This is a genomic window from Candidatus Amarolinea dominans (assembly GCF_016704685.1).
Classification (GTDB): Bacteria; Chloroflexota; Anaerolineae; order SSC4; family Amarolineaceae; genus Amarolinea; species Amarolinea dominans.
Window position 1 is genome coordinate 113,450 of record NZ_JADIZS010000016.1, and the last position, 56,222, is coordinate 169,671.

37 protein-coding genes and 4 pseudogenes (1 of these 41 cut by a window edge) are annotated in these 56,222 nt (G+C 63.2%); 27 read left to right on the forward strand and 14 right to left on the reverse strand.

Features of this window, described 5'->3' with window-relative positions; all coding sequences use genetic code 11:
- Positions 1 to 545, reverse strand: the 5' portion of a protein-coding gene (locus IPF85_RS12265) for a helix-turn-helix transcriptional regulator (RefSeq protein ID WP_343408366.1). 307 nt of this gene lie to the left of the window's left edge; only the first 545 of its 852 coding nucleotides appear in the window; it begins with the start codon at positions 543 to 545; its stop codon lies beyond the left edge, outside the window.
- Between the two features lie 646 nt (positions 546 to 1,191).
- Between IPF85_RS12265 and IPF85_RS12270 the strand changes: the two genes are divergently transcribed.
- Positions 1,192 to 1,794: a hypothetical protein gene (locus IPF85_RS12270; RefSeq protein WP_343408367.1), complete on the forward strand. Its 603-nt coding sequence runs from the start codon at positions 1,192 to 1,194 to the stop codon at positions 1,792 to 1,794.
- A 1,661-nt stretch (positions 1,795 to 3,455) separates the two neighbouring features.
- Entirely contained in the window at positions 3,456 to 3,923 is a 468-nt protein-coding gene (locus IPF85_RS12275; protein ID WP_343408368.1) for a hypothetical protein, read from the forward strand.
- 959 nt (positions 3,924 to 4,882) lie between these two features.
- Here IPF85_RS12275 and IPF85_RS12280 read toward each other — a convergent pair.
- The 3 genes from IPF85_RS12280 to guaA form a co-directional block, all read right to left on the reverse strand.
- Positions 4,883 to 5,695 carry a TspO/MBR family protein gene (locus IPF85_RS12280; protein WP_343408369.1) on the reverse strand — a complete coding sequence of 271 codons (813 nt, stop codon included), beginning with the start codon at positions 5,693 to 5,695 and terminating at the stop codon, positions 4,883 to 4,885.
- A gap of 215 nt (positions 5,696 to 5,910) precedes the next feature.
- Positions 5,911 to 7,365: a serine hydrolase gene (locus IPF85_RS12285; protein WP_343408370.1), complete on the reverse strand. Its 1,455-nt coding sequence runs from the start codon at positions 7,363 to 7,365 to the stop codon at positions 5,911 to 5,913.
- 379 nt (positions 7,366 to 7,744) lie between these two features.
- The gene (gene guaA, locus IPF85_RS12290; RefSeq protein WP_343408371.1) at positions 7,745 to 9,319 is read right to left on the reverse strand and encodes a glutamine-hydrolyzing GMP synthase; all 1,575 of its coding nucleotides are present in this window, start codon (positions 9,317 to 9,319) and stop codon (positions 7,745 to 7,747) included.
- A gap of 181 nt (positions 9,320 to 9,500) precedes the next feature.
- Between guaA and IPF85_RS12295 the strand changes: the two genes are divergently transcribed.
- From IPF85_RS12295 to IPF85_RS12335, 9 genes are all read left to right on the forward strand, one after another.
- Positions 9,501 to 11,471, forward strand: coding sequence for an SdrD B-like domain-containing protein (locus IPF85_RS12295; RefSeq protein ID WP_343408372.1), 1,971 nt, complete (start codon positions 9,501 to 9,503; stop codon positions 11,469 to 11,471).
- 182 nt (positions 11,472 to 11,653) lie between these two features.
- Positions 11,654 to 12,673 carry a GNAT family N-acetyltransferase gene (locus IPF85_RS12300; RefSeq protein WP_343408373.1) on the forward strand — a complete coding sequence of 340 codons (1,020 nt, stop codon included), beginning with the start codon at positions 11,654 to 11,656 and terminating at the stop codon, positions 12,671 to 12,673.
- Positions 12,674 to 12,842: 169 nt separating this feature from the next.
- A complete protein-coding gene (locus IPF85_RS12305) occupies positions 12,843 to 14,057 on the forward strand; it encodes a glycosyltransferase family 4 protein (protein WP_343408374.1) in 1,215 nt (404 codons plus the stop codon).
- Between the two features lie 71 nt (positions 14,058 to 14,128).
- The gene (locus tag IPF85_RS12310) at positions 14,129 to 14,959 is read left to right on the forward strand and encodes a WecB/TagA/CpsF family glycosyltransferase (RefSeq protein WP_343408375.1); all 831 of its coding nucleotides are present in this window, start codon (positions 14,129 to 14,131) and stop codon (positions 14,957 to 14,959) included.
- 15 nt (positions 14,960 to 14,974) lie between these two features.
- On the forward strand, positions 14,975 to 16,369 hold the full coding sequence (locus tag IPF85_RS12315) for a hypothetical protein (RefSeq protein WP_343408376.1): 1,395 nt from the start codon (positions 14,975 to 14,977) through the stop codon (positions 16,367 to 16,369).
- The gene (locus tag IPF85_RS12320; protein WP_343408377.1) at positions 16,369 to 17,448 is read left to right on the forward strand and encodes an O-antigen ligase family protein; all 1,080 of its coding nucleotides are present in this window, start codon (positions 16,369 to 16,371) and stop codon (positions 17,446 to 17,448) included. The genes IPF85_RS12315 and IPF85_RS12320 overlap by 1 nt, the downstream gene beginning before the upstream one ends.
- Positions 17,449 to 18,114: 666 nt before the next feature.
- Positions 18,115 to 20,607, forward strand: a complete 2,493-nt coding sequence (locus IPF85_RS12325) for a CHAT domain-containing protein (RefSeq protein WP_343408378.1) — start codon at positions 18,115 to 18,117, stop codon at positions 20,605 to 20,607.
- A gap of 174 nt (positions 20,608 to 20,781) precedes the next feature.
- Complete coding sequence (locus IPF85_RS12330) at positions 20,782 to 22,314, forward strand: ATP-binding protein (RefSeq protein ID WP_343408379.1); 1,533 nt, start codon at positions 20,782 to 20,784, stop codon at positions 22,312 to 22,314.
- 31 nt (positions 22,315 to 22,345) lie between these two features.
- A complete protein-coding gene (locus IPF85_RS12335) occupies positions 22,346 to 26,578 on the forward strand; it encodes a hypothetical protein (RefSeq protein WP_343408380.1) in 4,233 nt (1,410 codons plus the stop codon).
- Positions 26,579 to 26,624: 46 nt separating this feature from the next.
- On the opposite strand, the gene IPF85_RS12340 is transcribed toward IPF85_RS12335, so the two are convergent.
- Both IPF85_RS12340 and IPF85_RS12345 read right to left on the reverse strand, forming a co-directional pair.
- Entirely contained in the window at positions 26,625 to 27,092 is a 468-nt protein-coding gene (locus IPF85_RS12340) for a type II toxin-antitoxin system VapC family toxin (protein ID WP_343408381.1), read from the reverse strand.
- Positions 27,093 to 27,252: 160 nt separating this feature from the next.
- Positions 27,253 to 27,375, reverse strand: coding sequence for an antitoxin family protein (locus tag IPF85_RS12345; protein ID WP_343408382.1), 123 nt, complete (start codon positions 27,373 to 27,375; stop codon positions 27,253 to 27,255).
- Between the two features lie 276 nt (positions 27,376 to 27,651).
- On the opposite strand from IPF85_RS12345, the gene IPF85_RS12350 reads away from it, so the two are divergent.
- From IPF85_RS12350 to IPF85_RS12360, 3 genes are all read left to right on the forward strand, one after another.
- Positions 27,652 to 28,029 (forward strand): hypothetical protein, encoded by a 378-nt coding sequence (locus IPF85_RS12350; protein WP_343408383.1) that lies wholly within the window; start codon positions 27,652 to 27,654, stop codon positions 28,027 to 28,029.
- Between the two features lie 103 nt (positions 28,030 to 28,132).
- Positions 28,133 to 28,744: a hypothetical protein gene (locus tag IPF85_RS12355; protein WP_343408384.1), complete on the forward strand. Its 612-nt coding sequence runs from the start codon at positions 28,133 to 28,135 to the stop codon at positions 28,742 to 28,744.
- On the forward strand, positions 28,705 to 28,932 hold the full coding sequence (locus IPF85_RS12360; RefSeq protein WP_343408385.1) for a hypothetical protein: 228 nt from the start codon (positions 28,705 to 28,707) through the stop codon (positions 28,930 to 28,932). Before IPF85_RS12355 ends, IPF85_RS12360 begins: the two co-directional genes overlap by 40 nt.
- Positions 28,933 to 29,096: 164 nt before the next feature.
- Here IPF85_RS12360 and IPF85_RS12365 read toward each other — a convergent pair whose 3' ends face one another.
- Positions 29,097 to 29,660 carry a DUF4126 domain-containing protein gene (locus tag IPF85_RS12365; protein WP_343408386.1) on the reverse strand — a complete coding sequence of 188 codons (564 nt, stop codon included), beginning with the start codon at positions 29,658 to 29,660 and terminating at the stop codon, positions 29,097 to 29,099.
- A 171-nt stretch (positions 29,661 to 29,831) separates the two neighbouring features.
- Here IPF85_RS12365 and IPF85_RS12370 point away from each other — a divergent pair, with 171 nt between their 5' ends.
- The 9 genes and pseudogenes from IPF85_RS12370 (at position 29,832) to IPF85_RS12410 (ending at position 44,332) form a co-directional block, all read left to right on the forward strand.
- The gene (locus IPF85_RS12370; protein ID WP_343408387.1) at positions 29,832 to 31,358 is read left to right on the forward strand and encodes a M1 family metallopeptidase; all 1,527 of its coding nucleotides are present in this window, start codon (positions 29,832 to 29,834) and stop codon (positions 31,356 to 31,358) included.
- Positions 31,355 to 33,001, forward strand: coding sequence for a M1 family metallopeptidase (locus tag IPF85_RS12375; protein WP_343408388.1), 1,647 nt, complete (start codon positions 31,355 to 31,357; stop codon positions 32,999 to 33,001). Before IPF85_RS12370 ends, IPF85_RS12375 begins: the two co-directional genes overlap by 4 nt.
- A gap of 234 nt (positions 33,002 to 33,235) precedes the next feature.
- Positions 33,236 to 36,046 carry a hypothetical protein gene (locus IPF85_RS12380; protein WP_343408389.1) on the forward strand — a complete coding sequence of 937 codons (2,811 nt, stop codon included), beginning with the start codon at positions 33,236 to 33,238 and terminating at the stop codon, positions 36,044 to 36,046.
- A 262-nt stretch (positions 36,047 to 36,308) separates the two neighbouring features.
- Positions 36,309 to 37,466: pseudogene (locus IPF85_RS12385) on the forward strand (sugar-binding protein); the annotation flags it as partial.
- Positions 37,464 to 38,501, forward strand: a pseudogene (locus IPF85_RS12390) (sugar-binding protein); the annotation flags it as partial. The pseudogenes IPF85_RS12385 and IPF85_RS12390, both read left to right, overlap by 3 nt.
- 1,349 nt (positions 38,502 to 39,850) lie before the next feature.
- Positions 39,851 to 40,747, forward strand: a complete 897-nt coding sequence (locus IPF85_RS12395; protein WP_343408390.1) for a sugar ABC transporter permease — start codon at positions 39,851 to 39,853, stop codon at positions 40,745 to 40,747.
- Positions 40,744 to 41,565: a carbohydrate ABC transporter permease gene (locus IPF85_RS12400; protein WP_343408391.1), complete on the forward strand. Its 822-nt coding sequence runs from the start codon at positions 40,744 to 40,746 to the stop codon at positions 41,563 to 41,565. The genes IPF85_RS12395 and IPF85_RS12400 overlap by 4 nt, the downstream gene beginning before the upstream one ends.
- Positions 41,566 to 41,618: 53 nt before the next feature.
- The gene (locus IPF85_RS12405; protein ID WP_343408392.1) at positions 41,619 to 43,139 is read left to right on the forward strand and encodes a sugar ABC transporter ATP-binding protein; all 1,521 of its coding nucleotides are present in this window, start codon (positions 41,619 to 41,621) and stop codon (positions 43,137 to 43,139) included.
- 11 nt (positions 43,140 to 43,150) lie between these two features.
- A complete protein-coding gene (locus IPF85_RS12410; protein ID WP_343408393.1) occupies positions 43,151 to 44,332 on the forward strand; it encodes a sugar ABC transporter permease in 1,182 nt (393 codons plus the stop codon).
- Positions 44,333 to 44,551: 219 nt separating this feature from the next.
- Here the strand turns inward: IPF85_RS12410 and IPF85_RS12415 are convergent, their stop codons facing one another.
- The 7 genes and pseudogenes from IPF85_RS12415 to IPF85_RS12445 form a co-directional block, all read right to left on the reverse strand.
- Positions 44,552 to 45,469 (reverse strand): hypothetical protein, encoded by a 918-nt coding sequence (locus IPF85_RS12415; RefSeq protein ID WP_343408394.1) that lies wholly within the window; start codon positions 45,467 to 45,469, stop codon positions 44,552 to 44,554.
- A gap of 229 nt (positions 45,470 to 45,698) precedes the next feature.
- Positions 45,699 to 46,526, reverse strand: a complete 828-nt coding sequence (locus IPF85_RS12420) for an FAD/NAD(P)-binding protein (RefSeq protein ID WP_343408395.1) — start codon at positions 46,524 to 46,526, stop codon at positions 45,699 to 45,701.
- Positions 46,523 to 47,545 (reverse strand): 4Fe-4S dicluster domain-containing protein, encoded by a 1,023-nt coding sequence (locus IPF85_RS12425; RefSeq protein WP_343408396.1) that lies wholly within the window; start codon positions 47,543 to 47,545, stop codon positions 46,523 to 46,525. The genes IPF85_RS12420 and IPF85_RS12425 overlap by 4 nt, the downstream gene beginning before the upstream one ends.
- Before the next feature lie 950 nt (positions 47,546 to 48,495).
- Positions 48,496 to 48,924 (reverse strand): annotated as a pseudogene (locus IPF85_RS12430) (hydrogenase iron-sulfur subunit); the annotation flags it as partial.
- Positions 48,924 to 51,125, reverse strand: a complete 2,202-nt coding sequence (locus IPF85_RS12435) for a CoB--CoM heterodisulfide reductase iron-sulfur subunit A family protein (protein WP_343408397.1) — start codon at positions 51,123 to 51,125, stop codon at positions 48,924 to 48,926. The gene IPF85_RS12435 and the pseudogene IPF85_RS12430, both read right to left, overlap by 1 nt.
- Positions 51,118 to 52,050 (reverse strand): CoB--CoM heterodisulfide reductase iron-sulfur subunit B family protein, encoded by a 933-nt coding sequence (locus IPF85_RS12440; RefSeq protein ID WP_343408398.1) that lies wholly within the window; start codon positions 52,048 to 52,050, stop codon positions 51,118 to 51,120. The genes IPF85_RS12435 and IPF85_RS12440 overlap by 8 nt, the downstream gene beginning before the upstream one ends.
- A complete protein-coding gene (locus IPF85_RS12445; protein ID WP_343408399.1) occupies positions 52,047 to 52,688 on the reverse strand; it encodes a 4Fe-4S dicluster domain-containing protein in 642 nt (213 codons plus the stop codon). Before IPF85_RS12445 ends, IPF85_RS12440 begins: the two co-directional genes overlap by 4 nt.
- A gap of 702 nt (positions 52,689 to 53,390) precedes the next feature.
- Between IPF85_RS12445 and IPF85_RS12450 the strand changes: the two genes are divergently transcribed.
- The 4 genes and pseudogenes from IPF85_RS12450 to IPF85_RS12465 all read left to right on the forward strand — a co-directional run.
- Positions 53,391 to 53,696 (forward strand): hypothetical protein, encoded by a 306-nt coding sequence (locus tag IPF85_RS12450; RefSeq protein WP_343408400.1) that lies wholly within the window; start codon positions 53,391 to 53,393, stop codon positions 53,694 to 53,696.
- A gap of 780 nt (positions 53,697 to 54,476) precedes the next feature.
- Positions 54,477 to 54,833, forward strand: coding sequence for a hypothetical protein (locus IPF85_RS12455; RefSeq protein ID WP_343408401.1), 357 nt, complete (start codon positions 54,477 to 54,479; stop codon positions 54,831 to 54,833).
- 388 nt (positions 54,834 to 55,221) lie between these two features.
- Positions 55,222 to 55,551, forward strand: coding sequence for a hypothetical protein (locus IPF85_RS12460; protein ID WP_343408402.1), 330 nt, complete (start codon positions 55,222 to 55,224; stop codon positions 55,549 to 55,551).
- 403 nt (positions 55,552 to 55,954) lie between these two features.
- Positions 55,955 to 56,222, forward strand: a pseudogene (locus IPF85_RS12465) (hypothetical protein); the annotation flags it as partial.

Sequence of the window (56,222 nt, forward strand, 5' to 3'; positions counted from 1 at the left end):
TTGTAACTTCGCAGTAGAGCCACGCTGAACAACAGAATCAACCCGCTGCTTATTACCAACGCCAGAACACGACGACTGCGCAATGCAGGCTGATATGTTTGCCAGGCAGGATACCATCGCGCCAGCGTGATGGCGACCGGCGCGGCAGGTAGCAGTGCGACCGTGGCGACCGGCAAGGGAGGGGGCGATTCGGCCGGCGCCGGTTCAGAGGCCGCTGCCGTGATCGAGGCTGGCAACGCATTGGGTGGCGCGGCGTCGGGTGCTTCCGGGCCTGGTCTTGGGATCAGATCCAACCCCTGCTGGCGGTGGAAGCGCTTGGCCTCGATCAGCGCCTTGCGATAGGTGCGCAGATGTGCGCGCATATCATCATCGAGACTGAGGGCGTCGGACGTCAGCAGTTTATCAATGAAGGTTGGGCTGATGTGCTGGCCGCGTTCTACTTTGGACACAACCGAAGGGTCATAATCGAGCTGGCATGCCAACTCCTGGGCCGACAGACCCTGGCGCAGACGTAGCCAACGGATGTACTGACCAATTTCCTGCACGAGAAGACTAGCATCTGGATCGGGCATAAGCGTTTTGGCAAGCGAACTGGCAACTTTTTCCACAATTTCAAGGGCCGATCTGGTATGTTGAACCAACAATCATCGGCTCCAGCCTCTCCCCTGAGACTGATTTCATTTTATCATACTGGGCTTTTGGGGTCAAATCGGCTGGCGCTACGACAGCAGCCGCAGGCGGTGGGAGCGCGTTCGACAGTAGGAGCCGGAATGATGGTTTTGAACCCAGAGGTCAAAAGCCTGATTAGAGGCGTATCAACGTCAAGGATATGGAGGACAAAATGCACATCGGTAAGACTATGAAGTGGATGATCACGTTAGGGGCGGGTGTATTGACCGCGGCGGCCACGCTGCTGACCTACAGCCGCGGACGCGACGCATGCCCGCAGTGCGGCTACTTACACGACCTGCACGCGTGTAAGCACTGCGGCTGGACAGCCTGTTTGGCTTGCTGGCAGCGATTGAGCCAATATGACACGTGCCCAGGTTGCGGGCGCCAATCCGTGATGCGAAGTTTACCGTACTGGCGACTTGCGCTGCCAGCACGGCAAACTGACTTCAAGACCTTCATCCCTCGACGGATCCTACAAGTTCAAGGGATGCCGCCTCGCCAAAATTTTAGGAGATAATCATGGCTGCGAACGATGCGACAAATACACCCGAGCAAACTGACACTCCTACACAAAAGACTGACGAACAAGTGGTCCAAGAGCTCACCGACGAACTGAAGACAGCTTTCTTTCACCTGTTCGGGGAAGCAGTGGGCGACGAATGGCGCTTGGAGGAGCGCGCAGCGCAAGGTCTGGTGTCCCACCTGGCGCCCGACGAGACCATCTTGATGGCAAACACAGTCAAGATGGCGAAGACGGGCTGTCTGTCTCAGTTGTTCAACATGCCCGACAGTTTATGCAGCATTGCAATCACGGGGCAACGGCTGATCATGGCGCCAATCATATGGACTAAGCCAAGTTCAAAGGCTACGATCTACAGCTACGATCAGCTCTCCAGGATGTATTACAAGAACAAGCACTGGGTCATTGCGACTAAGGACAAGAGATTCTATCCGTTCCATTCGGGCTTTGGCTGTGGACCGGGAGCAGATAAATTCCTGAAGGCCCTGTTCGCCCATTTCTACGATCGTGCTTCGAAGGTGATCGTGCCGCCTGATTACGCAGGGCGCGACATCAAAGAAGCGATGGCTGAGGGCAAAGTGACGGTGATGATCGGCGAGTAGCAGTGCGAAAACACATCATGGCATCCTGGACTCCTGGGGCTGGCATAGGCGTAGGCGCCTCAAGATCGGCGACGGCAATGCCAATGGATATCTGAATCGTTGTCTCTTCCGCTGCTTTATCTGGTCTTGCCGCCCTTCTTCACTGGTTGCCTTCTGGCTCGATGCCATGAGGGGCATGCAATTGCCTTTGCAGCGATAGCTCTGGTGCTCCTCACAGTATGGGGTAGTATCGTTAACCACTACGCGGATTGGCAAACTGATGCGATCAACAACAAGCGGCCGTGGCTTCACCGCTTCCGATCGCGCTCAAGCCTGGCGTCATACCAGGGGATATGTGCTAGCGGCATATGTAGCGCTCGTGGTGGTTGGCTTCCGTGACAAACCTTTGGCTCTGCTCATGTTCCTGGCCGGTATACTTGGAGCGTTACAGTACTCAACCTTGCTCAAGATCAAAAACAGGCTCTGGCTAAGTGGTCTCTACCTGGCTTTCGCTTATGGCGCGTATCCAACGCTAGTCGGGCTGCTGATAGGAGGAGGTGTTCAGCACTGTCTCACATAACATTCGTACTTTCGGCATCATGTTTTGTTTTTTGTCGACTTGGGCGTTGCGCCCTTCAAGGATTATGGAGACCAGGAAGGAGACAAGAAGACAAGCAAGCGCACTCTACCAAACGTCTACGGCCCCCAATGGACAGTCAAGTTTCAATTTGCAGTGATTGTTGTTGCGACGGTCATGGCCGTTGCTAGCATCAGAGAACCCCAATCCCAAACGGGATGGGCGCTGGTGTTGACTTGCTTGGCGCTCCTTCTGCCCTGTTGCTCCGCCATCGCATTCACACGCACCATGAACTATTCCTGCATTTTTGCAGCACTCCTATCGTGTATCGGGCGCCTGCGTTGCTCACTACACTCATGTGATGTCGTTTTGTCTTGTTTCGCACCTTCAGGAGGCATACCATGTCCGGAGCCCATCTCCCAACCGGAAAAAGAGGTCATTGTGGCGACAGAGAAGCGCCAAGTCTCTTTTCGTATGGTCGTCGCAGGCTTGTCAGTTGCCATCGTGGCAGGTCTGGCAATCTAGCGGCAAGAGAACATATTTCTAGCTATCCTTGCAGCTATCATTGGCTTCGTCTACGGCTATCTTACAGGCACGCTGATCTACTAACATAAGTTGAGCGAATCACCAGACATCCCGGATATTCTAGCTCGAGAATAGCTGCTCCAGGCCGGTCCTTTAGTCAGCTTCTCTGCGTATCACTCCGGAGCGGGCGGACGGAACCGATATCGCGCCGGCCGGTCCCGAGAAATTTAGTCATAACAGGGGCAAACCATGAAACAGACACTCTTGATTCGATTGGTGGTTTCGTCTGTCATCTTGATTCTAACAGCGACAGGCTGTGGCAGCAAAACGGCTGCACAGCCCACCGTTGACGTCGGCGCCACGGTCGCCGCGCAAGTCCAGGCCACCCTGGCTGCCAGCAAGCCCCGACGCTTGCACCAGCAACCGCGGCGCCGACCGTCGACGTTGGCGCCACTGTTCAGGCTGCGGTGCAGTTGACCGTGCAGGCACAACCCACACCGACGTCTGTGCCGACAAATACACCTACTAGAACGCCTTCTGCGACGCCCGTTCGCGCGGTGACGCCTACCCCGGCAAGTGGATGGTGCGTTCTTACAACACGGATGATGCAGCCGTGATCTGGATCAATGGGAGATTGGTTGGCGCCACGACAGGCGATAGAAAGGATTCCAATTGGATCAACATCAACGACTACCTGTTGCCTGGCCAGGACAACATCGCGGCCTTTGCCAGCTACAACGGTAACAGTGGCGGCCAATGGGGATTCGGCATCCGTCGCGACGATATCTCCGTCTGGGGTGTCGAGCAGGGGACCGGCGACGACTGGTCATTTGCCTATGCCCAGCAGGTCGCGATCCACCCAGACGGCACGGTGGAAGCCTGGCGCCAGACACCTGCGCAAGCCACCCCCCGGAAAGTGGTACGTACGCGCACAAGACATCCAGGACATCGGCAGCATCTTGGTCAACGGCCAACCCGTCGCTGCTTTCTGGAATCAGAAAGCCGACTGGATCGACATTACCGGCCTCCTGACCTCCAAGGGTGCTAACAGAATCACCTTTGCTGCCTGGAACTTCGAGGGCCCTACTCCTGGGACTTTGCCATCAAACACGACGACACGATCGCCTGGGAAAACAAAACTCCGCTCCGGGGCCACGAACCAGGTGTACAGGGAAGTCATAACCGTGAGCCAAGAAGGCAAGGTGGTTGAAGCACAGCCATCTGGCAATTCTTCGGATTATGCCTGGTCGCTTCGTTCTTACAACACGGATGATGCGGCCGTGATCTGGATCAATGGGAAGTTGGTTGGCGCCACGACAGGCGATAGAAAGGACTCAATTGGATCAACATCAACGACTACCTGTTGCCTGGCCAGGACAACATTGCGGCCTTTGCCAGCTACAACGGTAACAGTGGCGGCCAATGGGGATTCGGCATCCGTCGCGACGATATCTCCGTCTGGGGTGTCGAGCAGGGGACCGGCGACGACTGGTCATTTGCCTATGCCCAGCAGGTCGCGATCCACCCAGACGGCACAGTGGAAGCGCTGCGCCAGACACCTCCGTGCGCAAGCCGCCCCCCGGCAAGTGGTACGTCCGCGCACAAGACATCCAGGACATCGGCAGCATCTTGGTCACGGGCCAACCCGTCGCTGCTTTCTGGAATCAGAAAGCCGACTGGATCGACATCACCGGCCTCCTGGACTCCACCCGCGACAACACGATCACCTTTGCCGCCTGGAATTTCGGGGACCCTACTCCTGGGACTTTGCCATTAAACACGATGAGGACATTCCCTGGGCGGTCAGCAACTCCGGAAGTGGCCAGACTGGAGCGGTGCTAGCAACAGAACGTGGTCATCACCGGCGATGGCAGGGGTGGTTCAAGTACCACAGTGATTTGGGCCCAGTAGCTCATAGCCATCTGATGTGCAGCCACGATCACAAAAAGGACAAAAGGACACCCGGTTTCTCGAAGAAACCGGGTGTCTTCCAGCCTCCTTCGACGATCAGCCGGAAAAGCCACAGTGGGGCACGGGCCCGGCCGCCTGACGCCGCGCAAAGCCGCCGCCGGAGGGGCGCGCCAGCCGCGCCAGCGCCACGCAGCCGACGACCAGCGCGGTGGCGACCCAGGCGCTGATGCTGACCAGGGGCGTGCCGGCCTGTTTGACGGCGATGCCGATGAAGGCCCACACGAGCACGAGCAGATACGCGACATCGCGGCGCGTCTGCGCCATCAGGTAGGCCACGGCTGAGGCCACGGCCAGCATGATGACGGCCCAAACCGGTCCGCTGATGCCAAAGCCGTTCCACCCCCAGTATTCCAGCAGATCGGTCACGTTGGCAATGGTCGCCACGGTGATCCAGCCCAGGTAGACGCTGAACGGCACGTTGACAGCCCAGCGCTCCACCGCGCTGACCGGCGCCTGCCCGATGCGCAGCCGCTGGTAGATGACGATCAGCGAGACGAGCAGGATCAGCATAACGACCAGGGTCAGCGGGAACAACTCGTAGTGCCAGAGGAAGATCCAGATGCCGTTCGCCAGGCAGCTCAGCGCAAACCAGTAACCCAGGCTGCGCAGCCGCGGGTTCTCGCGCTGGCTGGGCAAGGCCTGGTAGATGCCGAAAGCGATCAATCCGATGTAAATGATACCCCAAATGGCGAAAACATAGCCGGCCGGTACAAAAAAGACAGCAAAGCTGTCCGAAATTTCACCGGTCTGCTTGCCGTTGAGGGGCAGGGCGTTCGCCAGGCCGTTGACGATCAGCGCGCCGACGAGGGCGATCACGTTGACGAGTTGACGCAGGGTGTCCTTGTTCATGTTGCTTCTCCTTGTACTCTTCCTCTTACTTCTTTCTGAAATCTAACCGGGACAAGCCGGAACCAAACAGAAATGTGGAACCGCCAAGGCGCAAAGGCCGCAAAGAATACCGCATAGGACTTGGCGATCTTCGCGTCTTGGCGGTTTCTTGCTTTTTGTGCGCCCCGCTTGTCACATTGGACGGCCAGAATGGTGTGATCGTAACACGCGGCCGGTCATGGTTGCGCGCTGGCTGCCCAGGTAAAGTAGTCCCAGGTCGCGCGGCTCACTTCGCCCATGAAGCCATCGCTGAATTCCCACAAAACCCAGCGCGGCATGAAGATGAAAATGCTCAGCGCGTAAGGCCCTGTCGGCCCCCACACGATCGCCACGTCCGCATGGCTGTCGTTGATGTAACCGTGCTTATGCACCACGCGTGTGCCTGAGGGCAGGCCGCCGGGAATCAGCGCCTCCAGTTTGTTCAACGCGATGATCTCGATCATCTTCTGGCACTCGGCCTGCGTGATGTCCGGGGAGTACGCGGCCAGCAGGGTGCCTCCGCCTTCGGAACACTGCACAATCATTTCGGCCAGCAGGCCCATGTCCCTGGCCGTGGTCTGCATGTGAATGTCGGGATTGGTCGTCAGATCGGTGCGGCTGTTGGCCGGCGTGGTGATGCGAAAACTCTGCGCTTCCACGTCATAGGGCGTTGCCATGAAGGTGTTGACCAGGCCCAGCTTGCGCATGGACGCAGTCAGCACTTCTACCCCGGCCTGCGCGCTGCCATCGCCGACCACGCGCAGGAGCAGATTGGCGCTGAAGTTGCCACTCAGGCCCAGCGTCTGCGTCAGCAGCTTGGTCTCCTCGATGTTGGGCGGCCGGTCCAGGTGACGAAAGACCTCGACCAGGATCGCCAGCTTCATCGTGCTCATGCCCGCGAAGGCCACATCGGAATTAACGTTGACCTCCTGCCCACGGCCGATATCGCGCACAAACACGGTGGCAATGCCCGGCCAGTGCTCGGCGCGCGCGCTGAGCAGTTCTTGTAACGCGCCGATGCCGGGCGGCGGCGCGGGCGTTTCCACCAGGACCAGGTGCGTCTCACGCTTGTCCGCTGAACTCAACGCGACCATGATGCCGGCCACCGACTCCTGCGCGGCCAGGCTGAGGCCAGGCTTGCCGGCCACAAAGGGCAAGGTGTCGGTCGGAATCTTGCCGCTGACCAGCGGCAGCGCGTGCGCCGGTTCCGGCGGACGGTCATACTGCGCGGCCACGTCATCCAGCCAGGTTGCCAGCGCGCCGCTGTCCACCGCGTATTGCAGGGTCACGGTAATCGGCGGTGTGACGCGTCCCATCAGGTGATAGACGAATCCCCGCCAGCGCCCCAGGCCCCGCGTTTGCGCGTCGGCCGCGGCCAGCATGTCTGCGGTCTTGACGCGTAACCCAATCTCACGCGGCTGCAGGATCAGGCGCTTCTGGTCATAGTAGACCGCGACCGGTTGGCTGAACGCGTATTGCAGCGACGCGTCAATCGTCGCCGCATCGCTGGCGCCCAGGTCCAACCCAGCCAGGCGCACGCCCGGCGGCACCGGCCCCTGCGCCTCCGCGTACCAATAAGCCTGCGGCGCCACAAAGGCCGCGGCCGCAGCCAGGAGGATAAGGATGAGAGCTTGTCTGATTCGTTTCTTCATCTTCCTCAACAGATTTTTTGCCACGAATTACACGAATTCACACGAAGGCGAAGAGATCAATTCGTGAAAATTCGTGACAATTCGTGGCAGAGAACTCCAGCATCCTTTTGCCACGAATTACACGAATTCACACGAAGGCGAAGAGATCAATTCGTGGCAATTCGTGAAATTCGTGGCATAGAACTCCAGCATCCTTTTGCCACGAATTACACGAATTCACACGAAGACGAAGAGACCAATTCGTGACAATTCGTGAAATTCGTGGCGGAGAACTCCAGCATCCTTTTGCCACGAATTACACGAATTCACACGAAGGCGAAGACCAATTCGTGAAAATTAGTGAAATTCGTGGCGGAGATCGAAACTATTCCTCGTCAGATCACTCCCACTCGATGGTTCCCGGCGGTTTCGATGTCACGTCGTACACCACGCGGTTGACGCCGCGCACTTCGTTGACGATGCGGCTGCTGATCTGGGCCAGCAGATCGTAGGGCAATCGTGACCAGTCCGCGGTCATGTAGTCTTCGCTGTTGACCGCGCGCAGCGCCACGACATTTTCGTAGGTGCGGCCGTCGCCCATGACGCCGACGGAACGCACCGGCAGCAGCACGGCAAAGGCCTGCGCGGTGGGGCGATAGAGGCCGGCCGCGCGCAGTTCTTCCAGGAAAACCGCGTCCGCGTGCCGCACAATCTCCAAGCGCTCCCAGGTGACGGGACCGAGGACGCGAATCGCCAGGCCTGGCCCGGGGAACGGATGCCGCCAGACGATCTCCTCCGGCAGCCCCAACGCAATGCCCACCGCCCGCACCTCGTCCTTGAACAGCCAGCGCAGCGGCTCGATCAGCTTGAACTGCATGTCGGCCGGCAAACCACCGACGTTGTGATGCGTCTTGATCGTGGCCGCGCTGCGCCCTGCGCCCGCGCTTTCGATGCGGTCAGGATAGAGGGTGCCCTGCGCCAGAAAACGCGCTTCGCCCCACGTCGAGGCCAGGCGCGTCGCTTCCTGTTCGAACACGCGCACGAAACGGTTGCCGATCAACCGGCGCTTGTGTTCCGGGTCGCTGATCCCGGCCAGATCGGCCAGGAACTCCTCGCTGGCATTGACCGCAATAAGCCGCACCTGCATCTCACGCTGGAAGGTCTCCAGCACTTGTTCCGCCTCCCCGCGGCGCAGCAGGCCGTGATCCACGAACACGCAGGTCAATTGATCGCCAATGGCTTTGTGCAGCAGCGCCGCGGCCACCGCGGAATCAACGCCGCCGCTCAGCCCACACAGCACATGGCCGCTGCCGACCTCGGCACGAATGGCCGCCAGGCTCTCTTCGATGAAATTGAGCGGTGTCCAGGTGCCATGGCAGCCGCAGACGTCCACCAGGAAATTGCGCAGGATGGCCGGGCCGTTGCGGGTGTGTGACACTTCCGGGTGAAATTGCAGACCATAGATGCCACGGGCCGCGTGGCCCATGGCGGCCAGCGGTGAGTTGTCGCTGCTGGCAATGGCCTCGAAGCCCGGCGGCAGCGCCTCGATACGGTCGCCGTGCGACATCCACACGGTGTGGCGCGTCGGCAGGTTGGCAAACAGAGGGCTGCTGACCTCGCCGGTGCGAACCTCGGCCGGGCCATACTCGCGTCGCCGCGCCGCCCCCACCTGTCCGCCCAACGCCTGGGTGAGCAGTTGCATCCCATAGCAGATGCCGAGCACGGGCCGACCGCTCGCCAGCACGTAATCAGGCAGCCGGGGCGCGCCCGCTTCGTAGACGCTGGCCGGGCCGCCTGACAAGATGAAGCCCTTTGGCTGCAGGCGTTCGAACGCGGCCGCTGGCGCATCCCAGGGCAGCAGTTCGCAGTACACATGCGCTTCGCGCACCCGGCGCGCAATCAACTGACTGTATTGCGAACCGAAATCGAGAATGACAATCGCCTCCGCGCTGGCGCCTAGATTCTTTTCAGGCATCCCCTGATCCTTTATAGCTGGTTTCGTCTGGCTGCGGCCCATTATGCCACAAAGCGGGCAAAAAGGGTAGCAGCGTCTTCCCGCCTGACAGCATTGTGTACAAACAAAACTTGTGGTATACTGCGCTTATGTTGCTCGGGGACATGAGGATGCGCAAGATAAGCGAGAAAGCACAATGGTCATGAAACGAATCAGGTGGTTTCATCTTCTTCTGCTGACCGGCTTGATCCTGACGCCGGCTCTGCTGACGACGCCGGAACGAGTGACGGCCGCCAGTTGCTTCGACCTGATTGCCAACGGCAACATGGAAAGCACCGGCGGTTGGCAGATCACCGGCGGCCCGCCGGCGGCCGACTATGACAGCGCACAGGCGCTCAGCCCCACCCGCAGTATGCGCCTGGGCATCATCAGCGGCGCCAACGCCTTCGGTTTCTCCGGCATCCAGCAAATGCTGACCATCCCGGCCGCCGCGACCAGCGCCACGCTCACTTGGTCCGCCTGGCCTTTCCTGGCGACCAGCGGTGAGGACGATTACCAGGAGGTCATCCTGCAGGATGCCGCCACCAGCAGCACGGTGGTTGTCCTCTGGCGTGACCAGCGCAACGACCGCGCCTGGGTGCCGCTGACGCGTGACGTGCTGGCGTACAAAGGGCAGAACCTGCGCCTGTTCGTCAATGTGCGCAACGACGGCGTCGGCAGTTACGCCGGCATGTATCTGGACGATGTTTCCCTGGTGGTCTGCCTGGCCGATACGCCCACGCCTGGCCCCGGCGCGGTCGTTGACGGCCGCGTCTACATTGATAACAACCTGAACGGGCTGTACGACTTGGGTGAGACCGGTTACCCCAGCCTGCCGGTCAGCCTGGCTCCCGGCGGTTCGGTGCTGACAGACGGGGCCGGCGCCTACACCTTTGGCGCGCAGGCCGCGGGCAATTACACCGTGAGCATCACACCGCCGCCGGGCTACGCGGTCACCTCGCCACCGAGCGTTGCCATTACCGTCACTGCGACGAATCAGGTCGTCAACTTCGGCCTGACCCCCATCGTGGTGGCCACCAACACCCCTACCCCCAATATCATCACGGCTACGCCCACCTGGACGCCGATCGTGGTGACGAACACCCCCACGCCGACCGGACCACCGACGGCCACGCCCACCTGGACGCCGATCGTCGTCACCAACACCCCCACGCCAGGCCCGGTCATCATCACGGCGACGCCCACCTGGACGCCGCCCGGCCCGCCCACGTTCACGCCGACGGCCACGCCCATTCCGCCCACCGGCACGTTTACACCGGTGCCCCCCACGCTAACGCCGCCACCCACCTACACACCCTTGCCGGGCGGCTGCACGAACTGGCTTGAGAATTCCAGTTTCGAGGATGAGCTGCAGCGCGCAGACCCAGCCTGGTACTACTACGGCGAGCCTCTGCCGCCGCAGCGCGTCACCGATCCCAAGCGCGAAGGCAACTGGTCGGTGCGCCTGGGCACGAATGAAAAAGACGCGGTCTCCTTTTCTTCCGTGCGCCAGGATGTCATCATTCCAATCAACGCCACCAGCGTAGAACTGACCTGGTTCTACTGGGCCAAAGCGGACGACCCGAACGACCAGGGAGACTATCAGCAGCTGCTGCTGCTGACGCCGTCGGAGCATCCCTTGCGCCATCAAATCATCCGCGAGCTGTGGCCGCGCAATCGTGAGGTCACCGATACCTGGAAGGAACGCAAGGCCGATCTCAAGCTCCATGCCGGCTCGCATGTGGTGATCTACTTCAACGTTTACAACAACGGCAATGGGAAGCGGCGTTCGATGTACCTGGACGACGTCAAGCTCATGGTCTGCGTGCCAACGCCAATCCCGCCTACACCCACGCCCGCGCCCACCAACACGCCGGTACCGCCAGCGCCGCCCACCGCCACCATCACCGCGACCGCGCTGCTGATTCCCGTGGCGCCAGAGGTGATTCTGCCCGACCTGCAGGATCCGACTGAACGCGCCGCGGAGGCGCTCACCACCGACCTCCCTGCACGCATCCTGCGTTTTCTGCTCAAGAATCCGCTGCTGCTGCTGGCGCCCATCCTGCTCGTGGCTGCCCTGGTCTTCTGGCTCAGGTCACGCCAACCACCTCCCACGAACCAGCCCGCGGACTGAGAGCGGAGTACGGAGCACGAAGACGCGAAGGTTACGGAGCACGAAGACGCGAAGGTTGCGAAGACACGAAGCGCGAAGGGCGCGAAGACACGAAGCGCGAAGGGCGCGAAGGGATCGGAGAACTGAGAGCGGAGAGCGGGAGACCGAAAATCGAAAAACGAACATCGAAAATCGAGGATCGCTTGAAGTTAATCATCGAGCGAGATGCCAGTGGGTTCGACACTCTGCGCGACGCGTGGAACGAGCTGCTGCTGCAGAGCCAGACCAACACCATCTTTCTCAGTTGGGAATGGCAAACCACCTGGTGGCGCCACTGGGGGACAGACGAACTCTATCTTCTGCACTGGCACGACGAGGAGACCGGGCGCCTGCTGGGCCTGGCGCCCTTGTTTTTGGATAGAACAGATGACGGCCAACGCCGCCTCCTGTTGGTGGGCGGCATCGAGGTGAGCGATTACCTTGACATCATCGTGACGCCAGTGCATGCCGCGGCCGTCTACGCCAGCCTGGCCGCCTGGCTGGTCAGCGCGGCGGCGCCGGCCTGGGACCTCTTCGAACTGGTCAATCTGCCGGCCGCCTCGCCCACACTGGCTGCCTTTCCCGCGCATCTACCGCCGCAGTGGTCGGCGGTTGCCCGCCAGGAAGATGTCTGCCCCTTGATCCGCCTGCCCGCCGACTGGGAGTCGTACCTCAACCTGCTCGACAAGCATCAGCGCCACGAGGTGCGCCGCAAGCTGCGCAAGATCGAGCAGGTCCCCACAGTGCGCTGGTGGTTCAGTACGCCGGACAACCTGGCCCGCGACGTCGAAGATTTCATCGCCCTGCATCAACTGAGCAGCGCGGACAAGGACGATTTCATGACCGAAGCGATGAAAGACTTCTTCCGGGACATTGCACAGGTCATGGCGGCCCGGGGTTGGCTGGGACTGGCCTTGTTGAGCGTTGATGAGCGCCCGGCCGCGGCTTTGTTCAGCTTCACCTGGCAGGATCAGTGGCTTCTGTATAACTCCGGCTATGATCCGCGCAACTTCAAGGAACTCAGCACGGGCGTCGTGCTGCTGGCGCGCTGCATCGAACACGCCATCGAGACTGGCTTCCGGGTTTTTGATTTTATGCAGGGCAACGAAATCTACAAGTACCGCCTGGGTGGACATGACACCGAGGTGTGGCGACTGACCGTTCGCAAAGCGCAGTCGCACTGAGCCTGTTTTCGACACCCCAATGGGTAGTAGGTCATCAGGCACTTGCCACAAGCCGTCGCGTAGAACGTTTGAGCGAAAACAGGACTGTTCCTACAGGTTGTGTGCGATTTGCCAATGACCACAAGCTGTTGTATGGAAACATCTGTTCTATGTCGAAAACAGGCTGAGCATGACGTCCTGGAACATTCTCTGCACCATCACCTCGTACCCTCCCGCCATCGGCGGCGCACAGAGTCACACCCATGAGTTGATGCGCCGCCTGGCCCAACGACACCGGGTCACGGTCGCCTCATTTTGGGATCGCAATCGCACCGATTGGCTGCTGGGCACCACATTGACCGCGCCCCTGCAACCTCGATCCTATACCCTGGACGGCGTCTCGGTTCAGCAGGTGACGTGGCGTCGAGACGAGCGCTGGCGTCTTCTGCCCCTACTATGCGTCTACTATGCGCTCAAGACGCAGGCTATCGCGGTCATCAGTAGACGCCTGCTGCCCAAGCTGGCGGCTGTGGCGCCCACCTGTGACCTGGTTTACCATGCGCGCATCGGCCGCGAGAGCCTTGCCTTTGCCTCGCTGGCGCTGGCCCGGCAGCGTGATGTGCCCTTCCTCCTGGTTCCCTATCACCACCCGCGCTGGGTGGGCTGGAACTACCGCCAGTACCTTGATCTCTATCGCCAGGCCGATGCCGTGATGGCCCTCACCGACCATGAACAGCAAACCCTGATCGAGCTGGGCGTGCAGCCGCAGCGCATCTTTGTCACCGGCAACGCGCCGGTACTGGCTACGCCGCCGCCGCCAGCCGGCGCCTTTGCCGGTCGCTATGCCCCAGCGCGGAGCGCGCCAGGCCCCTTGATCCTCTTCCTGGCGCAGAAGTACCGCTACAAGGGGCTGGAAGCCCTGCTGGCGGCCGCGCCCCTGGTCTGGCAGCAGCACCCGGAGGCCTGGTTCGCCTTCGTGGGGCCGCGTACGCGGTTTTCCGAACGCCTCTTCCATCAGGTCTCCGACCCGCGCCTGGTTGAGATGGGCGCAGTCAGCCTGGCAGAAAAAACGGCCGCGCTGGCCGACTGCACCGTGCTCTGCGTCCCTTCCAGTCAGGAGAGCTTCGGCGGCGTCTTCACCGAAGCCTGGGCCTTGCACAAACCGGTGATTGGCGGCCCGGCGCCCGCGGTGCGTGAGGTCATCACCCCCGGCGCCGACGGCTTCGTCGTGGCGCAGGACCCGGCGCTCATCGCCGAATATCTCAACCTTCTGCTGGCGCAGCCGGGTCTTGCAGCGCGCATGGGCCAGGCCGGTTTCGCCAAAGTACAGGCGCATTTCACCTGGGACGCCCTGGCCGCCAAGACAGAACAGGCCATGCAGGCCGTTTTGCACCGAACGGCTTGAGCTTGCGGCCGGCTCACACAGCGCGCCTCACCCGTTTTTCGTTTTGCGAATTATGGTTTACCATAGGCAGTATGGATTCTTCAGAACGGCTCATTGATGAACAGCTCATCGAACGATTGAATGTCCTGAGCGTCGGCATCAGCATGATTGACATGGAGAACGCGCTGGCGTTGATGGAACATTGGATCGCCGCCAGGCAGCGCGCCTACGTCTGCGTCTGTACCGTGCATACGGTGATGGAATGCCAGTACAACCCAGGGCTGCGCGACATGGTCAACTACGCCGACCTGGCGACGCCTGACGGCATGCCCCTGGTCTGGCTGGGGCGTTGGGCGGGGTATCGCCATGTGCGGCGCGTCTACGGGCCTGACCTGATGCAGGCCTTCTGTCAACGCTCTGCGCCGGCCGGCTACCGCCATTTCTTCTACGGCGGCGCGCCCGGGGTGCCTGAAGCCCTGGCTCTGCGCTTGAGCCAGGATTATCCGGGGCTGCGCGTGGTCGGCGCCTATTCGCCGCCGTTCACCCCTCCCACACCTGAGCGGGAGCACGAAGAGATTGCGCGCATCAATGCCGCGCACCCCGATGTGGTCTGGGTGGCCCTGGGAACGCCCAAGCAGGACCGTTGGCTGTCCGAACACCGCGACCAACTCGAGGCGCCTGTGCTGGTAGCCGTCGGCGCCGCCTTCAACATCCTCTCCGGTCGTCTGCGCCAGGCGCCGCTGTGGATGCGACGCAGCGGCCTGGAATGGTGTTGGCGCCTCTTTCAAGAGCCGCGCCGCCTCTGGCGTCGCTATCTTCTCTTCAACCCGCTCTTTCTTTGGAATCTGATGCTGCAAAAGACCGGCCTCAAACGTTTCGACCCGCTGCCTGAGCGCCGCAAAAACGCTAACCGTTTGTCATGACAGGGATTACCGCCAGTGCCTTTTCCTGAACTCGTTCGACTCTTGCGCCAATCCTGGCGCCTGCTCATCATCGGCCCCCTGATCGCCGGCCTGGTAGCCGGGCTGCTCAGTCTCTTCGTCCTCCCCACGCGCTGGGATGCCACGGCCAGCCTGCTGATGGCGCGCCTCAAACCGAGCCTCTCGCTGGACCCCCGCCTGCAGACGGTGTCGGATGAAGACCTGGTGCGCACCGCCTCCACCGATGACCGCGGCCGCCGCGAAACGCTGCTGGCGCTGGTGCTCAGCGACGACGTGGTGGGGCAACTGTGGCAGGAGGCTGGCGACAATCGGCCTGCCCGCGTGGAGAACATCACCGACCTGAAACAGCGTCTGCTGCCGAGCGCCCGCGCCACCGTGCTCGACCTGACCGTGCGCGGAGACACTCCCGCCCAGGCCGCACACCTGGCCAACCTGTGGGCGCAGATTGCCGAGCGGCAGATCAATCAGTTGTACAGCCAGGTGGCGCAACCGCCGGCGGAGGCCGCGGCGCAGGCCGAGAACGCGCGTCAAACCTACCTGGACGCGGAACAGATCCTGATCGTCTTCCTGCAGGACAGCCCGGTGGATGAGCTGCAGCGCCAGATCGCACAGAAGAAAGAAGTGCTCGATACCCTGCAGCGCCAGCAGCTCAAGGCGCTGGAGACGCGCCTGCAAAGCCGTCTGGACAATCTCAACCGGCTCGACCTCCTGCTGGCGAACATCGAGGCGATGGGGACACAGGCCGTCGCCGATGGGACCGCCGCGGTCAGCGCCACGGCCCTGAGCGACTTGCTGCTGCAGGTGAGCGCCTTTTCCACCGGCGCCGGCATCCCGGTGCAGTTACAGATTCCCATCGAGCAACTGCGTGACGCCGCCTCTGGTGCGCAGCGTGTGGCCAGTTTGCAGAGCCTGGCCGGCGCCCTGACCGGCCTGCAGCGCACCTGGCGTGCGGAAGTACAAACCTTGCAGGCGCAGGTGCTGCACGCGCCCGACCTGCTGAGCGCCGAAGTGGCCGGCCAGGACCTGTTGGTGGCAGTACAGGCCATGCAGGCGCGAATCAACGCGCTGCAGAGCCAACTGGAAACTCAGACCGACACGCAGCGCCGGCTGACCGATACGCGCGATGTAGCCTGGGAGAGCTTCACCGCTCTGGCCCGCCGCGCCGCGGAGGTCGCCATTGCCAGTGAAACAGCCAGCATCGAGGTGCGCCTGGCTTCTACCGCGCTGCCGCCCTCCGAAAACTCACAGCCGCACACATTGCTCAACGTCGCGCTGGCCCTGGTGGTCGGCGCAGTGTTGGCCCTCGCCCTGGTGCTCCTGCGGGCGCAAGTCACAGCGCCCGCACCGCTTTTGACGACGGGAGACACGACAGAGGCTGGCGAGGGCGGCTGATGTCCCCCTGGCGGCAGCCCTTGCGTTGGCCCCTGCTCCTCCTCCTGCTGACGGTCGCCGGCGGTTGGCTGCTCAGCGACGAGCGCGCCCAGGCCACGGCCTTCGTTGGCCGCCTGGCCCTGGGATTGCTTGCCTTTCAAGCCGTGTATTTCTACCTCACCACGGCGTTTACGGACGGGAGACTGCGCCGAACCCTGTGGGCGCTGACCGCGGCGCTGGCCGGCCTGCTCGTCCTGACCCTGATCGGCACGCGCTGGCCCGCGGCGAAATTCCTCCTGCCCCTGGACGCCATCTATCAACGCCTGCCCACCTTGCTGACCGACACGCTGCATCCCAACGTCGCCGCGGCCGGCCTGCTGCTGCTTCTTCCCATCCCCTGCGTGCTGTTCTTGGACGGCCTCCGGCGCCCCCGCTCCCCCTGGGCGCGCGGGTTGAGCCTGGCCGTCAGCCTGCTGACTCTGTTCGTGCTTCTGCTGACGCAATCGCGCGCCGCATGGCTGGCGTTGGCCGGCATGGCCCTGGCGGCGGCCTTCCACCAGGTTCAACGCGCCTGGCTGCGCTGGCTGCTGATTGTGCTGAGCGCCGCGGCGGCCGGCCTGCTGCTCTGGCTGGCCCGCGCTGCCCTGGCCGCGGACTGGCTCAACCGCCAGATGGTGTGGGCGCAGGGCCTGGCGATGCTGCAAGACTTCGGTCTGACCGGCATCGGGCCTGGCAGTTTCGGCGCGCTCGGCCCGCAGCTCTACGCCGATTTCTGGATGGGCGATCTCAGCTTCGTCGCGCCTCATGCCCACAACCTCTTCTTGCAAGTCGGCATTGACCTGGGCATTGCCGGGCTGACGGCCTACCTGGCCCTCCTGGCGACGGCCGCCGCGCTCGCCTCGTCCGCCTGGCGTCACCGCCCCGCGCCCCTCGTGCGGCTCACCGCCGGCGCCGTCCTGCTCAGCCTGCTGGCCCTGGTTCTCGATGGCCTGCTCGACATCGGCGTTTGGGGCAGCCAGGGCGGCTTCATCGCCTGGATCGTCCTCGGACTGGCCGGATCGCTGACCGCCGCCCGATCGTGGGACACACCACCGGCGTAACCGCGCCGCCATCCTCCCCTTGCGCAGGCTGGCTGCTCCACGCATCGCCGGGCAAGCCGACAGCGCCCTCACCCACGAGCGCCCCTTACCCGGCGGGCCTGCGCAAGGTTGGGCGATTGTCCGGCCAACAACCCTCGCAGGGGCCAATGGACATCGCAGCGTTGACTTGTCACGACGTCGCCCGCCTCTGAGGTCGTCATCTTGCCGCAGCCCTGCGAGGGGGACGTGAAATCCCCTTGCGCAGGCTGGCTGCCCCACACATCGCCGGGCAAGCCGAAATCGCCCCATGAATGAATTCACGGGCTGATACACCAAAACCTGCCGAGGCAGGTTAGTATTGGGTGCGACGACTCAATTCGTGTCAATTCGTGCAATTCGTGGCAGAAGGAATTCACGGGCTACTGCACCAACACCCGCCGGCCGGCATCGCATCCACAAAGCCCGACGCCAGGTGCGATTCCTCCTCGCCCTCTGCGCCCTCCGCGGTAAAAAAACCTGCCGCTCATGGATGGTGTCAAGTACGACTGGTTGTGCTACAATCCAGGGCAGACGCGCTCACAAGAACAGAACGTGATTTCAAGGAGAACCTGGTATGGCTGTGTATCCTGTGACAATTAGTTCCCATGAGCAGGCAATCTATTCCCAGAGAAGTCCGAGGTTCTCTCCGTGCGACTTGAGATTGAGCTGACCGCCACGGCCGCGGCCTGGCGGGCGACCTATGACCTGACCGGCGCGCCGGGCGCGATCGTCCTGCCGCCGCGCGAGCTGCCGCGGCAGGCGGCCTTTCCCCTGCCGCCTGCGACCGAAGCCCAGGCAGCCGTTGCGACAGAAGCGCACGCCGCGCTCGTCCAGGCCATCACCCCCGCGCCCTGGCAGGCCGTCGTCGAACGGGTCGCGACTCGCCAAGCCAGCGCAGCCGACGAACAAACCCTGGGCCGCGCCCTTTTTGCCGCGCTGCTCGGCGATGCCGTGTGGCAAAGCGTCCGCCAACAGGCAGCCGGCGCGGCGCTCGATCTGCACCTGGCCCTGCCGACCGCCGCCCCTGAGCTGCACCGCCTGCCCTGGGAACTACTGCACAACGGCCAGGAGTTCCTCTGCCTGGACACCCAACAACCCACCAACCTGCTGCGCACGCTGCGTTTGCCCGCCGGCGGCGTCATGACGCCCTTGCCGGTGCCGGTGCGCGTCCTGTTCGTTCTGGGCGGAGATTTCGGCGATGCCGCCTTGCAGGAGGGCGCCGGTTTCCTGGCGCTGCTGCGTCACCTGCGCACGCCGGACAACCTGAGCATCAACTCGCGCGTGCTGGTCAAGGCCAGCCTGACCGCGCTCAAGGACGGGGTGCAGAGTTTTCAGCCGAGTGTCATTCACCTGATCGCCTCGGCCACGCTGGACGGCGCGGGCCAGCCTCGGATTTCCCTGCCGGATCGCTTCAACCGGGCCGCGGTTCAGCAGCATAGCGCGCTCGACCTGGTCAGGACGCTGCGCGAAGCCTGCCCTGGCGCCAGCCTGCCGCTGCTCTCGCTGCACCTGGGCGCGGCGCGCGCCGAGGTGGCGCCTCTGCTCGCCACGCGCCTGGTGGCAGAGGGCGTGCCCCTGGTGGCCGTTCTCGCCGGCGATTTGAGCAACTACGCGGCCCGGCTCTTTGCCCGTGGCGCATACGAAGCCCTGTTGAGCGGCCAATCGTTAGCCGTGGCTTGCGCAGACGGCCGCCGCGCGTTCAGGCAGATGGGCATCAGCCCGCAAGCCTGGGCCGGCCCCCTGCTCGTCGCCAACGCCGCCTCGTCGCTGACCCCGGTCTTTGCTGACGCCAGCCTGGCGCGGCAGCTCGCCGATCTCGACCTGCAGTACCGCCAGTCCAACAGCATCTTCTGCGACCGCTTCCAGCTTTGGGACAGCGCCACCGCGGCCTTCCTGGGGCGCGGCGGCGCACGCATCGCCGCGCGTCCCGATCGGCGCACCGTCCTGGCCGTCGAAGTCACCGAACCGGACCAGGGCTTGGTCGCGCCCCGCTTCGGCAAGACCCGTTTCCTGGAAGAGCTGGCGCGCCACGCCTTGCAGGACAACTACGTGCCCATCGTCTTCTCCCTGCCGCCGGGCGCGGACGTGCCCAAGACGCTGCTCGACCTGGCGCTCAAACTGGTCGGCAAGATCATCGAAGTGCGCGCCTGGTTTGGCCTGCCGCGCCTGGAACTGCCGGCCGACAGCGAGGTGGTCAAGCTCAACCTGTTGCACCGCGGCCAACAACTGCCGGTCGCCACCTCCACCTACCAGACCGGCTTGATCCGCCAACTGATCCTCGCCGCGCTGACCAAAGATGATCTCGACACCCTGATCTTCGATCATTTTCGTGAGGTGCATGACGCCCTGATCGCGCAGCCAGCCGCGGACCGCGTGCAGCGGCTGATCGAATTCTGCGACACGCGTCTTGAATTTGGCCGGCTTTTCGGCCAGATCGCGACCATCAACCCGGCCCGGTTTGCCCAGTTCGAACCGCTGCTCGGCGCGGCGATCAAGGCCGGGCCGGGCCTGCATCCTTCGATCCAGGAACAGTTCAACCTGCTCAGCGCGCCGGCCTACAACGCGCCGGGCCTGGTGGCCGCGGCCCTGCGCCTGGACCTGGCCGCGCTGGCCGCGGCCAGCCGCCTGGCCGGCAACAGCGCTCAGCGCCGCCTCCTGCTGCTGCTCGATGATCTGCATCGCTTCGACGAACCGATCGTGCGCGATCTGCTCAACACCCTCATCACCAACCGCGGCCTGGCGCTGGCCGAAGACCCGGAACCGCTGCCCGTCGTGCTGACCTTCTCGAAGGCAGGCGTCGCCAACGAGGCCACCGATGGCGTCATCCGTAGTTTCCTGGGCCGCGTCTACGTCATGCACCAGGAACTCAAATCGTTCACCGACATCGAAGCGCGGCTCGCCTACACCCAGTTCCTTTTCTGGCGCAGCCTTTACCCCGACCCTGACCAACTGCCGCTGGTCGTCAGTCACCAGGCCAGCCCGGCCGACGTGCAGACCTTCTTCGAGCGCCTGGCCGCGACCGTCGGCGGCGCCCCCTCGCGGCTGTTCAACAACGACCCGTTCCTGCAAGTCATCGAAGAAGCGCAGGCCGCACAAATCCTGGAAGAGGTGCAGGATGACCTACTGCTCGGACGAATCTAGGCGAGCGATTGAAATCGCGCCTGATGGGCGCACCGCCGGGCGTCCATCTTCGTGGGCGCTCGGCCGGTCGGCGCAGGCCGACCTTGCGGCGGCACGCCCCTTCGCCCCGAATTCATTCGGCGGCGACCTTGCGGCGGCACGCCCCTTCGCCCCGAATTCATTCGGCGGCGACCGATGAGCGCCCCATCCACACCGCTCGCCACCATCCGCGCGCGGCGCCTGGGCGATTTCAGCGACGAAGCGCTGCTCTGGCTGGCCCTGCCGCCGGTCTGGACCCTGCCGCTGGCCGCCTGGTGCGAATTCCCGGCCGGCAAACAGCCGCTGCCAAGCCTCTTCGAGAACGCCGTGCGCACCGGACTCGCCCTGAGTGACGCCCCTGCTCGATCAGAGATCAGAGATCAGAGACCAGAGATCGGGTTCGTGGGGGACGAGAGTTCCCCGGTCTCCGGACTCCAATCTCCGGACTCCAATCTCCATCCTCCCCCAAAATCCCCTGACCTCAGCGGCTACGACCCCGAGATGCTGGCTGACCTGGGCCTGGCGCCGCCGACCTCTGCCGCAGTCGTGACCTATTGGGCCGCGCCCGGCATGCGCAGCGACATCTTGACCCGCACCCTGGCCGATCGTTCGGCCGGACAGGCCGCGCTGCGCAGGTCCGCGGGCCTGATCGGCGAACGCATCCGGCGCTTCCCTGAACCTGCCACGGTTCCCCCGGCCACCCGGCGCTGGGCCGAACCGGCCGCGCCGCTGGCCAAACAGCCCGGCGACGCGGCCAAACAGCTTGGCAACGCGGCCGCAGCGCTCGACCGGCAGCTGGAGGCCCTGCTGATTCCAGGCAAGGGAGATACCGGGGGGGATACTAATGAAGCCCTGCGCTGGATCGAAGCCGCCGCGCCGTTGGCAGAGCTGTTCGGCGGTGAAATGCTGGCCGCGGTGCAGCGCGCCGGCGCTCGACTGGAGCTTTTCCACCGCCGCGACTTCGACCGCCGCCACCTGGGGCGCTTCCTGGAGCGCGCCGAGCAAATGCAAGCCTTCGATGATCTGCTGGTCAGCCCGCCTGACGAGTGGGCGCTGCACTACGTCGGCCTGGGCGGCGTGGGCAAAACCATGCTCGTGCGCCATCTGACCCTGCTCTTGACCGACGACGAGCGCTTCAAGGGCCGGGCCGCCTGCGCCCGCGTGGACTTCGATCACCTCAGGCCCGAATACCCCACGGCCGCGCCCGGGCTGCTCCTGGAGCGCCTGTCAGCCGAACTGGCGCTTTACGGGCAGACTCGCGCCAGCAGCCGCGCGTTCGAGCGTTTCCGCGACCGCGTCAAAACCCTGCACGAGGGCATGCTGCCGCCTGTGTTCGGCGCGCCGCTGCCCCTACCCACGGACGATCCCAAGTTCCTGGATGTGCTGGCCGTGTTCATCGAGGCGCTGCGCACCCTGCCGCAGCCGGTGGTGCTCATCCTCGACACCTGCGAGGAGCTGGCGCGCATCAGCGCGGGCGGCGAAGTTCCCCTCAACGTGCGCGCCACCTTTGCCATCCTGGAGCAGATGCAGGCCCTGGCGCAGCGCGCCGGCGTGCAGGTGCGGGTCATCTTCTGCGGCCGGCGGCCACTGGCCTCGGCCGGCGCGGGCTGGCAATGGCCCACCGCGCAGCCCCTGCCCCTCGCGGCCCTACCTGCGCCTCCATGCCATCCGCGGCTTCACCCACGATGAAGCGCGCACTTTTCTCACCGCCCGCGCCGGCGTGCCCGCGGAGCCGGCTGATCGCATCGCCGCCATCATCGAGCGCAGCCCGGAGTACGGCCGCCTGGAGGGCCTGATCTTCACCGATCCCGGCCGCGCGCCGGCCGACGTGCCGCGCTGCAGCCCCTTCGACCTCGATCTGATCGCGGCCTGGGTGCGTGAGGCGCCCGGCCTGGACGCGCAGACGATTCGCAGCGCGGACGCGGATCAGTACATTGACCTGCGCATCATGGGCCGCCTGCAGCCTCGCGCCCTGCGCGACCTCATGCCGACCGTCGCGCTCCTGGGCCGCTTCGACCTCCCCATGCTGGCCGCAGCAGCCGGCGACCCGGCTGCCTCCCAGGCTGCCGCACCGCCGCCGGGGACCGAACTGGCCGTGCCGCAGCCCATCCCAGGGGACGCAGTCCGCAGCCGCTGGCAAGACCTTTTCGACGCCCTGGCGCGGCAGGAGTGGATGGACCACCAGGACCCGTTCCTGGAAGTGGACCGGCTGCTCCTGCCCAAACTGCGCGCCTACTTCATGCGCCGCGACGAAGAAGCGCTCGACCTGGCCGGCCACCGCGGCGCCGCGTACCTGCGCGCTCTGACCCTCGCCGCGCCGACCGACGCGCTCAGCACCACGCACCTGGACAACGCCCTGCGTCTGCTCCTGTCCGACAACCCGGCCGCTGCGCCGGCCTGGTGGGCGCAGATCGAAGAGCGCTTTGCCAACCCCAGGGATTGGCCCTGGCTGGAAACAGTGTGCGACCGCATCCTGGCCCGCGGCGGCGCGGTCGGCGCGTTCCGGCCCAGCGGCTGGTGGCGCGGACAGCCGCTCTCGGCCGATGCCCAGGCCGAATGGGAGGGGGACCGCCGCCGCCTGGCCGCGGAAGGTCGCCTGGACGGCAGCGACACCCCGCTGCGCGCCGCGGTGCTGGCAACTTACAACGCCGCCCTCCTGCATCTGCGCCGGCCGCGGGACCTGCACGAGCGCTGGCAAGAAGCCCTGGCGATCCTGACCGCAGCCGCCGCGCCGCCAACGGCTGTGGACGAGGACGCGCCGCGGCGCCTCCTCACCCTGCGCGCCGCGGCCGGCTGCCTTGCCACCGCGCCGGCCGATCTGCCCGCCGAACCGCGCGCCGCCTGGCTGGAACGGCTGGCCGGCCTCATCAGGCCCGATCAACCCACCGATCCCCAGGCCATCGCCGCACTCCTGGCCGCCGCCGAAACGGGCCAGGCGCCCCTGGCCGACCTGCTGGCCGCGGCCGGCGCCTCGTCGCCGGCGCTGCCGCTGGAACTGCGCACCTGGGCCGCCCTGCTCACCGCGCGTGAGCTGGCCGGCCGCAGCGAGCTGACCGCCGCGCTGGCGACCGCCCGCCAGGCCCTGGAGCTGGCGCGCCTTCCGGTTCCCATGGGGTCCGATTTCACCTGGCTCGATTGGCTGCCGCCCGCCGACCTCAACGCACGGGTCCGGCTGGAATTCAGTCAGTTGGCCCATCCGGCCCTGCTCTCGCCCGCCGACGCGCTGGCCGAGATCGGCGCGCAGCCGCCCAACCCCGGCACGCTGGACGCAGACCGCCTGGGCGCAAAGCTGCTGGAACTGCACGCGGCCAGCGCCGCGGCCAATCCAGACGCCTACGCGGCCCTGGCCCTGCCCGTCGCCGCCAACGCCGCACGCGCCGCGGCCATTCATGACGCGACGCCTCCGCTCTTCGCCGCGCTGGCCGTGGCGCGCGCCGAGACTGGCGCGGTGGACGAGGCCATCGAAGCCCTGCGCCAGGCGCAAACCACCGCGGAAAGCGCGGTCAACCTGGCCGGGCAGCGGGCCATCCTGGCGGCGCGGCTCGCCATCGTGCGCCAGTTCCGCCTGCGTGATGTGGGTCTCGGCGCGGACATCGGATCAGGGCTGGTGTCGCAGACCGTTTACCCGGAAATTCAGCCGCAGCTCCTGGCGACTGCGGGCCTGGCCGCGCCCGGTGCTCAGCCCGTCGCCATCCTGGCTGACGCGGCCCATGCCTGGTGGCGCAGCCGGCCCGTGCGCAGCGCAGACGATCTGCAGGCCGCGCTGGCCCTGCTGCCGGCCTGGACGCCCGGCCCCGACACGCTCGCCAACCCCACCTTCGACGAGGCCTCGCGGCTGTTCGACGAGCAGGAACGCATCTACCTCGATCAGCAGTGGCCGTCGCCTGCCCCGCGGCGCGGCGATTCGGCGCCCTGGCGCGCTGCGGCTGCCTGGCAAAAGGCCCATCCGCACGAACCGGTGCAGGCGCTCATCCTGCACCTGCGCAGCCTGGCCCTGACGCCCGCCGCAGCCGGTGCGCCCGCCGACCTGGCCGGTCGCGTGGGCATTCGCCGCGCCGCCCAGGTTGCCTGGGACGAGGGCGAGCTGCTGGCGCTGCGGCTGCCGGAGCGCGCCATCGGCATCCTGCAGCAGGCGGCCGCCTGGGCTGAACAGGCCGGCGATGCGGCGCTCGGCTTCCGGGTGCAGATCACCCTGGCCCTGGCCGCGGCCTGCGCCGGGCAGCAGAAAACGCTGGAGCAGGCCCTGCAGGGGGCAAAGGCGCTTTTCCCGCGGCTGCCGTTCGTCAACCTGTCACTCCTCAACTGGGACGACCTGACCGTGGCTGCCCAGGACGGCGACATCGTGCGCGTGGGCGGCCTGATGAACAAGGCGCCGCGTTGGCCGCTGGGCTGGCAGCCCTGGCTGGTGCGCGCCATCGCGGCGCAGGCGGCGCTGCTGGCCCTGCAGGAGCGGCCGTCGGGCCTGAGCGACATCCTGGAATGGGCGGCCAGATCGTTCGGCGTCACCGCTGACGACAAGACCGTCAGGCTGCCGCCGGAACTGGAAGCGCTGCGGTCGCTGCCGGGCAAAGAGGTGGACAAGCCGGCGCCCTCTCGCCTGCGCGCCTGGCTCGGCAAAATCTTCAGCGCCAACAACCTGGTCATTGTCCTGGGCCTGGCCATTGTCGTCGCAGTCGGGGGCGGGATTTACTGGCTGTTCAACCAGGGCCTCACCTGGGCCGCCCGGACCCTCGGCATGCCGTCCGACCAGGAAATCGGTACGCCGGCGCGCATCGGCCTGACCCTCGCCACGCTGTTCGTCATCGGACTCGCAGCGCAAATCCCGGCTCTCCTGCGCCGTCAGTTCCGCGTCCGCAGCCGGCCGCAGTTGACCCTGCGCCTGACCGGGCCGACCGACGCTGCGTCGGCGCCGACCTGGCGCAGTCTGCCGCCCGTGGAGATGACCTACTCCCGCCTGACCTGGCGCTGGGTCTGGCGCTGGCCGTTCATCATGGCTCAACGCACGCAGTTGGCGCAGGCAGCCAGCCCGGCGGCCGCGTTCACCGCGTATGGCGGCGGCGCCGAACCGCTGCTGCCGACCGAAATCCAGCAGAGACTACACGAAGATCAGGCCCTGCTGCAGCGCCGCGCCTGCGACATGACTGTGGACGTGGAAGCGGGCCTGGCGCAGTTCGGTTGGGAGGGTCTGGTAGTCGCCGCGCTGAAGGATGTCAAGCAGCCGCGGGAAGCGCCGCTGCGTCTGCGCCGCGTGCTGCCCGGCGCTCAGCCGGCCCCGCAGGATGAGCAGCCGCTGCCCGTCGTCGTGGCAAGCCTGGCCGACGGCTTCGAGCAGCAGGAGATGGCGCAGCGGGCCTGGGAGGCCAGCCAGAAGGCCGGGATTGCGCTGATGGTCGGCGGCCTGGGGGAAGGAATCGAGCGGCCGCCGGAGCCTGCGCCGACCGTGCTGCACTTGCAGGCTGCGCCGATGCGGGCGACGGCCGGCGTGCGCCTGAAGCTGAGCGCCGCGCAGCAGCTGATGGCGCAGAGCAGCTTCTACCAGGCGGAGCGCGGCCGCACGCTGGCGGTGGAGGACCTGCCCGCACGCTTCGAGCGCCTGCGCTTGGTCATCCTGCAAGCGCCGGCCCTGGGGCAGACCGATGCGCGCAGCGAGGCCGATTACGAAGAAGCGGCGCTGCTGCGCGAGCTGGCCGCGGTGCTGTTCCTCAAGGGCGTGTCCTGCATCGTGACCATCCCGCCGCTGCCGGCGGAAGTCGCCCCCGCGGCGCTGGCCGGCCTGACCGCCGCGCTCATCCGCCTGCACAAAGCGGGCGGGCTGGACGCAGAACGGCTGTCAGAGGCCATGCTGGCCGCCGTGCGCCAGGCCCGTCAGGATGTCGCCGCCGCCTTCGGACAAAATGCCGCAGCAGGATTCGAAGCGGCGTGGGATCTGTGCCTGTACGCGGCAGAATGGTGAGGAAAAGACACTGGTAAGTTCCATCAACCTCTGTGGGATTCAGGTGTCAGGTCGCCTGGATGTTCGGATTGTCAGTCTGCAATCCGGCGGCTCGCGCAACAGTCAGCAGCTTGTCATCGGCAGAGACAAAAATGAGAGGAGCCAAATTCGCTTCAATCAACAGGCGGTGTACCACGAGCGCCGAAGCCAGCTGCACAGCATCGTACGCCCGGAGAGGGTATTGGTCGAGCAATTCTCCAGCTAAATCAACGACGGGTGACTCCAACTCGACAAAAGGATAACGCAGCAGGCAATCTTCACTCAGTGCGCTAAGCGCATCGGCGTGATCATGGGGCTGAATAGATGCCTCTCGCCGGCGTCGAGCCAGCGCACTTCGCATCTCGACCACCGTGATCCTGGAGATCAGCACCATGTTATCGGTGGATTGGAAGATCGCAGTTTCCAACCAACGGCTACCATCTTCCGCCACATAGCGTTTGACCAAGGCACTGGTGTCCAGATAATAAAAACTCATCGAGCATCTCGCTCAGCCATGATCAGGTCAGACAGCGTTCCGCCGCTCCGTACATCCGTGCAAGTTCAGCGGCGAGCCGATGAGATCTTTCGTATCCTCAGGACGGCTGCGGCGGCTTCACCAGGCCAAAGCCTCCAACACGGCTGTGAGCGTTTGCGTCTCATCTCCCCATTTTGTTTTCCACCTGGATACGCAGATGCACACGCGCCCGGTCCGGCAAACTGACAGGAGTCAGCAGGCGTAGAACGCCTTTCTCATAGATGGCAGTAGCTGTGGCAACCATTTCTTTGCACTCCTTGATTCTCCGCACTTCTCCATTTTTCTGGGCGCCAGTGTAGCATAAGACGGCCATGGTGACAAGTATAATCTGCGCGAGAGGCTAGCCCGGCGGCGTGTTCTGCGTATGGCGGCCGCGCCGAACAGCTGCTGCCGCCCGAAATACAGCAGCGGCTGCGCGCGGATCAAGCCCTGCTGCAGCGCCGCGCCTGCGACATGACCGTGGACGTGGGCCGGGCCTGGCGCAGTTCGGCTGGGGCCTGGTAGTCGCCGCGCTGAGAGGATGTCAAGCAACGGAGCCCCGCTGCGCCTGCGCCTGGTCATCCTGAAGCGCCGGCCTGGGGCAGACCGATGCGCAGCGGGCCGATTACGAAGAGGCGGCGCTGCTGCGAGCCGCCGCGGTGCTGTTCCTCAAGGGCGTGCCCTGCATCGTGACCATCCCGCCGCTGCCGGCGAAAGTCGCCCCGCGGCGCTGGCCGGCCTGACCGCCGCGCTCATCCGCCTGCACAAGGCGGGCGGGCTGGACGCAGAACGGCTGTCAGAGGCCATGCTGGCCGCCGTGCGCCAGGCCCGTCAGGATGTCGCCGCCGCCTTCGGACAAAATGCCGCGGCAGGATTCGAGGCAGCATGGGATCTGTGCCTGTACGCGGGAGGTCATTGAAAAAGAGGTTTCCATCCGTCTGTGGTAAAATAGGGACCAATGCAGGTTGTTCAACGTCTGGAAATGTTATTCGTGTTATGTACTGACTCCACGTGAGGAGACAATGACGCAATTACCAGAAAACAATACTGACTTCAAGGCGATCTGCAATACTGGCCCACTAATCTCTGCTTTTCAATCGAACAGCCTTGCGTTGCTCGTCCAGATATTTGCAGAAATTCGTCTCTCGAACGTCTGTCTCAGTGAGTTGGTTCGTCATGGTTGGGAAGCTGAGGTGCAGGCAGCGACTCCGCCTCTAGCGATCATTTCGCTGACAACACGAGAAGAACAGCGGGCTTACACCATTGCGGAACAAATCGCCCAGCATCCTGCCAACAACGATCCGGTCATCGAAAACCACTTGGGCGAAGCGCAGGCAATCACACTTGCTCTACGCCCCGAATACCAAACGGACGTTCTTCTCCTGGATGAACTTGCCGCTCGCGCCGTAGCCAGGCAATTGGGTATCAAGCTCTCCGGTTTCCCTGGAGTACTGCTGCTGGCGGTGCAGATTGGCCTGATAACTGCAGACGATTTGAAACGACGATTGGAACAATGTCGGCAGCAAGGCACTTATTACGGGGTGCCGTTCATTCAACGGGTCTATGAAATGGCACGACAGAATACGAGGCAAGGATGGAACAGAAATCAGTTCATGAACCAGAAGCGCCGATGATGAGCGCATCGGATGTGTGGGAGGACGCTTTTCAATTGGCAGACTTGCTGCGTCAAAACCTGTTCAAAACGGAGCCAATGGTACGCCTTCAGATCCCTTTCTCGCTGTTTCTCTCGGCGATCGAGGAATTCAATCATGATGAGCTGTGGATCTTGCGCAGACGAGTTGAAGAACGCCTTGCAGCATGATCGCCCGCCAGGAAAATGACGCCGCTCAGCCTGCAGAGATATCCTGTGCGATGCCGGTGACGGAGTTCGACTGCCAGCAGGCGCTGAAACCAAGCTCATCGAGCATCTCGCTCAGCCATGATCAGGTCGGACAGCGGCGCAAATGAATCGCGAAAGCGTGTGGCTCAGAGCGCAGATGGCGCCCGGCGGCGGAGCAGGCGCCAGACCAGCCAGGCCACCGCCAGCACGATCAGGAGCATCAGCGCGGGCACGATGATCGCGGTGAGCGAGACGGTCACGGCGATGACATCTTCGGCCGTACTGATGATCGGATTGCCCAGCCCGGCCGTGGTGGCGCTAACCACCGGCCGCACCGTCGCCTTGACCGCATGCACACCGCCGGCCAGGAGCAGCCCGCAGGCCAGCGCCAGCACCGGATGCACATCGCTGATGGTGTGACTGCTGGCCGCGAACAGGACAGCCCCGGCCGCGGGCCGCACGAAGGTCTGGATGGCGTCGTTGATGTGGTCAATGCCCACGATCTTGTCCGCCAGCACCTCGATCGCCAACAGCACCACAAGCAGCCCGATAATCCACGGATTCTCCAGCGTGTCCCACGGTGAACTCAACGCAATCAAATCGGTGAAGCGCGCCAGCAGCGCCACCGTCAACAGCGGCACATACGCATTCAACCCGGCCGACGTAGACAGCCCGAACGCCGTCAAGATATTAGAAATCGCCTCGATCATGTTTCACCTCCTGGCCGCATTATAAGTGCAAATTGGCATCCGCTCAACAATCTGTTCATCGTTCCGCCCCATCGCCCTTGCCTTCAAAAGTCAGCCATGATATACTGATCGCATCAGGGCTTCTGACAGACCGAGCAGAATGATCGCACGTAACTGGATCCTATCGCCACCATGACAACCTCGAACCAAACCTGGAAAGAACGCGGCGCCAGGCTGGCTGCCGGGCTGATGTTCGCCAGCCTGCTGCTGCTCCTGGCCGGCTGCACGCTCTTCAATCGCCCCAAGCCGGACCCCTGGGCGGCTTACCGGGCTGGCCTCGCGCCCCTCAGCCAAAACATCCTGGACAGCCGTAGTGATTGGCCCCGCTATAGCCTTGATCTGCAGATTGACCCTGAAACGCGCACGATCCAGGGTAGCCAGGAGGTCATCATCACCAATGACACGCAGTTCACCTGGGGCGACCTCTACTTCCGCCTCTTCCCGAACCTGCCACATTTCGATGGCGAAATGGAAATTGCCAGCGTGCAGCGGGCGGGCCGGCCGCTGCCGTTCAGCTACGCGGCCGACCGCACAGCCATTCGCGTGGCGCCGCCGCAGCCGGTAGCGCCGGGCGCTTCACTGACGCTCGACCTGATTTTTTCCGTGGAAGCGCCCGCGCCCACTGAGCCGTACGTTCTGTTTGGCGCCAGTCAGGGCATCCTCAATCTGCCGCTGGCCTATCCGGTCCTGGCCGTATTCGACCAGGCGGCCGCGGCTGCCAGTGAACCCATTCCCTGGCGCCTGGACATGCCCGCGACCTACGGCGACACCGCATTCACCCAGGCCGCGCTCTACCAGGTGACCGCCACCCTCCCCAGCACCTTCACCGTCGTCGCCACCGGTGTGCTGCTTGGCCGCACATCATCCGCCGACGGTCAGGATACCTGGCGTTGGACCAGCGGCCCCATTCGTGAATGGATGATGACCCTCAGCCCCGATTTTCACGTCGTATCTACCAGCGCGTACAGCACCACGGTCAATTCGTATTTCCTGTCAGGTGATGAGGTCACTGGAAACGAAGCCCTGCAGATAGCCGCCGCGGCCCTGCGCGTCTACCAGGATCACTACGGCCGCTATCCCTACCCCGCGATGGACATCGTCGCCTCACCTCTGCAATACCGGGGGATGGAATTCCCAGGCCTCGATTTGATCGGACTGGGCCTCTATCGCCAACGGACGCAAGACCTGGAGTTTCTCATCGTGCATGAGGTGGCCCATCAGTGGTGGTATAACATGGTCGGCAATGACCCGGTGCGCACACCCTGGCTGGATGAGGGGCTGGCGGAGTATTCGACTTATGTCTACTTGGGGGCGGTGCGCGGTCAGGCAGCGGCCGACAATCTGTTGGCTAACCGCTGGCAGACGCCGGTCACTTACGCGCGCAACAATGGCCTGGATGCCGTCGTCAATCAGCCGGCCAGCGCGTTCGGCGCCGGTCGCTACGAGACCATCGTCTACGCCAAAGCCGCACTGTTCTTCCACGCGGTGCGCCAGGAGGTAGGCGACGACATGTTCTTTCGCATCCTGAAGGCCTACGTACAGCGCTACCGTTTTCGTGAAGTGCAACCGGCCGATTTTGTCAGCCTGGCCGAACGCCTGAGCGGTAAATCGCTGGCCGCCATTTACAATGAGTGGGTCCTGAGCTACGTCACGCCATGAAATTACACATATCAAGCCGCCGAATAAATTCGGGGCGCACCAGAATATTCCGCCTCTCGTGCCTGCTGCTGACCGCGGCGCTGCTCCTGAGCGCCTGCGCCGGCCTGCGACGCACCCCAACGCCAACGCCCGCGGCAACGCCGGTTGAGCCGACGCGCGTCGCGGCGACGCCCACCGATGCCGCTTCCCCCGCGCCGACCGTCATGCCATCCCCAACGTCGCTGCCGCCGGCAAGCGCGCTGCTCGCACCCGCCTCCTGGACCGACCTGACCCGCTTTGCGCAGGCGCTGCGTCCCACCACGCAGGCCGACCTGACCGCCGCGCAGCCTCCACTGCACTATCAAATGGACATTCGCCTCGATCTGGAGCAGCGCCAGATCAGCGGCCGTGCCTGGATACGCTTCACCAATAACAGCCCTGCACCCCTGACCGAAATTCCCCTGCGCCTCTACCCCAACCTGGGGCGCACAGACACCGTCCTGCGCATCGTCGCCCTGACCATCGCCGGCGCGCCCGCGTCGCCGCGCCTGCTGGCCGAGAATTCAGCCGCGGTGGTCTCCTTGCCGCAACCGCTGGCCCCGCAAGCCACGACCGAACTTTTCCTGGAATTCGAGGCGACACTGCCCAACGAAGGCGGCGGCAACTACAGCACCTTCGGCTATGCGGCTGGCGTCCTGGCCCTGGCGCAGTTCTACCCCACCGTGCCCCGCATCGGCTCGGCCGGCTGGGAATTGCAGACGCCGCCCCTCTTTGGCGACATGACCACGGCCGACCCTGGCCTGTACGATGTCTGGGTCACGGCCCCGGCCGCGCTGACCGTGGTGGCGACCGGCATCACCGTTGAAACCAAAGCCAATCCAGATGACACCAAAACCTGGTATCTCGTGGGCGGCCCGCAGCGCGAGTTCAACCTGGTAGCCAGTAACACCTTCACCCTCGCCAGCCGTCTCGTCGGCGATGTCACCATCAACGCCTACTTCCCTTCAGAACATGCCAAAGGCGGCGCGGCGGCTCTCGACTGGGCCAGCCAGGCTTTTGGCATTTACCAGCAGGCCTTTGGCGCCTATCCCTACACCGAGCTAGACGTTGTGGCCACGCCAACCGACGCCGGCGGCGTGGAATATCCCGGTCTTGTCGTCATTGCCGACCGCCTCTACGATCAGTTCGATGAGGTCGGCTCCTTCTTCCAGATCGCCGTCGTGCATGAGGTGGCCCACCAGTGGTGGTACAACCTGCTCGGCAACGACCAGGTGCGCGAGCCGTGGCTGGACGAGGCCATCACCCAGTATGCCACGGTGCTCTTTTTCGAAGATCGCTACGGCGCTGAGGGCCGCGCCGGCGTGCTCAATTCGTTCAACGAGCGCTGGAACCGCGTCAAGGCCGCCAACGATCAACCGATTGGGCTGCCCGTCGCCAGCTACGAGGGCCGCGCCTACGGCGCCATCGTCTACGGCAAAGGCCCGCTCTTCCTGCTGGCGCTGCGGGAACAGATGGGCGACGCCATCTTCGTCCAATTTCTCAAAGACTTCAGCGCCGCCTACCGCTGGCGCACGGCGACCGCGGACGATTTTCTCACCACAGCCGAAACATCCTGCGCCTGCCAACTCGACGGTCTCCTTGCCGAATGGGTGTTCCCGCCCTGAGCGCCTTTGATGTCTGGCGTCCAGCCATTCCGAACGCAGTCACATTTTTCACCGCAGAGGTCGCAGAGAGCGCAGAGGAGTCGTCCCGTAGGGACGATTGGATGAGGCTACTCCTGCCACGACTGCGGAGGATGAATTCAACCGTCCCCCTGGGGCGGAGACGGGTTGTGCGATCACGGATGACCGGTGCTAGTGTCACATGACCCTGCGCCCGTATCTCGATGGTGGTTCCCCATGACGCGCTTCCGTTCGTTCTTGATCTTCGTCTGCCTCCTGACCGCGGCGCCCGCAGCCCGCGGCCAGGCGCCGGCGCCGCTCACCCGCCTGACGCTCGACCCCGTGGGCCAACTTGGCGGCCCCAGCCTGGCCATTGCCCTGGCCGGCGATTTCGCCTACCTGGGCGTCGGACGCCAGGTGTGGGTGCTGGACATGCGCCAGCCGGCCGCGCCCGTCGTCATCGGGCAGAGCGAACCGCTGCCCGCGGTCATTCAAGACCTGGCCCTGGCCGGCAGCCTGCTTGCCGTGGCCGCAGGTGACAGCGGCCTGCATCTGCTTGATGTCAGCACGCCTGCCGCGCCGATCTGGCGCGGCGGACTCGATACCAACGGCCGCAGCCTGGGCGTGGCGACGGCCGGGCCTTTCGTCTATCTGGCCGAAAGCGGGCCTTTTTTCGGCGGCTTCAAGATCATCGAAATCAGCCGGCCGGACGCGCCGCGGCTGCTGAGCGCCTGGCGCCTGCCCGAAGCGCGGCAGGTCAGTCTGGCGAACGGCCGCGCCTTCGTGGCCGCGGCCGACAGCGGCCTGCACATCTTCGATGTACAGGACCCGGTCGCGCCCCGCCGCCTGGCTGTTGTTCCCCTGGCCGGCGCACAGGACATCGCCCTGGCCGGTGATCTCGCCTTCGTCGCGCTCGGCGCGGCCGGGCTGAGCGTGCTTGCCGTTGACAATCCGGCCGCGCCGCGGTTCATCGGCCACTTCGACGACGGCAACGGCGTCTACGCCATCGCCGTGATGAACCAGCGCGCCTTCCTCACCGATTCCTTCGATGGCTTTCGTGTGCTCGACATCAGCGATCCGAGCCGACCAACCCCGCGCGGCGCGTTCGCCGCGGGCACGCCGCTCTACGGCCTGGCCCTGACCGACGGCCTGGCCTTCGTCGCGGCCGGCCGCAACGGCCTGCTCATCCTCGACACCGGCGACCCGTTCGCGCTCAACCTGACCCTCGCCACCCCCGGCCCCGCGCTCGACCTGACTGTGGCGAATGATCTGGCTTACGTGGCGGACGGCGCGGGCGGTCTGCAGATCGTCAACGTGCATGACCCCACCTTTCCGTTCACCGTCGGCGGCCTGACGCTGCCAGGGGTGGCGTCTGGCATCGTCCTGACCGACGCCCTGGCCCTGCTGGCGGCCGGCGACAGCGGCCTGCACCTGGTGGATGTCCACGACCCGGCCAATCCAACCCTGCTGGGCAGCTTCGACACGCCGGGCCGCGCGGATGGGGTGACCATCAGCGGCACCCTGGCCCTGGTGGCCGATTGGATCGGCGGCCTGCAATTGGTGGATGTCAGCGATCCGGCGCGGCCCTGGCGCGTCGCCAATCAACCGATCCGCGGCGGCGCCAACCGGGTGGTGATGGCGGGCGCGCTGGCCTTCGTCACAGCCGGCGACAACGAGGAATTTCCGGGCGGTCTGCAGATCATTGACCTCAGCGACCCCGGCCACCCCGCCGTCGCCGGCGAATACCTGGGCGTTGCTGCGACCGATGTCGCGCTGCAAGGCAGCCTGGCCTATCTCACCGTCGCCGACCGCGGACTTTTCGTGCTCGATGTCGGCAATCCGGCCGCGCCCCGCCTGCTGGGCGCCCTCGCCACCCCTGGCCGCGCCAACAGCGTGCGCGTGCAGGGCAGCCTGGCCTATATCGCCGACGGTCGTGGCGGCCTGCAGGTGGCCGATGTCAGCAACCCAGCCGCGCCTATCCTGATCGGCGCGTTTGCCACAGACGGCAGCGCCTGGCGTGTCCAGTTACTGGGCGACCTGGCGCTGGTCGCGGCCGACTCGGCCGGCCTGCAGTTGCTTGATGTGCGCCGGCCTGTCAGTCTGCGCCACGCGCTGCCCACGCCAGGGGTGGTCTGGCAGACGGCTGTGGCGCAGGCGCCGGCTCCCGCCATCTACCTGGCGGCGGAGGCTGGCGGCCTGCAGGTGGTGGACGCGCACGATCCAGCGCGGTTGACCTGGCGCGGCGCGCACACGATCTCCCCTGGCTGGGCCGCTTTTGTCGCGGCAGCCGCACCCCTGGCCTTCGTTGCCGACACTCGCTTTGGCGGTCTGACCATTTTTGACGTGGGCGACGCCGCCGCGCCGCGGCGTCTGAGTGCGCTCGATTTGCCCGGCAGCACCCGCGCCCTGCACCTGGCCGGCGACCTGCTGGGCGTTGCCGGCGGCAGCAGCGGTTTGCAGATCGTGGATGTCAGCGATCCGGCGGCGCCGGCGCTGATCGGCGCGGGTCAGGCGCCGGGCTGGGCCAATGGCGTTTGGATCACAGGCACCCTGGCGCTGGTGGCAGCCGGAAGCGGCGGGCTGCACCTGTTCGACATCACCGCGCCGACGCAGCCTCTTCTGCTCAGCAGCAGCAGCGACGCCGCGCCGGCGTTGAGCGTCCTGCTGCACGGCAGCCTGGCCTATGTGGCGCGCGGCGCGGCCGGCCTCGCCATCCTGGATCTCAGCGACCCGGCGCATCCGCAGCGGCTGGCCGCGTTCGACACCCCCGGCTGGGCGAGCGGCCTGGCCCTGGTGGATGATCTGCTCTTTGTGGCAGACGGCTATTACGGCGGGCTGCAAATCTTGGATGTGCGCGATCCCAGACAGCCAACCGCAGCGGGCGCCTTCGCCACGCCCGGCCAGGCCAGCGGCATCACGGTGCGGGGCCGGCCAGCGGACGCCGCGGGCGCCCTGGCCTATGTGGCTGACGGCGAGGCCGGGCTGCTGGTGCTGCGCGTGCGGGAAACGCCCGCACTGCCTGACAGGCTCTATCTGCCCCGCCTGTGAAACGGACCCAGTCTGGCCCTCGCTAGTTGTCGCAAAACGTGAATCGTGCTAAAATAAGGTGTACGCATTCTAATCAACTCGGCTGTGCGACTCTGGTTCGACAACGAACAGGGTTGATTGAGTTTCTGACGATCATCAATTCTACCCCAAGAAGGAGGGAATACAGGCGCAAATAAGGCCGTCAGCCGTTCGATGAAAGTGATAGAGAACCGGTCCGCGCGGAGGGCTTCCGCAGGACGGTCAGTCTATCAGATTGTATGATATGCTTGAAGGAGAAGAAACTGTGTCTAAGAAGAGTTCGCTTTTTGTTGTGATCACGCTGTTGGTTCTGACAGCGACTCTGCTGTCAGCCTGTGGGGGCGCCACGGTAGCGCCCACGGTCGCGCCGACAGCGGTGAAGCCAGCAAGCAAGCTGGCAGTCGGCATCGTGCTGCCGACCAAGGATGAGCCGCGCTGGGTGCAGGACGAGACCCGCTTCAAGGAAGCGCTGACCGCGGCCGGCTACGACGCTGAAATCCTCTTCAGCCAGGGCGATTCGGCCAAAGAAAAGGCCAACGTCGAAGCGCTGATTACCAAGGGCGTCAAGGTCATCGTGATCTGCCCGCAAGACGGCACGGCCGCGGCCGCCGCGGCTGACGCCGCCCGCGCCGCCGGCATCAAGGTCATTTCCTATGACCGCCTGATCCGCGACACCGACGCTGTAGACTACTACGTCACCTTTGACAGCATCGCCGTGGGCGCGCAGCAGGCGCAGTACCTGGTTGATAACGCCAAAGGCGCCGGCAACCCGCTCTACCTCTATGCGGGCGCCGCATCTGACAACAATGCCTTCGTCTTCTTCGAAGGCGCCTGGGGCGTCCTGCAGCCCAAGATCGCCGATGGCACCTTCGTCATCAAGAACTCCTCCGAGGCTGTCGGCCTGCAGGCCAAGGCCAAGCTGACCCGCGACGAACAGGCCAAGATCATCGGTCAGGTCACCACGAACTGGGACTTCAACACCGCCAAGAACCTGGCCGAGGCCAACCTGACCTCTGCCAAGACGGCCGACAAGGGCAACGTCTTCATCCTCGCTCCCAATGACGGCACCGCCCGTGCCATCGCCGACGTCTTCGGCATTGACAAGGACGTCAAGAGCTATCTGGTCACCGGTCAGGATGCTGAAAAGGCGTCTGTCCAGTACATCATTGACGGCAAGCAGTCCATGACCGTCTTCAAGGATGTCCGCACCCTGGTCAAGGACGCCATCGGCGCGGCCGTGGCCCTGCTCGAAGGCAAGACACCGGGCGCCAAGGGTTCCTACAACAATGGCAAGACAGACGTGCCGGCCATCCAGTCCGCCGTGGTCACGGTTGACAAGGCCAACGTCAAGGCCGCCCTGATAGACTCCGGCTACTACCAGGCCGCCGACTTCACCGGCCTGGCAGGCGGCGTTGCCCCGGCGCCGACCGGCAAGCTGGCAGTCGGCATCGTGCTGCCGACCAAGGATGAGCCGCGCTGGGTGCAGGACGAGACCCGCTTCAAGGAAGCGCTGACCGCGGCCGGCTACGACGCTGAGATCCTCTTCAGCCAGGGCGATTCGGCCAAAGAAAAGGCCAACGTCGAGGCGCTGATCACCAAGGGCGTCAAGGTCATCGTGATCTGCCCGCAAGACGGTACGGCCGCGGCCGCCGCGGCTGACGCCGCCCGCGCCGCCGGCATCAAGGTCATCTCCTATGACCGCCTGATCCGCGAGACCGACGCGGTAGACTACTACGTTACCTTCGATAGCATTGCCGTGGGCGCGCAGCAGGCGCAGTACCTGGTTGATAACGCTAAGGGCGCCGGCAACCCGCTCTACCTCTATGCGGGCGCCGCCTCTGACAACAACGCCTTCATCTTCTTCGAAGGCGCCTGGGGTGTCCTGCAGCCCAAGATCGCCGATGGCACCTTCGTCATCAAGAACTCCTCCGAGGCTGTCGGCCTGCAGGCCAAGGCCAAGCTGACCCGCGACGAACAGGCCAAGATCATCGGCCAGGTCACCACCAACTGGGACTTCAACACCGCCAAGAACCTGGCCGAAGCCAACCTGACCGTCGCCAAGGCTGCGGACAAGGGCAACGTCTTCGTCCTCGCTCCCAACGACGGCACCGCCCGTGCCATCGCTGACGTCTTCGGCATTGACAAGGACGTCAAGAGCTATCTGGTCACCGGTCAGGACGCTGAAAAGGCGTCTGTCCAGTACATCATTGACGGCAAGCAGTCCATGACCGTCTTCAAGGATGTCCGCACCCTGGTCAAGGACGCCATCGGCGCGGCCGTGGCCCTGCTCGAAGGCAAGACACCAACGTCCAAGGGTTCCTACAACAACGGCAAGGCAGACGTGCCGGCTATCCAGTCCGCCGTGGTCACGGTTGACAAGGCCAACGTCAAGACCGCCCTGATTGACTCCGGCTACTACCAGGCCGGCGACTTCACCGGCCTGGATGCAGGCGGCGCTGCCCCCCCACCGGCATCAGACAAGGGCAAGGTCGAGGTCTTCTCCTGGTGGACGGGCGGCGGCGAAGCCGCTGGCCTTGATGCCATGATCAAGATCTTCAAGGCGCAATATCCGAACATTGAGTTCGTGAATGCCGCTGTCGCCGGCGGCGCTGGCACCAATGCCCGTGCCGTGCTGGCCTCACGCCTGCAAGCTGGCGATCCGCCGGATAGCTGGCAAGGTCACGCGGGTCAGGAACTCATCGGCACCTATGTTGATGGCAAGCAGATCCAGCCGTTGAACGATCTCTACACGGCCGAGGGCTGGCTCGCTGTCATGCCCAAGACCCTGATCCCGCTGATCTCTAAGGCTGACAGCATCTACTCCGTCCCGGTCAACATCCACCGCGCCAACGTGCTGTGGTACAACCCCAAGGTCCTGACCGACAACAAGATCACGGTGCCGACCACCGTCGAAGAGTGGATCACGGCCATGGACACCCTGAAGGCCGCCGGTGTGCAACCGCTGGCCCTGGGCGAACAATGGACCAAGATGCACCTGTTCGAAACCGTTCTGCTCGGCTCACTTGGGCCGGAGAAGTACAACGGACTCTGGAGCGGCGCGACCGATTGGACCGGCGCTGACGTGACCGCGGCCCTGGCCAACTATGCCAAGGTCCTCACCTACGCCAACACCGATTCGGCGTCGCTCTCCTGGCAGGATGCCTCGCAGCTCGTCGTCAACGGCGACGCCGCCTTCAACGTCATGGGCGACTGGGCCGAAGGCTACTTCCGCGAACTGGGCAAGAAGCCGCAGGCCGATTACGGCTGGGCGCCGGTTCCTGGCACTGTGGGCACCTTCCAGTTCCTGTCTGACTCCTTCGTCCTGGCTGTGGGCGCGCCCGACGCCAATGCCGCGACGGCCTGGCTGAAGATCGCCGGCTCCAAGTCGGGTCAGGAAGCCTTCAACCCGCTCAAGGGCTCGATCTGCGCCCGCACCGACTGTGACAAGACCCTCTTCGGCGAGTACCTGCAGTCGGCTATGGCCGATTGGGCCAGCAATACCGTGGTCGGCTCGCTGACGCATGGTGTGGTGGCCAACGACTCCTGGAAGTCAGAAATTGACACCGCGCTCGGCCTGTACATCGCCGACAGCAAGGCCGATGTCTTCCAGGCCGCTCTGGCTGCCGCCTGCAAGAGCTCCGGCACCTGCAAGTAATGCAGTAAAATGCAGTAAAATGCAGTGAAATGAGATGGTGCGGCTTCGCCCCGGCGAGGTCGCACCATCTCGCCCAAAACCTCCGCGGCAGTGCAACCAGCAACATCTGACCCACTGAAACGAGGTCCGACATGCTCCGTGCATTGAAGAACCGAGACCGCTATCTTTCGGTGCTCCTCATCTCGCCGTCAATCTTGGCGCTGCTCATTTTTGTCTATGGCTTCATCGCCTGGTCGGTACGCGTTTCACTGAGCAAATGGAAAGGCCTGAATCCAGATTTCACCTGGGTCGGGCTGGATAACTACATCAAGCTCTTCTCCGATCCGCGTTTTCATGTTGACATTCGGAACACTCTCATCTTCACGGGTGTCTTCGTCATCGGGAGCATCCTCCTGGGCTTCGTGTTAGCCATCCTGTTGGACCAGGGCCTGAAAGGGGAAGGATTCTTCCGTAGCCTTTTCCTCTTCCCGATGGCTATTTCCTACATCGTGACCGGCGTGGTCTGGCGTTGGTTGATGAATCCCGCGACCGGTTCACGCACCAGCGGTTTCAACCTGCTGTTCGACACTCTGAATCTCGGTTTTCTCAAGAATGCCTGGCACACCACGCCTGAGTGGGGCATGGCTGCCATCGCGCTGGCTGCCATCTGGCAAATGTCCGGTTACACCATGGCCTTGTACCTGGCCGGTCTGCGCGCCATTCCACAAGAACTGCGCGAGGCGGCCCAGATTGACGGCGCCAACGAGGTTCAGATCTACCGTTATGTCATGTTGCCGTTACTGGCGCCGGTCACATTGAGTGCGCTCATCATCCTCGGCCATATGTCGCTCAAGGTCTTTGATCTGATTATCGCTATCGCCGGGAAGCAATTACCGCTCGATGTGCCCGCGATCTACATGTGGCAAACAACGTTCGATGGGCTGTTCTACAGCCGCGGCGCCGCGATCGGTATCATGCTGCTGCTCAGCGTGGCGGTTCTGATCATTCCCTATATCCGCTACACCCTGAAGACGGAGACGGACCGATGACCAGCCGCTTCCGCCTCGGCAAGAACTGGTTGTACGTGCCCCTGATCCTCATGGCGATCTTCTACCTGATCCCCATGTACGTCATGTTGGTGACCGGGTTCAAGAGCTTCGCCGAAATTGACCTGAAGACGATGTGGAATCTGCCCAACGGCATCCATTTCGACAACTTCCGCGAGGCCTTTGCCAAGCTCTCCCCATCGCTCTGGAACAGCTTCATGATGGTCATCCCGGCCGCGGTCATCTCCTCGATGCTTGGCTCACTCAACGGGTTCATCCTCGCCAAGTGGAAGTTTCGCGGCGCCGATTTCATTTTTCCGTTCATCCTGTTCGGCATGTTCATCCCCTACCAGTCCATTTTGATCCCCCTGGTCCAGTTCATGAGCGCAGCCGGGATCAAGGGGTTGCCGGGCCTGGCGTTGGCGCACATCATCTACGGCATTCCCATCACCACACTGACCTTCCGCAACTACTACGCCGCGCTGCCGCAAGAACTCCTCGAAGCTGCCCAGATTGATGGCTCGACCATGTTAGGCATCTATCGGCACATCCTGTTGCCCATTTCACTGCCAAGCTTTGTGGTGGTCCTGATCTGGCAGTTCACATCGGCCTGGAATGACTTTCTCTTTGCGGTGATCCTGACCGGCAACAAAAACTGGCCGATCACGGTCGCGCTCAACAACATGGCTGGCAGTCAGATCATCGCCTGGAACGTGCAGATGGCGGGATCGCTTCTGACGGCGCTGCCGCCGCTGCTCATCTATATTTTCCTGGGACGCTACTTCTTGCGCGGGCTGCTTGCCGGTTCGCTCAAGGGTTAGTCTTCTCATCAGTTGATCAGTTGTCCCAACATTTCTATTGAGCCGGAGGTGCTATGAGTATACCAATCCTCGAGATGAAAAACATCACCAAGGAGTTCCCCGGCGTGAAGGCGCTCAGCAACGTCAGCTTTCGCGTCGCCCAGGGGGAAATCCACTGTCTTGTCGGCGAAAACGGCGCCGGCAAATCAACCCTGATGAAAGTCCTGAGCGGTGTGTGGCCCTATGGGTCCTACACCGGCGAGATCTTCATCAACGGGCAGCCGCAGCGTTACAAACACATCAACGACAGCGAAAAGGCCGGCATTGCAATTATTTATCAGGAACTGGCGCTGATCCCCGAACTGACCGTCTACGAAAACATCTTCATCGGCCATGAGATCCGCAACGGCTTCACGGTTGACTGGAATGAGACCATCAAGCGCGCCGGCGAGATGTTGAAGAAGGTGAAGCTCGATGTCAACCCGGCCGCAAAGGTCAAGGACCTGGGGGTCGGCAAGCAGCAGTTGATCGAAATCGCCAAGGCGCTGAGCCGTGACGTCAAGATCCTGATCTTGGACGAGCCGACCGCAGCCTTGAACGAGAATGACAGCGACAACCTGCTCAATCTGCTGCGCGGCCTGCGGGAGCAGGGCGTCACCTGCATCATGATCTCGCACAAACTAAAAGAGGTCATCGCCATCGCGGATTCGGTCACGGTGTTGCGGGACGGTCAGACCGTCTGCTCGTTGGATGCCCACAAGGGCGAAGTAAGTGAGAATGTGCTGATCAAGCACATGGTGGGCCGTGAAATTGACAACATTTATCCCAAACGCAAACACGTGCGCTCGGAAGATGTCGTGCTCGAAGTCAAGGGTTGGAACGCCTACAGCCCGGCGCTCGGCCGAAATATCCTCAGGGATGTCAGTTTCAACGTAAAAAGAGGCGAGATCATTGGGTTTGCCGGGCTGATGGGCGCAGGACGCACCGAACTGGCCCTGAGCATCTTCGGCAACCCGGACGGCTACCGGCTCAGTGGCGACCTCTCCATCAAGGGCAGGAAGCGGCACATTGCCAACCCCCGGGATGCCATCAACGCGGGCATCGCCTACGTCTCCGAAGATCGCAAGGGCGATGGGCTGATCCTGATCCAGGACGTGAAGCAGAATATCACCCTCGCCAACCTGGAAGAGATCGCTAACCGGGGCGTTGTTGACAACCAGGCCGAAATCAAGGTGGCAACCGAGTACAAGACCTCGCTCAACATCAAGACGCCGAGCATCGAGCAGAAAGTCAGCAATCTGAGCGGAGGCAACCAGCAGAAGGTCTCGTTGGGCAAGTGGCTGTTTGTCAAGCCCGACGTGATGATCCTGGACGAGCCGACGCGCGGGATTGACGTCGGCGCGAAGTATGAGATCTACACCCTCATGAACCGGCTGGTGGAGCAGGGCATGAGCATCATCATGATCTCGTCCGAGCTACCCGAAGTGCTGGGGATGAGCGATCGCGTGTATGTCGTCGCTTCCGGCCGAATTGCCGGTGAGATGCCAACCGAAGAGGCGACCCAGGAAAAGATCATGCACCTGGCAACCAACTAAGGAGATTATCCATGTTCCTGCAGAATCTACAGAAGACACTGAAGCAGAATATCCGTGAATATGGCATGTATATTGCCTTGTTCCTGATCATGGCGATCTTCGCCGTCACGACCAAAGGCACCTTCGTCTCGTCACGGAACTTGAGCAACCTGTTGAACCAGACCGGCTACATCGCCGTCCTGGCGGTCGGCATGACGCTGGTCATCGTCATCCGGCACATTGATCTTTCGGTCGGTTTCCTGGCGGGCTTCCTCGGCGCGATCGCGGCGATTGCCCTGGTGTCCTGGAAGCTGCCGGTCATTGCCGTCATCCCGCTCGTGTTGGCGCTCGGCATCGTGGGCGGACTGATCACCGCCTATCCGGTGGCTAAGCTGGGTATCCCCTCCTTCGTAGCCTCGTTGGCCGGCTGGTTGATCTACCGCGGCCTGCTGCTGCTGGTCACCCAGAGCACAGGCACGATCATCGTGCCGGACAAGGCCTTCAACGCTATCGGCAACGGCTTCATCCCCGACATCCCCGGTCTCACCAACGTCTTGCCCGGCATGCACAAGCTGACGCTGCTCCTGGGCGTGGTGGGCGTCGTCTTCTATGTCATCAGCTCACTGAACGATCGTAAGAAGAAGCAAGCCTACAACTTCGAAGTCCTGCCGCCGGATATTTTCGTCCTGCAGATGGTCTCCATATCGGCGCTGCTGGCTGGCGTCGTCTGGGTGCTGGCAAACTACAACGGCATTTCGTGGACGGTGGTGGTGATGCTGCTCGTGGTGGCGATCTATCACTTCGTCACGACGCAGACGGTGCTGGGCCGGCACATCTACGCGGTCGGCGGCAACCCCGAGGCGGCCGAACTCAGCGGCATCAGCGTCCAGCGGATCACCTACATCGTCTTCGGCTCGATGGGCCTGATGTCGGCCTTATCGGGCATCCTGTTCACCTCCCGCTTGCAGTCGGCCACCACAACGGCCGGCACCCTGTTCGAACTGGACGCCATTGCCGCGGCCTACGTCGGCGGCGTCTCCGCGGCCGGCGGCGTTGGCAAGGTCATCGGCTCGATCGTCGGCGCGTTGGTGATGCTCTCGCTGACCAGCGGCATGAACCTGATGGGCATCGGCATCGCGCCGCAGTACATCGTCCGCGGCCTCGTGCTGGTAGCCGCCGTAATCTTCGACGTGACCACGCGGAATAGGGGGTAGAGATCGGAGATCGGGGATCAGAGATCGGAGATCGGGTTTCGTGGAAGAAGGGAGTTGACTGGTCTCCAGTCTCCAATCTCACTTTCAACCACAAATCAACCGCCCTCCACGTAGGTCTGCGGTCTCTGATCTCCGGTCTCTGGCCTAACGCCTCACTTCCAACCACAAATCAACCGCCCTCCACGTAGATCTCCGGTCTCCAATCTCCGGTCTCCGGTCTTACTCACTCACCCGCGTGATCTGCCGGTAGGCCAGCGTCCACGTGGCCGAGGTGAAGGTTTGGACGATGGCGCCCACCACACTGAAGATGACGACACCGACCAGCAGGCCACCGCACATCGTGATGATGGCGAGGGCGCCGGGGTCGTTATTGCCAACGAGGGCCATCACCGGCAGCGCCATCGCCAGGATGCCGCCGATGATGATGGCGGCGAAGATGCCTCCAATCACCAGGAAGATCAACCAGAAGACAATGGTGGGGCCGAGATTGGTCTTGAGCACCTGCCAGCCGCGCTTGAACGCTTCGATCCAGCCCTTGCCTTCCAGAATGGCGGCGCGTTCGGCGTAGATCTGAATCTGACTCAGAACCACCGCCAGCACAAGGACGACGCAGGCCAGGGGAATCAGGCAGGCCAGCGCGGGGAGGATGACGGCCAGTGCTCGTTCTGGCGCGTCGAAATCGAAGTTGAAGCCCGCGCCCGCAATGACCGCGATCCCCAGACCAATCAGCGCCACGAGGGTGATGATGATCGGTAAGCCGGCCAGGAACCCAACGCCGAAGATCGTCCAGAAGCGACTGAGGCCCACACGCCAGGCGCTACCGAAGCTGGTGCGCCCCTCGTCTTCCACCTGCTGCACCCCGGCAATCAGCGCGCCGCGGCTGATGACCGAGAGCACCCAGAACACCAGGGCAATGATCAACGCCACGCAGACCAGGGCGATAATCAGCCCGCCGATCTCCGGCGAGATATCGAAATCGGGAAAACCGCCGGGGCCGCGGCTGTTGTCCATACCGCTGCTGCCGCCGCCCCCACTACCCCCGCCGCTCCCCAGCGAAGCCAGGAAGCCAAAAATCCACAACACCTTCCAGCGCCAGGTAATCTGCCAAGCGCGACTAAAAATCTTCCCGTAATCCATCACCTACCTCCTTCAATCCTTTCCCATGGCGGATGAAAATACAAAGTGCAAAGTGCAAAGGCCGGAGACCGGAGACCGGAGACCGGGAAAGCTCCCTTCTTCCACGAAACCCGATCTCTGATCTCTGATCTCTGATCTCCCCCAGACCGGAGACCTGAAACTTCAACTCACACAACTCCCTTCTTCCACACACCTGATCTCCGATCTCTGATCTCTAATCTCTCTCCTTTCAGAACGTCTCCAGGAACCGCTGGATCTGGTCGAAGCGGAAGACCGGACCGTCCTGGCAGATATACTGATCGCCGACGTTACAGCGCCCACACTTGCCCAGGCCGCATTTCATCTTGCCCTCCAGCGTCGTGATGATCTGCTCCGGTCGAAAGCCCAGACGCGTCAGCTCCTTGAGCACGAATTTTATCATAATTGGGGGGCCACAGGTAATGGCGAGCGCTCCATCCGGGCTGGGCGCCACACGCGTCAGCGCCTCGGTGATCAGCCCCACGTTGCCCTGCCAGGTCGCGTCGCCCCGATCCACGGTAACATGCACCGTGGTGCGCGGCGCGGCCGCCCATTCGTCGTACTCCTCGCGGAAACAGAGCAGATCAGGCCCGCGGGCGGCGCAAAAGATCTCCAGGTCGCCATACGCGGCGCGCTGATCGAGGATTTCCTGGATCAGGGGCCGCAGAGGCGCCAGGCCGATGCCGCCGCCCAGGATGATGAGGCGCGGCCCTTTCAGTTCTTCCAACGGGAACCCGTGCCCCATCGGCCCGCGCACGCCCACCAGGTCGCCGGGCAACATGTCATGCAGCGCGTTGGTGACGCTGCCGATGCGCTGGACGGCAAACTCCACCTGCCCGTGACTGCGCGCCTCACTCACCGCCAGGCCAAAGGGCGCTTCACCGACACCGAAGGCAGACAGAAAGCCGAACTGGCCCGGTGCATAATGAAAAGCGGGCGGCGTTTCTTCGACAAAGCGACAGCGGAAGAGCTTGATGCCGCTCGCCAGGTCACGCGCGGCCGTAATCTCAGCCAGGTAAGGCAGATACGGATTGTTCATGATTGCACCTCCGCGGCCGCAGCCCGGTTGTTGGCGGCCACAAAGCCGATCACCTCACGAATGTCAATGTTGACGGGGCACTGCTCCACGCATCGGCCGCAGCCGACGCACAGCGCGGCGCCCTCGCGCCCTGGATAGTAGAGGAACTTGTGCATGTAGCGCTGGCGTTGGCGGGCGGCCTGGGTGGGGCGCGGATTGTGACCGCCGGCAATGGCAAAGCAGAGCGCGCCCTGGCACGAATCCCAGCAGCGCAGGCGCTCGATGCTGCCATCGCCCATCACCCGGTCGCGCACGTCGAAGCAGTAGCAGACCGGGCAGTCATAGGTGCAGGTGCGGCAGCCCAGGCAGCGCTCGGCCAGCTCGGCCCAGTACGGCGCGTTGAACGCCGCGCGCCAGGCCGCGGTGACGGGCACTTGCAAGTCCGTCACGACCGGCGGTGCAGGCAGGGCGACATCGGCGCTTGCCAACACCGCCGCGCCGGCCTCCAGCAGGGCGCGGCCCTTGTCTGTCACCACATCCACGGCAAAACCGCCGTCGCAGGCGGTCAACAGGATGTCGAGATGCGTGCGGTCGCTTGGCCCGCCGCCCAGCGCGGTGCAAAAACAGCCGGTCCAGGGGCCATCGCTGCACGCCAGGCCCACCATCGTGGTCATGGCGCGGCGCTCCGCGTAGTAGACATCCACGGGGTCGTCCAGGAACAGGCGGTCGAGCACCTCCAGCGCGTGACCGTCGCACGGCCGCGCGCCGAAGATCACCTGTGGTCGGGTCAGGTGCGTAGTTTCCACCTGCAAGCCGCCGGTGCTTGGACGCAGGGTGATGATGGCTTCGCTGGCCGGGAGGAAGAACTCTTTGGCCGATAAATCGGTTCGCCCGGCGTCCCAGGCGATGTCGCTGACCTGGGCGAGGGGCGCAAAGACGATTTGCTGTCCCTGCGGCTGCGGCGCGATGACCGTGTGGTCAGGCAGGAGGTTGGTCAACCAGATTTCAAGGGCCGCTTGGGTCATGATCGGTGCGTTCATGATAGCCTCACCTCCTGCAATCCCTGGCGATTTGCTGCGCAAACGCCAGATTGCGTCAGGACTTCATCGCGGCGGAAGGTGGTCAGCGGCAAGCTGGCGCCGGGGTCGGTCCCGGCCTCGTAGCCATCGAAGAGCCGCGCCACCTCTTGCGCCACTTTCTGGTTGAGCAGATAGAGCGGCACCCCCACCGGGCAGGCCTGGCTGCACGCCTGACAGTCGCCGCAGCGGCCGGCCAGGTGAAAGGCGCGCAGGGTATGGAAAAACATCTTCTCGTTGCTGTCAATGGCAATGCTCTGCCAGGCCGGATCGAGCTGCTCGGCCACGCACTCACTGCAGTAGCAGAGCGGGCAGGCCTGGCGGCAGGCGTAGCAGCGCTGGCACTGGCTGAACTGCCCCTGCCAGAAGGCAAAGCGCTGCGCGGTGGGCCATGCCTCCACCTCGGCCAGGGCCAGCCGCGGCGGGCCGGCGCTTTCCAGGGGCCGCGCCGGCAGCGGCAGCGTGGCGTCGTAACGACCGGCCGGCTGCTCGCCCAAGCCGATCAGGAAGAGATCGTCACGCCTGAGCTGTCCTTCGGCGATCAGGACGTTGAGCGTGCGCAGGTCGTTGGGGCTGACCAGCACCGCGACGCGTTGGGCGGGGCGATTTTCTGTGGAAACGCCGGGGCGATTGACCGCGCCGGTCAGGTTGCGCAGGTAGTTGACCAGGTTCAGCGGCTCCTCGATGTTGACCGCCAGGCGCTGTGCCTGCTCCGGCGTGCGGGCGAAGAGCGGCCGGCGGCGCACGCTGCCCTGCTCCCAACCCAACACCATCTGCACCTGCTGTTCGTTCAGCAAACGCGCAGCCAGCTCGCGCAGCGCCTGGGCGATTTGCTGCGCAAACGCCGGATTGGCCTCAGCATCCGCCACCGCTGGCGCGGTCGGGCGGGGCGTCTTCTTTTTCATGCCGTCGGCGCTCTTCTGCACAACCCAACGCGTGGGGCTACGCGCGCCCAACTGCCGCACCTGCTCGGTGAACTGGGTGACGACCCGAGCAAAGCGCGCGCCTTCGCTGGCGCTGACCCAGTCCAAGCGCACCCGTTCGCGTTCGAAACCCAGGAAGAAGAGCAGTTCCTGCATGATGGCAAAGCGGCGACGGGCCACGAAGTTACCATCGCTGTAGTGACAATCGCCGGGATGGCAGCCGAGAACAAGAACGCCATCCGCGCCCTCCTTGAGCGCGCGCGCCACGAACAGCGGATCCACCCGGCCGGAGCAGGGCACGCGCACGATGCGGATGTTGGGGGGATAGCTCAAACGGCTGGTGCCTGCCAGGTCGGCGCCGGCATAGCTGCACCAGTTACACAGAAAACCGACAATCTTCGGTTCGAATAGCTCGCTCATCATGCTCCTCCGCGGCCTGCGGATAAACCGCATTCCGCCACGCCGCCGACCCCCTGGGGCGCCATCTCCCGCACATTGAGCCACAAGGGCCGGGCAAACAAGGCATCCACCTCGGCCAGAATCTGCTGATCGCTGAAGCCGTGCAGGAACATGGCGTGCCCGCGGCAGCCGGCCACGCACAGCCCGCAGCCTTTGCACACGGCCGCGTTGACCTGCGCCACCTGGCGGCCGTCACGCAGCGCCACGAAGCTGATCGCCCCAAACGGGCACACTTCCTCGCACAAGTGACAGGCCACGCAGCGCCGCGCGTCCGCTTCGGCAATCGTCGGTTCGGTCTCGATGAACGGACGGGCGAAGAGGCCCGCCACCTTCACCGCGGCCGCGCTGGCCTGCGCCACGGTCTCTGGGATGTCCTTGGGGCCGGCCGCGCACCCGGCCAGGTAGATGCCGGCCGTATTGGTCTCGACCGGCCGCAGCTTGACGTGCGCCTCGTTGATGAAACCGTACTGATCGTATGAAATGCCCAGGGTCTGCATCAATTCCACCGCGCCGCTGGCCGCGGTGACGCCGGTTGCCAGCACCACCAGATCGGCCTCGATCTCCACCGGCCGGCCGATCAGCCCGTCATAGCCTTGCACCAGCATCTGCTCGCCCTGGCGGTAAATGCGGCTGACGCGGCCGCGCAGGTACTGCGTGCCGTAAGCCTCCTGCGCGCGGCGGATGAACTCGTCATAGCCGCGGCCGCCCGCCCGGATGTCCATGTAAAAGACATAGCTCTGCACGGAGGGGTCATGCTCCTTGAGCATGATCGCCTGCTTGGCGGTATACATGCAGCAGATCTTCGAGCAGTAGGGCCGTCCCACCTTCTCATCGCGCGAACCAACGCAGGCGATGAAGACGACGGTGTGCGGATGTTTGCCATCCGACGGACGGACCACCTCGCCCTTGGTGGGGCCGGACGCGTTCATCAAGCGCTCCAACTGCAGCGCGGTGATGACGTCGGGCAGTTCCCCGTAGCCGTACTCGCCATAGGATCGCCGCGGGGTCACGTCCAGGAGACCTGCTGCGCCTTCTGCAGCCGGCAGATCGCCGCCTACCGGGAAGAGGTCATAGCCGCTGGCGACGATGATGGCGCCGAAGCGTTCAGTCAGCACTTCGTCGGTTTGTTCCCAGGTGATGGCGCCGGTCGGGCACATCTTCTGGCAGATCTGGCATTGCGGCAGGCGCTTGCCATCTGACCCCACCGGCTTGAGCTTGGCCGCATCAGCCGCGGACAAACCTTGCGCAGTGCCCTGTTCCTGCTGCGCGCGGCGAAAGGCCAGGTAACGACAGTTGTCCGCATCAATGACCGGCTTGTTGGGAATGGCCTGCGGGAAGGGGATGTAGATCGCGGTGCGGGTGCCCATGCCCTGATCGAATTCGGCCACGATGTCCTTGACCGGGCATTTGGTCCAGCAGGTGCCGCAGCCGGTGCAGATCTGATGATCCACGTAGCGCGCGTGCTGGCGCATGGTGACATCGAAGTTGCCCACGAAGCCCTTGACCTGCGTCACTTCCGCGGAGGTGCGCAGGGTGATCTTGGGATGCTGGGCCACGTCCACCATCAGGGGGGTGAGGATACAGGCTGAGCAGTCGAGCGTGGGGAAGGTCTTGTCCAGCATCGCCATCTTGCCGCCGATGGTCGGGGTGCGCTCCACCAGCGTGACCTCGTAACCGGCGTTGGCGACATCGAGGCTGGCCTGGATGCCGGCAATGCCGCCGCCGATAATTAGCAGGCGCTTACTCAGCTCCGCACGACCGGGGCGCAGCGCTTCATCGCGCGTCACTTTCGCCACCAGCATACTGACGATGTCAATGGCTTTGGCCGTCGCGATGCGGCGGTCGTTGTGAACCCAGGAGACCTGCTCGCGCAGGTTCGCCATTTCCATGCGGTACGGGTTGACGCCCGCGGCGGCCGCGGCCCGGCGGAAGGTCGGTTCGTGCATGCGCGGTGAGCAGGAGGCCACCACCACGCCATCCAGGTGCTCGCTGGCGATCCTGTCCTGAATCAGTTTTTGGCCCGGCTCGGAGCACATGTATTTATAATCGGTGGCAAAGACAACGTGCGGCATTTGCTGCGCGGCCTGGGCCACGGCTGCGCAATCCACATTGGCCGCGATGTTGGTGCCACAGTGGCAGACAAAAACGCCGATTCTAGCCATGGCTCACCTCCGCGAGGCTGGTCAGCGCCGGGGCTGAGATTGGGGTTGGAACCGGGGTCAGTTTTTGCGCCAACAGCGTGGCCGCCTCGGTCACGTGACGCGAGATACCCAGGCGGTCGGGGTCAAAGCCCAGGGCCAGCCCGATCAGCTCGGTGATGTAGTAGATGGGCAGATGGTAATCGCCTTTGTGCGCACGCCTGATCTGATTCTGGCGGGTGTCCAGGTTGCTGTGACACATGGGGCAGACAGTGACGATGGCGTCTGCGCCGGCCGCTTCGGCCCAGGAGAGCAGTTGCCCGCTCAGGTCGTGCACCAGGTCCGGGCGACTGAGCGCCAGGCTGGCGCCGCAGCAGGCCGTCTTGCCCGGCCAGTCCACCACCTCCGCGCCGATGAGGCGCAGCAGGTTGTCGAGCGTCTGCGGATTTTCAGGATCGTCGAAATGAGTCACATCAGGCGGCCGGGTCAGCAGGCAGCCGTAGTAGGGCGCCAGCTTGAGGCCGGTCAGCGGCTGCAGCAGGTGCGCCCGCAGTTCAGCCAGCGGGGCCGGCTGGCTCAAAACGGCCAACAACGGCTCGATGTCCAGGTCGGTCGGCACCTCCGCGCCCACCACGTAAGCGACCTGCGCGGCGGTCTCCGGGTCATGTCGCAGGGTGTGCTGCGTTTCCTTGAAGCGGGCAAAGCAGGCCGCGCAGGGCAGCAGGAGTTGGTGCAGGCCGGTCTGCTGCGCCAGGTGCAGGTTGCGCCCGACCAGGCCCAGGGCCAGCCAGGGATTGACCGCGTGCGCGGACGAGGCCCCGCAGCAGTTCCAGTCGTCCAGCTCATGCAGCTCGATGCCCAGGGCCTGGCAGACCAGCTCGGTGGAGTCCGCGTACTCGGTGGCGGTGCCGTGCAGCGAACAGCCGGGATAATAAGCATAGGCGCTCATGCGTCACCTCCGCCCGCCGCCGGTTGGGCGATTTTCTGCGCCGGCGCGACCGTCTGCTGGCAGCGCACCTCATCGGCGCGGCGGAAGATGCCGGCGATCTCGCGTCGCGCCCGCACGCGCTGCGGCAGCAGCTTGATCTTGCCCCTGCGCAGCATGGGCGGCGCCAGGTCGAAGCCGCTCAGCAGGTGGCGCGAGAGCAGGTTGTAGCCGCCGATGAGGCCAATCTCATAGGCGCGGCCGGTCAGTTCAACCGATTTGAGGAAAACATGGTGGAAGGTGGGGATGTCCCGTGGCGTGGGTTGCGGGCCGTGGGTTTCGGCCCACAGCCGCAGCGCGTCCATGATGCGCGGCAGTTCCACGTTGCAGGGGCAGCGGGTGGCGCAGGTCTGGCAGCCCACGCACAACCAGAGCGTCTGACTTTGCAGGGCCAGGTCAGGCTGGCCGAGCTGCAGCGCGCGGATGATCTGCTGCGGCGCCAGGTCCATGGCCGCGGCCAGGGGGCAGCCCGCGGCGCACTTGGCGCATTGGTAACAGGCCGCCAGCGTCTGACCGCTGGTGCGCTCGACAAAGTCGGTCAACTCACGCCGGGCCGCGGCCTCCTGGCCGTTGGCGGGCGTGAGACGGAGGGTAATTGGCATGCGGTCCTCCTTGACAGCACATGCTCCAGATGGGCGCGGACAGGCTCGTACTGTAACGCAATCCGCCGGATTGCGGCGCCGCTGGCCGAGGAGGGCACCTATCTGGTCAACCGACGCAGCCGCCACACCCACAGGGTACAATCAACACCCCCATTCTACCACCCGCAGGCGTAGAATCGTATGACCTGCGTCAGGCAGAAGGAAATCCGAAGCTCGCCAGATTGAATTGGCAACGTGCGGCTCGGAATACCGGCAGCCAAAAACGAGGGTTGGCGTTTTCGCGACTCCGTGATAGAATGGGGTCAGGCGTGGTTAGCGGTTCCTTTTTCGCTATGCAAGCGCACAAGTCGGCGCTCAAATTCCGTGTTATGGTGACTTTCGGACGGCTCGGTTCAAGTGGCGCCAGCAAGTCGCTGGCACCGGGTTTTGTGGCGGCTCGATCGTTAAGGAAAATACATAGTTGCACTATTTGCCACCACAAAACTTCTATTCCGTTTAGGCGCATAGTTCAAAATGATACACTACAACAGCGACTGACTCCGCCAACGCCGATGCCCAGGCCGAACTGCCCAGCCATGGGTAGCAGGAAGATGAGAGAAAGGACGACGCAGGACAATCGGTTAACATCGGCGCCACGCCACCGCCGAATCGGAGCGTTAAGCAAGAAAGTTAAAGTCCACATGCTATCGGAGAACAAAGCAAATGGATGATTCTTATCCGCTTAAGTGTTTGTCTTGTGGGGCTAATTTGCAGGTTCCAAAGGAAACAGAATATTTTGTTTGTATATATTGCAATACTGCGCATGTTGTCCGAGAGAGCGGTGGGATTGTGTCGTTATCTCTGGCAAGAGCTTTGAAAAATGTCCAAGATGGTGTTGACAGGACTGCTTCTGAATTAGCAATAAGACGTCTGCGGGAGGAACTCAAGTCGCTGAATGACAAAAAGACAACTCTTAATCCACAGTATGAGAGAGAAGTTCAAAAATCAACGCCCAACTTGCGCCAATGAAGGCCAAAATTCAACAGCATATTGGGAAAAAGCAGGGTGAAGTTGAACAATTGCGTTTAATACTTAGGTTGGCTGTTGTTTTAATCATTCTTAGTGCAGTTGTGAGTGTTATGGGACCTGTTGATACCTTTAATGCAGGTGCGCGATCCATCCTGGCTTGACACATGGGGGTTATCTTTACCCGTCTGGGGAATTAGTTTTGCACTTCTGACAGGTGCATTTCTCAGGTACACCATAATTTCAGTAACAAGTGATAGGGCGATACGTGCTTTGGAACAGCAAATTGCCCGCATACAATCCAAGGTTGATCGTCAATTGGTTCAAGCCAAGTCACACATAGAGGAACAACTGCAAGTTATCAACAGCGAGATTTCGAATAAGCAGCGAGAATTAAACAGGAATCTTGAAATTGTATCTCATTAGAGCCTGTTATGCACTTCCAGCCCTGACTATGGTACACCCAGGGCATGACACGACACACCTATCCAAGTCCCACGGTGCCAATGAAGGCTGAGACAGTTCAGCGGCTGAATTTGACGTCATCATTAGAAGCGAGATGAAGAAAATGTCTACGCCATCTGCCATGCTAACAGAGATTCGTGCGCGAACCAGGCTTACTCAGGCCGCGCTTGCACAAACCCTCGGAGCTTCCTTTGTCTCGGTAAATCGGTGGGAACGGGGCGCAAGCGATCCAAGCCCAATCCAACAAGAGCAAATTCGCCTGATGTATGAGTATGTGCTTGAATCATCAAACGGCGCTGCTCGATTTCAGTCCCTGGATTGTCATTTCAGTCGAGGGGACTGCGCCGGCAACCGACCCTGTTTGATCCGGCGCCGGTAGAGATCGTGTTGACTGAAAACCCTCTGCCAGCGGTCTTCCAACGACACGCGAATGGCAGAACCTTTCATCCAAACAGCGATGAAACGATCCGCTCTTTGGTTGATGCGCATCGTGTCGCTGCAAGAACTGTGGAGGTTCCGCCTGAATCAGGAATGTCGGCCGGCAAGAACACTTACACCTACGACGCCCATACGTACCACACGAAAGTTCCGCCACAAGGCATCGCCGAGCTGCTTGTCCATTACTTACCCGACGGGGATGGTTTGGTATTGGATGCGTTCGCGGGAGTGGGATGACAGGAGTAGCCGCGCAGGTGAAAGGCTACGACAGTATCCTCCAATGAGCTTTCGCCCGCCGCCTGCTTCATTGCAGATAGATTTGTCAATTCGATAGAACCGGCGTTATTCAAGGCTGGGATTGACGCAGTCCTGGAAGCAACGCAGCGTTCGCCAGCGGCTGTACACGACCAGGTGCAGAGAGTGTGGCAGCGATACTAAGATTCTCTATACGGTTTGGTCTTACAAGGTTCTGTGTAACGGTTGTGGGTCCGAATTCGTGCTGTGGGATCATTGCCGAGAATACGGCGAACGCGTCCGCGACCACAAAATACTCACTGAATTTCCGTGTCCAAATTGCGGATCAGTTCTGAAAAAGTCAAAGCTGCAGCGTACGAGTATTGTACCGGTGCTGTTGGGCTACAAGTGCTGCAGAGGCGGACAACAGGAGATCACCCATTCTCTTTCTCCCGATGACTTAGAGCTATTGCGAGAGATCATGGAGAACCCTCCGTTGCAAGCAGGTTACTTTCCGCAAACCAAACTACCTGAGGGCGTCAATCTTCGTCAACCAGTCAAACATGGACTTGATAGCATTGACAAGTTCTACACACCCCGGAACCTGGCTGCGATGAGCCATCTTTGGCAGGCGATTCAGCGCATCGAAGATACTAATTTGGCGGCATACGTTGCTTTTGCCTTTACATCACTCTATCAGCGCGTCACGGACTTTCCTTGAGTTTAGGTTCTGGGGCGGGAGTGGAAACACGGCGCGCTAATGTCCTGTATAAGCAATTAGCGAACGTCTTCTTGACCTTCGAGAGAAAGGCTAAAACCATTCTCGATCATCTGCGAACCACAGCAGCCCACTATACAGCCCGCAGTGTCGTCGTTCTCGGGTCTGCGACCAACATGGATTATTTGCCTGACAACTCGATTGATCTGATCTTCACCGATCCACCTTTTGGAGCCAATATCAACTACAGCGAGATGAACATCCTATGGGAATCTTGGCTCGGTCAGTTCACTGACACGGCGCATGAAGCCATTGTCAACAGAGTACAAGGCAAAGATGTTGAAGCCTATCAGAACCTGATGACCGCAAGTATGTGCGAATGTTTTCGTGTCTTACGTTCAGGACATTGGATGCTTTTGGTTTTCATGAATTCCTCAAAGAGATTTGGAACGCACTCAGAGAAGCTATTGTTCATGCGGGTTTTACGATCAGAAAAATCGATATTTTCGACAAACAGCATGGCACTTTCAAGCAGTTCGCCAGCGAAAACACGGCCGGCTCTGACCTGGTACTGCACTGCTTCAAACCCCATGACTCTCTCGCACCATCAGCCTTCAACCACACTGCGGCAGCCGATTCGGTCCGAGCCTTTCTAGGCCGTTACGGAAACGACT

Bases quoted from the DNA above. Each gene is read 5' to 3' on its own strand.
- IPF85_RS12270 (WP_343408367.1), top strand. From the start codon at position 1,192: ATGGCTGCGAACGATGCGACAAATACACCCGAGCAAACTGACACTCCT.
- IPF85_RS12275 (WP_343408368.1), top strand. From the start codon at position 3,456: ATGGTGCGTTCTTACAACACGGATGATGCAGCCGTGATCTGGATCAAT.
- IPF85_RS12280 (WP_343408369.1), bottom strand. From the start codon at position 5,695: ATGAACAAGGACACCCTGCGTCAACTCGTCAACGTGATCGCCCTCGTC.
- IPF85_RS12285 (WP_343408370.1), bottom strand. From the start codon at position 7,365: ATGAAGAAACGAATCAGACAAGCTCTCATCCTTATCCTCCTGGCTGCG.
- guaA (WP_343408371.1), bottom strand. From the start codon at position 9,319: ATGCCTGAAAAGAATCTAGGCGCCAGCGCGGAGGCGATTGTCATTCTC.
- IPF85_RS12295 (WP_343408372.1), top strand. From the start codon at position 9,501: ATGAAACGAATCAGGTGGTTTCATCTTCTTCTGCTGACCGGCTTGATC.
- IPF85_RS12305 (WP_343408374.1), top strand. From the start codon at position 12,843: ATGACGTCCTGGAACATTCTCTGCACCATCACCTCGTACCCTCCCGCC.
- IPF85_RS12310 (WP_343408375.1), top strand. From the start codon at position 14,129: ATGGATTCTTCAGAACGGCTCATTGATGAACAGCTCATCGAACGATTG.
- IPF85_RS12320 (WP_343408377.1), top strand. From the start codon at position 16,369: ATGTCCCCCTGGCGGCAGCCCTTGCGTTGGCCCCTGCTCCTCCTCCTG.
- IPF85_RS12330 (WP_343408379.1), top strand. From the start codon at position 20,782: ATGAGCGCCCCATCCACACCGCTCGCCACCATCCGCGCGCGGCGCCTG.
- IPF85_RS12340 (WP_343408381.1), bottom strand. From the start codon at position 27,092: ATGAGTTTTTATTATCTGGACACCAGTGCCTTGGTCAAACGCTATGTG.
- IPF85_RS12345 (WP_343408382.1), bottom strand. From the start codon at position 27,375: ATGGTTGCCACAGCTACTGCCATCTATGAGAAAGGCGTTCTACGCCTG.
- IPF85_RS12350 (WP_343408383.1), top strand. From the start codon at position 27,652: ATGTCAAGCAACGGAGCCCCGCTGCGCCTGCGCCTGGTCATCCTGAAG.
- IPF85_RS12355 (WP_343408384.1), top strand. From the start codon at position 28,133: ATGACGCAATTACCAGAAAACAATACTGACTTCAAGGCGATCTGCAAT.
- IPF85_RS12360 (WP_343408385.1), top strand. From the start codon at position 28,705: ATGGAACAGAAATCAGTTCATGAACCAGAAGCGCCGATGATGAGCGCA.
- IPF85_RS12365 (WP_343408386.1), bottom strand. From the start codon at position 29,660: ATGATCGAGGCGATTTCTAATATCTTGACGGCGTTCGGGCTGTCTACG.
- IPF85_RS12370 (WP_343408387.1), top strand. From the start codon at position 29,832: ATGACAACCTCGAACCAAACCTGGAAAGAACGCGGCGCCAGGCTGGCT.
- IPF85_RS12375 (WP_343408388.1), top strand. From the start codon at position 31,355: ATGAAATTACACATATCAAGCCGCCGAATAAATTCGGGGCGCACCAGA.
- IPF85_RS12380 (WP_343408389.1), top strand. From the start codon at position 33,236: ATGACGCGCTTCCGTTCGTTCTTGATCTTCGTCTGCCTCCTGACCGCG.
- IPF85_RS12395 (WP_343408390.1), top strand. From the start codon at position 39,851: ATGCTCCGTGCATTGAAGAACCGAGACCGCTATCTTTCGGTGCTCCTC.
- IPF85_RS12400 (WP_343408391.1), top strand. From the start codon at position 40,744: ATGACCAGCCGCTTCCGCCTCGGCAAGAACTGGTTGTACGTGCCCCTG.
- IPF85_RS12405 (WP_343408392.1), top strand. From the start codon at position 41,619: ATGAGTATACCAATCCTCGAGATGAAAAACATCACCAAGGAGTTCCCC.
- IPF85_RS12410 (WP_343408393.1), top strand. From the start codon at position 43,151: ATGTTCCTGCAGAATCTACAGAAGACACTGAAGCAGAATATCCGTGAA.
- IPF85_RS12415 (WP_343408394.1), bottom strand. From the start codon at position 45,469: ATGGATTACGGGAAGATTTTTAGTCGCGCTTGGCAGATTACCTGGCGC.
- IPF85_RS12420 (WP_343408395.1), bottom strand. From the start codon at position 46,526: ATGAACAATCCGTATCTGCCTTACCTGGCTGAGATTACGGCCGCGCGT.
- IPF85_RS12425 (WP_343408396.1), bottom strand. From the start codon at position 47,545: ATGAACGCACCGATCATGACCCAAGCGGCCCTTGAAATCTGGTTGACC.
- IPF85_RS12435 (WP_343408397.1), bottom strand. From the start codon at position 51,125: ATGGCTAGAATCGGCGTTTTTGTCTGCCACTGTGGCACCAACATCGCG.
- IPF85_RS12440 (WP_343408398.1), bottom strand. From the start codon at position 52,050: ATGAGCGCCTATGCTTATTATCCCGGCTGTTCGCTGCACGGCACCGCC.
- IPF85_RS12445 (WP_343408399.1), bottom strand. From the start codon at position 52,688: ATGCCAATTACCCTCCGTCTCACGCCCGCCAACGGCCAGGAGGCCGCG.
- IPF85_RS12450 (WP_343408400.1), top strand. From the start codon at position 53,391: ATGGATGATTCTTATCCGCTTAAGTGTTTGTCTTGTGGGGCTAATTTG.